Annotated in this window: 50 protein-coding genes and 4 tRNA genes (2 of these 54 only partly in view); 25 read left to right on the forward strand and 29 right to left on the reverse strand. The window is 72.7% G+C overall.

What is annotated here, in order from left to right:
• The 4 genes from ACSUPV_RS20810 to ACSUPV_RS20825 form a co-directional block, all read left to right on the forward strand.
• Positions 1-443: the final stretch of an ABC transporter ATP-binding protein gene (locus tag ACSUPV_RS20810; protein ID WP_436948133.1), read on the forward strand. 469 nt of this gene lie to the left of the window's left edge; 443 of the gene's 912 nt are visible here — the last part of the coding sequence; its start codon lies off the left edge, out of view; its stop codon occupies positions 441-443.
• 9 nt (positions 444-452) lie between these two features.
• Complete coding sequence (locus ACSUPV_RS20815; protein ID WP_031115241.1) at positions 453-1,172, forward strand: ABC transporter permease subunit; 720 nt, start codon at positions 453-455, stop codon at positions 1,170-1,172.
• A 100-nt stretch (positions 1,173-1,272) separates the two neighbouring features.
• Complete coding sequence (locus ACSUPV_RS20820) at positions 1,273-1,527, forward strand: hypothetical protein (RefSeq protein WP_436948135.1); 255 nt, start codon at positions 1,273-1,275, stop codon at positions 1,525-1,527.
• 338 nt (positions 1,528-1,865) lie between these two features.
• A tRNA-Cys gene (locus ACSUPV_RS20825) sits at positions 1,866-1,968 on the forward strand.
• 21 nt (positions 1,969-1,989) lie between these two features.
• Here the strand turns inward: ACSUPV_RS20825 and ACSUPV_RS20830 are convergent.
• The 9 genes from ACSUPV_RS20830 to ACSUPV_RS20870 form a co-directional block, all read right to left on the reverse strand.
• A complete protein-coding gene (locus ACSUPV_RS20830; RefSeq protein WP_037760097.1) occupies positions 1,990-2,793 on the reverse strand; it encodes an HAD family hydrolase in 804 nt (267 codons plus the stop codon).
• On the reverse strand, positions 2,790-4,067 hold the full coding sequence (gene serS / locus ACSUPV_RS20835) for a serine--tRNA ligase (RefSeq protein WP_037760098.1): 1,278 nt from the start codon (positions 4,065-4,067) through the stop codon (positions 2,790-2,792). Before serS ends, ACSUPV_RS20830 begins: the two co-directional genes overlap by 4 nt.
• A gap of 551 nt (positions 4,068-4,618) precedes the next feature.
• The gene (gene pheA, locus ACSUPV_RS20840) at positions 4,619-5,551 is read right to left on the reverse strand and encodes a prephenate dehydratase (protein ID WP_037760101.1); all 933 of its coding nucleotides are present in this window, start codon (positions 5,549-5,551) and stop codon (positions 4,619-4,621) included.
• 62 nt (positions 5,552-5,613) lie between these two features.
• Entirely contained in the window at positions 5,614-6,900 is a 1,287-nt protein-coding gene (gene efeB / locus ACSUPV_RS20845) for an iron uptake transporter deferrochelatase/peroxidase subunit (protein ID WP_436948138.1), read from the reverse strand.
• A 6-nt stretch (positions 6,901-6,906) separates the two neighbouring features.
• Complete coding sequence (locus tag ACSUPV_RS20850; protein WP_436948140.1) at positions 6,907-8,979, reverse strand: copper resistance protein CopC; 2,073 nt, start codon at positions 8,977-8,979, stop codon at positions 6,907-6,909.
• A 13-nt stretch (positions 8,980-8,992) separates the two neighbouring features.
• Complete coding sequence (locus tag ACSUPV_RS20855) at positions 8,993-9,478, reverse strand: copper chaperone PCu(A)C (protein WP_359788260.1); 486 nt, start codon at positions 9,476-9,478, stop codon at positions 8,993-8,995.
• Positions 9,475-10,128 (reverse strand): SCO family protein, encoded by a 654-nt coding sequence (locus ACSUPV_RS20860; protein WP_031115249.1) that lies wholly within the window; start codon positions 10,126-10,128, stop codon positions 9,475-9,477. Before ACSUPV_RS20860 ends, ACSUPV_RS20855 begins: the two co-directional genes overlap by 4 nt.
• A 92-nt stretch (positions 10,129-10,220) precedes the next feature.
• A complete protein-coding gene (locus tag ACSUPV_RS20865) occupies positions 10,221-10,961 on the reverse strand; it encodes a YcnI family copper-binding membrane protein (protein ID WP_031115250.1) in 741 nt (246 codons plus the stop codon).
• A 110-nt stretch (positions 10,962-11,071) separates the two neighbouring features.
• Positions 11,072-11,875 (reverse strand): hypothetical protein, encoded by an 804-nt coding sequence (locus tag ACSUPV_RS20870; RefSeq protein ID WP_436948143.1) that lies wholly within the window; start codon positions 11,873-11,875, stop codon positions 11,072-11,074.
• A 268-nt stretch (positions 11,876-12,143) separates the two neighbouring features.
• Here ACSUPV_RS20870 and ACSUPV_RS20875 point away from each other — a divergent pair, with 268 nt between their 5' ends.
• On the forward strand, positions 12,144-12,608 hold the full coding sequence (locus ACSUPV_RS20875; RefSeq protein WP_031115252.1) for an ATP-binding protein: 465 nt from the start codon (positions 12,144-12,146) through the stop codon (positions 12,606-12,608).
• Positions 12,609-12,688: 80 nt separating this feature from the next.
• Here the strand turns inward: ACSUPV_RS20875 and ACSUPV_RS20880 are convergent, their stop codons facing one another.
• The 3 genes from ACSUPV_RS20880 to ACSUPV_RS20890 all read right to left on the reverse strand — a co-directional run bounded on the left by ACSUPV_RS20880 (position 12,689) and on the right by ACSUPV_RS20890 (position 18,886).
• Positions 12,689-15,685, reverse strand: a complete 2,997-nt coding sequence (locus ACSUPV_RS20880; protein ID WP_436948145.1) for a glycine--tRNA ligase — start codon at positions 15,683-15,685, stop codon at positions 12,689-12,691.
• A 149-nt stretch (positions 15,686-15,834) separates the two neighbouring features.
• Entirely contained in the window at positions 15,835-17,298 is a 1,464-nt protein-coding gene (locus ACSUPV_RS20885; RefSeq protein ID WP_031115254.1) for an aminopeptidase P family protein, read from the reverse strand.
• Positions 17,299-17,374: 76 nt separating this feature from the next.
• The gene (locus tag ACSUPV_RS20890; RefSeq protein WP_436948147.1) at positions 17,375-18,886 is read right to left on the reverse strand and encodes a PP2C family protein-serine/threonine phosphatase; all 1,512 of its coding nucleotides are present in this window, start codon (positions 18,884-18,886) and stop codon (positions 17,375-17,377) included.
• 502 nt (positions 18,887-19,388) lie between these two features.
• Between ACSUPV_RS20890 and ACSUPV_RS20895 the strand changes: the two genes are divergently transcribed.
• On the forward strand, positions 19,389-20,054 hold the full coding sequence (locus tag ACSUPV_RS20895; protein WP_037760119.1) for a bifunctional DNA primase/polymerase: 666 nt from the start codon (positions 19,389-19,391) through the stop codon (positions 20,052-20,054).
• 55 nt (positions 20,055-20,109) lie between these two features.
• Positions 20,110-20,727 carry a hypothetical protein gene (locus ACSUPV_RS20900; protein ID WP_436948149.1) on the forward strand — a complete coding sequence of 206 codons (618 nt, stop codon included), beginning with the start codon at positions 20,110-20,112 and terminating at the stop codon, positions 20,725-20,727.
• 233 nt (positions 20,728-20,960) lie between these two features.
• Here the strand turns inward: ACSUPV_RS20900 and ACSUPV_RS20905 are convergent, their stop codons facing one another.
• The 3 genes from ACSUPV_RS20905 to ACSUPV_RS20915 all read right to left on the reverse strand — a co-directional run bounded on the left by ACSUPV_RS20905 (position 20,961) and on the right by ACSUPV_RS20915 (position 23,709).
• Positions 20,961-21,950, reverse strand: coding sequence for a DUF5926 family protein (locus tag ACSUPV_RS20905; protein ID WP_037760126.1), 990 nt, complete (start codon positions 21,948-21,950; stop codon positions 20,961-20,963).
• A gap of 111 nt (positions 21,951-22,061) precedes the next feature.
• Positions 22,062-22,700, reverse strand: coding sequence for an ATP-binding protein (locus tag ACSUPV_RS20910; protein WP_037760129.1), 639 nt, complete (start codon positions 22,698-22,700; stop codon positions 22,062-22,064).
• Between the two features lie 181 nt (positions 22,701-22,881).
• Positions 22,882-23,709 (reverse strand): glycerophosphodiester phosphodiesterase, encoded by an 828-nt coding sequence (locus ACSUPV_RS20915; protein ID WP_037760131.1) that lies wholly within the window; start codon positions 23,707-23,709, stop codon positions 22,882-22,884.
• A gap of 288 nt (positions 23,710-23,997) precedes the next feature.
• On the opposite strand from ACSUPV_RS20915, the gene ACSUPV_RS20920 reads away from it, so the two are divergent.
• Together ACSUPV_RS20920 and ACSUPV_RS20925 are read left to right on the forward strand one after the other, a co-directional pair.
• The gene (locus ACSUPV_RS20920; protein ID WP_382614622.1) at positions 23,998-25,464 is read left to right on the forward strand and encodes a S1C family serine protease; all 1,467 of its coding nucleotides are present in this window, start codon (positions 23,998-24,000) and stop codon (positions 25,462-25,464) included.
• Between the two features lie 64 nt (positions 25,465-25,528).
• Positions 25,529-25,615, forward strand: a tRNA-Ser gene (locus ACSUPV_RS20925).
• Positions 25,616-25,665: 50 nt separating this feature from the next.
• On the opposite strand, the gene ACSUPV_RS20930 is transcribed toward ACSUPV_RS20925, so the two are convergent.
• Positions 25,666-25,905 carry a hypothetical protein gene (locus ACSUPV_RS20930; protein ID WP_359788241.1) on the reverse strand — a complete coding sequence of 80 codons (240 nt, stop codon included), beginning with the start codon at positions 25,903-25,905 and terminating at the stop codon, positions 25,666-25,668.
• A gap of 343 nt (positions 25,906-26,248) precedes the next feature.
• Between ACSUPV_RS20930 and ACSUPV_RS20935 the strand changes: the two genes are divergently transcribed.
• Positions 26,249-26,563, forward strand: a complete 315-nt coding sequence (locus ACSUPV_RS20935; protein ID WP_436948152.1) for a hypothetical protein — start codon at positions 26,249-26,251, stop codon at positions 26,561-26,563.
• Positions 26,564-26,606: 43 nt separating this feature from the next.
• Positions 26,607-27,365, forward strand: a complete 759-nt coding sequence (locus ACSUPV_RS20940) for a glycosyltransferase family 2 protein (RefSeq protein WP_436948154.1) — start codon at positions 26,607-26,609, stop codon at positions 27,363-27,365.
• A 77-nt stretch (positions 27,366-27,442) separates the two neighbouring features.
• Here ACSUPV_RS20940 and ACSUPV_RS20945 read toward each other — a convergent pair whose 3' ends face one another.
• The 3 genes from ACSUPV_RS20945 to ACSUPV_RS20955 form a co-directional block, all read right to left on the reverse strand.
• Positions 27,443-28,204 (reverse strand): PIG-L deacetylase family protein, encoded by a 762-nt coding sequence (locus tag ACSUPV_RS20945; protein WP_436948155.1) that lies wholly within the window; start codon positions 28,202-28,204, stop codon positions 27,443-27,445.
• Positions 28,204-28,416 carry a ferredoxin gene (locus tag ACSUPV_RS20950; protein ID WP_037760139.1) on the reverse strand — a complete coding sequence of 71 codons (213 nt, stop codon included), beginning with the start codon at positions 28,414-28,416 and terminating at the stop codon, positions 28,204-28,206. Before ACSUPV_RS20950 ends, ACSUPV_RS20945 begins: the two co-directional genes overlap by 1 nt.
• Positions 28,417-28,540: 124 nt before the next feature.
• Positions 28,541-28,999 carry a hypothetical protein gene (locus ACSUPV_RS20955; protein ID WP_436949919.1) on the reverse strand — a complete coding sequence of 153 codons (459 nt, stop codon included), beginning with the start codon at positions 28,997-28,999 and terminating at the stop codon, positions 28,541-28,543.
• Between the two features lie 458 nt (positions 29,000-29,457).
• Here ACSUPV_RS20955 and ACSUPV_RS20960 point away from each other — a divergent pair, with 458 nt between their 5' ends.
• A complete protein-coding gene (locus tag ACSUPV_RS20960) occupies positions 29,458-33,609 on the forward strand; it encodes an nSTAND1 domain-containing NTPase (protein ID WP_436948156.1) in 4,152 nt (1,383 codons plus the stop codon).
• A gap of 166 nt (positions 33,610-33,775) precedes the next feature.
• Here the strand turns inward: ACSUPV_RS20960 and ACSUPV_RS20965 are convergent, their stop codons facing one another.
• From ACSUPV_RS20965 to ACSUPV_RS20985, 5 genes are all read right to left on the reverse strand, one after another.
• Positions 33,776-34,348: a GNAT family N-acetyltransferase gene (locus ACSUPV_RS20965; protein WP_436948158.1), complete on the reverse strand. Its 573-nt coding sequence runs from the start codon at positions 34,346-34,348 to the stop codon at positions 33,776-33,778.
• Between the two features lie 40 nt (positions 34,349-34,388).
• Positions 34,389-34,610 (reverse strand): hypothetical protein, encoded by a 222-nt coding sequence (locus tag ACSUPV_RS20970; RefSeq protein ID WP_382614588.1) that lies wholly within the window; start codon positions 34,608-34,610, stop codon positions 34,389-34,391.
• Positions 34,611-34,654: 44 nt separating this feature from the next.
• A complete protein-coding gene (locus ACSUPV_RS20975) occupies positions 34,655-35,194 on the reverse strand; it encodes a DinB family protein (RefSeq protein ID WP_031115279.1) in 540 nt (179 codons plus the stop codon).
• Between the two features lie 9 nt (positions 35,195-35,203).
• Entirely contained in the window at positions 35,204-35,668 is a 465-nt protein-coding gene (locus ACSUPV_RS20980; protein WP_031115280.1) for a hypothetical protein, read from the reverse strand.
• Between the two features lie 220 nt (positions 35,669-35,888).
• Complete coding sequence (locus tag ACSUPV_RS20985; RefSeq protein WP_037760151.1) at positions 35,889-36,755, reverse strand: bifunctional DNA primase/polymerase; 867 nt, start codon at positions 36,753-36,755, stop codon at positions 35,889-35,891.
• Between the two features lie 205 nt (positions 36,756-36,960).
• Here ACSUPV_RS20985 and ACSUPV_RS20990 point away from each other — a divergent pair, with 205 nt between their 5' ends.
• The 5 genes from ACSUPV_RS20990 to ACSUPV_RS21010 all read left to right on the forward strand — a co-directional run bounded on the left by ACSUPV_RS20990 (position 36,961) and on the right by ACSUPV_RS21010 (position 41,900).
• Positions 36,961-37,875: a bifunctional MaoC family dehydratase N-terminal/OB-fold nucleic acid binding domain-containing protein gene (locus ACSUPV_RS20990; protein WP_037760154.1), complete on the forward strand. Its 915-nt coding sequence runs from the start codon at positions 36,961-36,963 to the stop codon at positions 37,873-37,875.
• A complete protein-coding gene (locus ACSUPV_RS20995) occupies positions 37,872-38,255 on the forward strand; it encodes a MaoC family dehydratase (protein ID WP_031115285.1) in 384 nt (127 codons plus the stop codon). Before ACSUPV_RS20990 ends, ACSUPV_RS20995 begins: the two co-directional genes overlap by 4 nt.
• Complete coding sequence (locus ACSUPV_RS21000; RefSeq protein WP_436948162.1) at positions 38,252-39,424, forward strand: lipid-transfer protein; 1,173 nt, start codon at positions 38,252-38,254, stop codon at positions 39,422-39,424. Before ACSUPV_RS20995 ends, ACSUPV_RS21000 begins: the two co-directional genes overlap by 4 nt.
• Before the next feature lie 133 nt (positions 39,425-39,557).
• The gene (locus tag ACSUPV_RS21005; protein WP_031115287.1) at positions 39,558-40,118 is read left to right on the forward strand and encodes a SigE family RNA polymerase sigma factor; all 561 of its coding nucleotides are present in this window, start codon (positions 39,558-39,560) and stop codon (positions 40,116-40,118) included.
• A gap of 102 nt (positions 40,119-40,220) precedes the next feature.
• Positions 40,221-41,900 (forward strand): long-chain fatty acid--CoA ligase, encoded by a 1,680-nt coding sequence (locus ACSUPV_RS21010; RefSeq protein WP_031115288.1) that lies wholly within the window; start codon positions 40,221-40,223, stop codon positions 41,898-41,900.
• Between the two features lie 16 nt (positions 41,901-41,916).
• Here ACSUPV_RS21010 and ACSUPV_RS21015 read toward each other — a convergent pair whose 3' ends face one another.
• Both ACSUPV_RS21015 and ACSUPV_RS21020 read right to left on the reverse strand, forming a co-directional pair.
• The gene (locus tag ACSUPV_RS21015) at positions 41,917-42,474 is read right to left on the reverse strand and encodes a hypothetical protein (RefSeq protein WP_382614582.1); all 558 of its coding nucleotides are present in this window, start codon (positions 42,472-42,474) and stop codon (positions 41,917-41,919) included.
• 299 nt (positions 42,475-42,773) lie between these two features.
• Positions 42,774-43,994 carry an MFS transporter gene (locus ACSUPV_RS21020; protein WP_436948165.1) on the reverse strand — a complete coding sequence of 407 codons (1,221 nt, stop codon included), beginning with the start codon at positions 43,992-43,994 and terminating at the stop codon, positions 42,774-42,776.
• Positions 43,995-44,124: 130 nt separating this feature from the next.
• Here ACSUPV_RS21020 and ACSUPV_RS21025 point away from each other — a divergent pair, with 130 nt between their 5' ends.
• Positions 44,125-44,703, forward strand: a complete 579-nt coding sequence (locus tag ACSUPV_RS21025; protein ID WP_031115291.1) for a TetR family transcriptional regulator — start codon at positions 44,125-44,127, stop codon at positions 44,701-44,703.
• Between the two features lie 33 nt (positions 44,704-44,736).
• On the opposite strand, the gene ACSUPV_RS21030 is transcribed toward ACSUPV_RS21025, so the two are convergent.
• The gene (locus tag ACSUPV_RS21030; RefSeq protein WP_436948167.1) at positions 44,737-49,710 is read right to left on the reverse strand and encodes a PAS domain-containing protein; all 4,974 of its coding nucleotides are present in this window, start codon (positions 49,708-49,710) and stop codon (positions 44,737-44,739) included.
• A 447-nt stretch (positions 49,711-50,157) separates the two neighbouring features.
• On the reverse strand, positions 50,158-50,673 hold the full coding sequence (locus ACSUPV_RS21035; RefSeq protein ID WP_037760162.1) for an SSI family serine proteinase inhibitor: 516 nt from the start codon (positions 50,671-50,673) through the stop codon (positions 50,158-50,160).
• Positions 50,674-50,872: 199 nt separating this feature from the next.
• Between ACSUPV_RS21035 and ACSUPV_RS21040 the strand changes: the two genes are divergently transcribed.
• The 3 genes from ACSUPV_RS21040 (at position 50,873) to ACSUPV_RS21050 (ending at position 51,657) form a co-directional block, all read left to right on the forward strand.
• Positions 50,873-50,963: transfer RNA gene (locus tag ACSUPV_RS21040), tRNA-Ser, on the forward strand.
• 217 nt (positions 50,964-51,180) lie between these two features.
• Positions 51,181-51,253: transfer RNA gene (locus ACSUPV_RS21045), tRNA-Arg, on the forward strand.
• Between the two features lie 182 nt (positions 51,254-51,435).
• On the forward strand, positions 51,436-51,657 hold the full coding sequence (locus tag ACSUPV_RS21050) for a hypothetical protein (RefSeq protein ID WP_031115297.1): 222 nt from the start codon (positions 51,436-51,438) through the stop codon (positions 51,655-51,657).
• Positions 51,658-52,036: 379 nt separating this feature from the next.
• Here ACSUPV_RS21050 and ACSUPV_RS21055 read toward each other — a convergent pair whose 3' ends face one another.
• Positions 52,037-52,513: a MarR family winged helix-turn-helix transcriptional regulator gene (locus tag ACSUPV_RS21055; protein ID WP_031115298.1), complete on the reverse strand. Its 477-nt coding sequence runs from the start codon at positions 52,511-52,513 to the stop codon at positions 52,037-52,039.
• Positions 52,514-52,618: 105 nt separating this feature from the next.
• Between ACSUPV_RS21055 and ACSUPV_RS21060 the strand changes: the two genes are divergently transcribed.
• The 4 genes from ACSUPV_RS21060 to ACSUPV_RS21075 all read left to right on the forward strand — a co-directional run.
• Entirely contained in the window at positions 52,619-53,014 is a 396-nt protein-coding gene (locus ACSUPV_RS21060) for an HGxxPAAW family protein (protein ID WP_031115299.1), read from the forward strand.
• Between the two features lie 141 nt (positions 53,015-53,155).
• Positions 53,156-54,028, forward strand: coding sequence for a DUF2797 domain-containing protein (locus tag ACSUPV_RS21065; protein ID WP_031115300.1), 873 nt, complete (start codon positions 53,156-53,158; stop codon positions 54,026-54,028).
• Between the two features lie 206 nt (positions 54,029-54,234).
• Positions 54,235-54,975 (forward strand): response regulator transcription factor, encoded by a 741-nt coding sequence (locus ACSUPV_RS21070; RefSeq protein ID WP_031115301.1) that lies wholly within the window; start codon positions 54,235-54,237, stop codon positions 54,973-54,975.
• Positions 54,972-56,112, forward strand: the 5' portion of a protein-coding gene (locus ACSUPV_RS21075; RefSeq protein WP_031115302.1) for an ATP-binding protein. 479 nt of this gene lie beyond the right edge of the window; 1,141 of the gene's 1,620 nt are visible here — the first part of the coding sequence; the start codon lies at positions 54,972-54,974; the stop codon falls past the right edge of the window. Before ACSUPV_RS21070 ends, ACSUPV_RS21075 begins: the two co-directional genes overlap by 4 nt.

A 56,112-nucleotide genomic window follows, 5' to 3' on the forward strand; every position in this document is an offset into this window, starting at 1 on the left:
ACGGCATGGACCCCCGTCAGCGCATGCAGCTGATGGACCTGCTGCGCCGCATGGGCGACGAGGGCCGCACGGTGCTGTTCTCGTCCCACATCCTCGAAGAGGTCGAACAACTCGCCTGGCACATCGAGGTCGTCGTCGCCGGGCGGCACGCGGCCAGCGGCGACTTCCGCAAGATCCGCCGCCTGATGACCGACCGGCCGCACCGCTACCTGGTGCGCTCCAGCGACGACCGCGCCCTCGCGGCCGCGCTGATCGCCGACCCGTCGACGTCCGGCATCGAGGTCGACCTCGCCGAGGGCGCGCTGCGCATCCAGGCCGTCGACTTCGGCCGCTTCACGGCCCTGCTGCCGAAGGTCGCCAGGGACCACGGCATCCGGCTGCTCACGGTCTCGCCGTCCGACGAGTCCCTCGAGTCCGTGTTCTCGTACCTGGTCGCGGCGTAGGAGGCCCTGATGTACGACCCCACAGTCGCCCGGCTCACCTACCGGGCCCTGCTCGGCCGGCGCCGGGCTCTCATCCTGGGCGCCCTGCCGCTGCTGCTGATCGTGATCGCCGTGGCCGTGCGCGCCCTCGCCGGAGCGGACGACCAGACGGCGTCCGACCTGCTCGGCGGCCTCGCCCTGGCCACGATGGTGCCGATCATCGGCGTCATCGCCGGAACGGGCGCGATCGGGCCGGAGATCGACGACGGCTCGGTGGTCTACCTGCTGTCCAAGCCGATCAAACGGCCGACCATCATCTTCACCAAGCTGATCGTCGCCATCGCGGTGACCATGGTGTTCTCCGCGGTGCCGACGCTCATCGCCGGTTTCATCCTGAACGGCAACGGCCAGCAGATCGCCGTGGCCTACACGGTGGCGGCGCTGGTCGCGTCCATCGCGTACGCGGCCCTGTTCCTGCTGCTCGGCACGGTCTCCCGGCACGCCGTGGTGTTCGGGCTCGTCTACGCGCTGGTCTGGGAGGCCCTGTTCGGCTCCCTGGTGCCCGGCGCCCGCACGCTGAGCGTCCAGCAGTGGTCGCTGGCCGTCGCCCAGAAGGTGTCCGGCGGCGACCTGGTGACCTCGGACGTGGGCCTCACCACGGCGACGGTGCTGCTGGTCGCCGTCACGGTCCTGGCCACCTGGTACGCCGGTCAGAAGCTGCGCTCGCTCACGCTCGCCGGCGAGGAGTGACGTGCCCCGGCCTTGACGGAGGCTTCACCTCTGTCAGGGCACACTGGGCAAACGGGATGTAGGGAAACCGCACGGGAGTTGGACGGCTGGGAGGACACGCATGGCGGGCGAAAGGGCTCAGTACGACGACCGGGGGCAGTCGGGTTCCGGGTCCGGCGGCGACGCCTGGGACGACCTCGTCCTGGACGAGGACTTCATACGCTCCGCCGAGACCTCCGAGCCGTCCGCCCGGGCCCGGATGCTCGCCGAGCGCTGGCGCCGCGAGGAACCGGAACCGCAGCCCTGGCGCTCCGACGAGCCGCCCGCAGGCTGGTTCTTCAGCAAGGCCCGGCGGCGCAGGTGGCGCAGGCGCTAGCCGACCACCAGTCCGGCCCCGCTGCGGCCGACCACCAGTCCGGCCCCGACGCGGCCGGCCACCGGTCCGACCCGCCGCCGATTTATTCGGTGGCGTCCAATTCGCCCGGCAGGCAGAGTGGTTCTCGTCACCGCCGGGCTCATCCGATCCGGCGTCACGTTCTGGGAGAGGAGCGGGACGATGTCCATGCACGGCAGTACGTCCCGCTCCCTGCAGGGCAGCCCGCGGCGGGTTCCGGAGTAGTCGCTACCCCTCCGTAGAACCCGCCCCGCACGGGGAGCTGCCCGGGGCGGCCGCTTCGAGCACGCGAATCGCACATCGCGTGAGGCCGCCCACCCGGAGGATTGGCCGAGTGGAAAGGCACTGGCCGCACGTGTGTCATCACATGCGGCCACGGTCGGGCCCGGAAAGCCCGCGCACGTTCGATCCGTGCATCCTCCGCCGCGCACGCGCCACGCAGGCTCAGCCGAGCAACCGCTCCAGCACGACCGCGATCCCGTCCTCCTCGTTCGAGGAGGTCACCTCGTCGGCCACCGCCTTCAGCTCCGCGTGGGCGTCCGCCATGGCGACGCCGTAGGAGGCCCAGGCGAACATCGGTATGTCGTTGGGCATGTCGCCGAAGGCGATCGTGTCGGCCGCCTTCACCTTGAGCCGACGCGCCGCCAGGGACAGGCCCGTCGCCTTGGACAGGCCCAGGGGCAGGAGCTCGACGATGCCCTCGCCCGCCATGACGACCGTGACGAAACCGCCGGCGGTGCGCGTGGCCACCTCGCACAGCTCGTCGTCGCTCAGCGTCGGGTGCTGGATGTACAGCTTGTTCAGGGGCGCGGTCCACAGGTCCGACGCGTCCGTGAAGGGGGTCGCGGGCAGGTTGCCGTGCGCCGCGTACCCCGGACCCACCAGCACCTCGCCGTCCAGGCCGTCGCGGCTCGCCGCCAGGTACAGCGGGCCGACCTCCGCCTCGATCTTGGCCAGTGCCACCCCGGCGAGCTGCCGGTCCAGCGTGACCGACGTCAGCAGACGGCGGGCACCGGCGTCGTAGACCTGCGCGCCCTGACCGCAGACGGCCAGGCCCTCGTAACCGAGGTCGTCGAGGATGTGCCGGGTCCAGGGGACCGCGCGGCCGGTGACGACGATGTGCGCGGCGCCCGCCGCGGTGGCGGCGGCGAGCGCGTCACGGGTGCGCTGCGAGACCGACTCGTCGGAGCGCAGGAGCGTTCCGTCGAGGTCGGTGGCGACGAGTCGGTAGGGGAAACCGGCGCTCACTGGGCGACCGGCTCCAGCACCTCACGCCCGCCCAGGTACGGACGCAGCACCTCGGGCACGCGCACCGAGCCGTCGGCCTGCTGGTGGTTCTCCAGGATCGCCACGATCGTGCGCGGTACGGCGCACAGCGTGCCGTTGAGCGTGGCCAGCGGGCGGACCTGCTTGCCGTCACGGACACGGATCGACAGGCGGCGCGACTGGAACTCCGTGCAATCGGAGGTCGAGGTCAGCTCGCGGTACTTGCCCTGGGTCGGGATCCACGCCTCGCAGTCGAACTTGCGGGAGGCCGAGGAGCCGAGGTCGGCGGAGGCCACGTCGATGACCCGGAACGGCAGCTCCAGCGAGGTCAGCCACTGCTTCTCCCACTCCAGCAGGCGCTGGTGCTCCGCCTGCGAGTCCTCCGGAGTGACGTAGGAGAACATCTCGACCTTGTCGAACTGGTGCACGCGGAAGATGCCCCGGGTGTCCTTGCCGTGCGAGCCGGCCTCGCGGCGGAAGCAGGGCGAGAAGCCCGCGTAGCGCAGCGGGAGGCGGTCGGCGTCGAGGATCTCGTCCATGTGGTACGCCGCGAGGGCGACCTCGGAGGTGCCGACCAGGTAGAGGTCGTCGTTCTGGAGGTGGTAGACGTCCTGGGCGGCCTGGCCGAGGAAGCCCGTGCCCGCCATGGACTGGGGGCGGACCAGGGCCGGGGTCAGCATCGGCGTGAAGCCGGCCGCCGTGGCCTGCGCCATCGCCGCGTTCACCAGGGCGAGCTCCAGCAGGGCGCCGACACCCGTGAGGAAGTAGAAGCGGGAGCCGGAGACCTTGGCGCCGCGCTCCACGTCGATCGCGCCGAGGATCTGGCCGAGCTCCAGGTGGTCCTTGGGCTCGAAGCCCTCGGCGGCGAAGTCGCGGATCGTGCCGTGCGTCTCCAGGGTGACGAAGTCCTCCTCGCCGCCCACGGGCACGTCCGGGTGGACGAGGTTGCCGAGCTTCTGCAGGAGTTCCTGGGTCTCGGTGGCCGCGGCGTCGCGCTCCGCGTCGGCGGCCTTGACGTCGGCCGCGAGCTGGCTCGCCTTCTTCAGCAGCTCGGCCTTCTCGTCCCCGGAGGCCTTGGGGATGAGCTTGCCGAGCGCCTTCTGCTCGGCGCGCAGCTCGTCGAAGCGGACGCCGGACGACCTGCGCCGCTCGTCGGCAGACAGGAGGGAGTCGACGAGCGCGACGTCCTCTCCACGGGCGCGCTGCGACGCGCGCACACGGTCGGGGTCCTCACGGAGCAGGCGAAGGTCAATCACGTGCTCAAGGCTACCGGTGTGGGATGACCGCCCACGACTCACTATTCCGAGCGCGCCTTACATGCCGTTATGGGCGAATTGCACTCAGTGTCAATAAAGAGGGCGCCTTTCCCCGGAACGAGGCATCCGGGCGGCGTCGCATTGACTCGAATCCCTTGTGGGGAACGGGACTTGGGCTTGAGTTGTCCACAGGGATCCACATCCGTCGAAGAGTTATCCACAGGCTGTGTGGAAGATCTGTGGACTTCGGAATTGATCACTCCGGAAGGCGCTGTCGCCCCAAGAATTCCCAAGGCAAACCTGCCCTACCCTCACTTTCGAGTGGAAAAGGGTCACCCTGAAGAGTTACGCAAGGGAAAACGGTGGACGAAGGGTGACCTGCCCGCCGATGGCCGCATCAGGGGCCTGTAGGGCGATTTGTCGACTGACTCACGCTTCCTTGTCGACTTGTCCCCAGGTCGAGAAGCGGACCTGTGGATAACTTCTGTGGATAACGACTATCAGCAGGTACGACCGGCCGAAGCCGCCTGGAAGCAGGCCCGGGACCGGGCCTAGAAGCGGCCGTCCTGGCACCGCGCGACCCAGTCCGAGGCCGCGAGGAACTCCTCGTCCGACGTCCCCGGCCGCGGCGGCCGCACATCGCCCGGCTGCATGTCGGCGCGCGGATACGAGCCGAGGTAGCGCACCTGGAGGCAGATCCGCTTCAGACCCATCAGGGCTTCCGCCACCCGGCGGTCGGAGATGTGGCCCTCGGCGTCGATGCAGAAGCAGTAGTTGCCGATGCCCGCGCCGGTGGGCCGGGACTGGAGCAGCATCAGGTTGATGCCGCGCGTGGCGAACTCGCCCAGCAGGTCGCGCAGGCCGCCGGGGTGGTCGTCGCGCTGCCACAGCACGACGGAGGTCTTGTCCGCACCGGTCGGCGCGGCGGGCCGGGCGGGCCGGCCGACCAGCACGAACCGCGTCTGGGCGTTCTCGGCGTCGTGGATCCCGGTCTCCAGGGCCTCCAGCCCATACCGCGCGGCGGCGAACTCCCCCGCGAAGGCGGCGTCGTACTGGCCCTCCTGGACCAGCCGCGCGGCGTCCGCGTTGGAGGCGGCCGACTCCCAGTGCGCGTCGGGGAGGTGCTTCTTCAACCAGTTGCGCACCTGCGGCTGGGCGGCCGGGTGGGCGGAGACGGTCTTGATGTCCGACAGCTTGGTGCCGGGCCGGACGAGCAGGGCGAAGGTGATCGACAGCAGCACCTCGCGGTAGATCATCAGCGGCGCGCCGGCGACCAGCTCGTCGAGGGTAGTGGTGATGCCGCCCTCGACGGAGTTCTCGATCGGCACGAACGCGGCCTCGGCCTCGCCGGTGCGTACCGCGTCGAGCGCGGACTGGACGGACACGTACGGGATGAGCTCCCGGGTGGCGGCCTCGGGAAGCGTGCGCAGGGCGACTTCGGTGAAGGTGCCCTCGGGGCCGAGATACGCATAGCTCGCTGGCATGACCTCACCCTAATGGGCTTGCGGAAGCGCTATCCCTCACAAGCCGGTACATGGATGAACTCTCACCCCTCCAGCAACTGCTGTCCCACGTACTCGCCTTCCGCGGCCCCGCCGGGCACCGCGAACAGCCCGCTCGACTCGTGCCGGATGAACGGCGACAGGGCGTCGCCCCGGTCGAGCTTGCGCTGCACCGGCACGAAGCCGCGCAGCGGATCGGCCTGCCAGCAGATGAAGAGCAGGCCGGCGTCGGGCACTCCGTCGGCGTCGATGCCGTCGTGGAAGGAGAACGGGCGGCGGAGCATCGCGGCGCCGCCGTTCTGGTCGGGGCGGGTGATGCGGGCGTGCGCGTTGATCGGGACGACGAGGTTGCCCTCGGCGTCCGTCTTCTCCAGGTCCATCGCGGTCGTCTCGGTGCCGCCGGACAGCGCCGCCCCGTCGGACTTGCGGCGCCCGATGACGTCCTCCTGCGCCTTGACGGAGAGCTTCTCCCAGTCGTCGAGGAGCATGCGGATCCGGCGGACGACGGCGTAGGAGCCGTTCGCCATCCAGGCCGGTTCGCCCTTCTCGGGCACGAAGATCCGCTGGTCGAAGTCGGGCTCGCTCGGCTTCGGGTTGCGGGTGCCGTCGATCTGGCCCATGAGGTTGCGGGCGGTCATGGGGTGGGCGGTGGCGCCGGGCGAGCGGTTGAAGCCGTTCATCTGCCACCGCACCTTGGCGGCCCGGCCCGCGTCCTTCTGGATGGCGCGCAGGGCGTGGAAGGCGACCAGGGCGTCGTTGGCGCCGATCTGCACCCACAGGTCGCCGTTGCTGCGGTTCTTGTCCAGGTGGTCGGAGGAGAACTCGGGCAGCGGGTCGAGGGCGGTCGGACGTTGCGTCTCCAGGCCGGTCCGGGCGAAGAAGCTGTGGCCGAAGCCGAAGGTGATCGTCAGCGACGAGGGTCCGGCGTCCCGGGCCACGTCGGTGTCGTCGTGTGTGCTCGGTTCGCCCGCCATCAGGCGCCGGGCCGTCTCCGACCAGCGTCGGAGCAGGGCGGCGGCTTCTTTGCGGCCGGCGCCCGCCGCCAGGTCGAAGGCGACGAGGTGGCCGCGGGCCTGGAGGCCGTCGGTGATGCCGGGCTGATGTTTCCCGTGAAACATTGCCCGGTCGGTGCCGAGGGAGGTGAGCGGAGCGGCGGCCTCGGAGGGAGCGGCGGCGTATCCCACGGCCGCGCCGGTCGTGCCGAGCACGAGCCCGGTGGCGCCGGCAGTGCCGAGCAGCCGTCGTCGTGAGATGCCCTGGGAGGAGGCCGCCTCGTTCTCCGCCGGGGCGGTGTCGGGGGTACGGGCCTCCGGAATGGACTGGTCAGGCATGGTCGTTCAGCCGATCTGCGCGTTCTTGGAAACGGTCACCTCATCGATGTCGGAGGTCCGCACGGTCACGTCGACCTCCCAGTCGCCGGCCATGGGGATCTGCACTCCGTTCGCCGACCAGTGTCCGGTAGCGATGTGGTCGGGGACGACGGGCAGGGGCCCGATGGCCTTGGCTTTCAGGGTGAATTCGATCTTCACCTCGGGGATGTCGAAGGCGCGGCCGTTGGGCCGCTCCACGTAGACGTGCAGCTCGTTGTCGCCCACGCGCGCGGGGTCGAGGTCGACCGTGACGATGCCCTTGCCGTCCTTGCCGCCGGTGTCGAAGGGCATGTTCAGGGTCAGTGCCCCGGAGGCGCCCGCGTCGGCGGAGGCGGAGGACGAGGTGGCCGCCTTGGCCTCCTGTTCCGTACGTCCCGGCTCGGTCTGCGTCAGCACCGTGGTGACGGCGAGCAGGACGACGGCGATGCCGGCCTCGGCCAGCACGGAGCGGCGCAGGCCGAAGCGGTTGGGGTCGGCGTCCCGCAGCCGCTTCTGCCGGGCGGCGTCCCGGGCGGCCCGCTGCCGGGCGAGCTGGGCGGCGCGCTCGGCGTCGGCGGGCTCGGAAGCGGACTCCCCGGCAGGGGCTTCCTCGGCAGCGGGTTCCTCCCCGGCGTCGGTGTCGGTTTCGGGGTCGGTGCGGGTGTCGGCACGGGCGTCGGTGTGAGCGTCGGCGCGAGAGTCGCTGTCGGTGCTGCCGTAGGTGCCGCCGTTGATGTCGGCGTCGGTGCCGGCCCCCGTGTCGACGTCCGTGTCACCGGAGGCCCCCACCCCGGCCCGTACCTTCTCCCGCTCCGCCGACGCCGGCACCGTCTCCGCCAGCCGTCCCGTCCATCTGCGCGAGATCCACGCGACCCCGACGAGGACGACGACGAGGGCGATTTTCGCCAGGAGGAGCTGGCCGTAGCGGGTGTCGGTGAAGGCGGACCAGGAGCCGAGCTGGCGCCAGGACTGGTACGTGCCGGTCGCGATCAGCGCGAGCACGCTGCCGAAGGCGACGCGGGAGAAGCGGCGTACGGCGGATGCGTCGACGGGCGCGTCGGCGGGTGCCCGGCACAGGGCCACCAGGAGCGCGCCGAGCCCGCCGAGCCAGACGGCGACGGCCAGCAGGTGGACGACGTCGACGGGCATGGCGATGCCCGCCTGGAGTCCGACCGAGGCGTGCTCGGACATCGCCCAGCTCGCGGCGAGCCCGGCGGCCACGACGACGCCGCCGATGGCGAGCCCGAAGGTCAGGTCCCGCTTCTCCTGGGGGTCCTCACGCTTGTCGTACGCCCCGAACAGCACGGCGATGAAGAGCGCGGCGGCGGCGAGCAGCAGCAACCGGGAGACGAGGGCCGCGCCGGTCTTGGTCTGCAGCACCTGCCCTAGCAGGGACAGGTCGAAGACGTCGGCGACCTTCCCGGAGCCGGTGAAGGAGCCGCGCAGGAGCAGCAGGGCGAGGGTCGCGGCGGTGAGCGCGAGCCACCCGGAGACGACGAATCGCTGCACCGGCCGCACTCCGGAGCCGCGCGGCCAGCAGGCGAGCACGAAGGCGGCGCCGCCGGCCATCACGATGAACCCGGCGTACGACACGTACCGTCCGAAGCCGTACAGCCAGCCGACGACCCCGTCGTCGGTGCCCTGCCCGGAGACCGCCACGGACGTCTTGGAGGGGGCGCCGATGGAGAAGGTGTAGGCGCCGGCGACGGGGTGGCTGTCCGCCGAGACGACCTGGTAGGCCACCGTGTAGGTGCCGTCGGACAGGCCCGAGTTCAGGCGGACGGCGTAGGTCGTGCCGCTGACCTCGGACGGCTTGCCGTTGTCGATGCGCTTGCCGTCGGGGTCGAGCACGCGCAGCGAGTCGTCGGAGAGCGCGACCTGCTCGGAGAAGGTGAGCGTGATCCGGGCCGGGGCCTGGTCGACCACCGCCCCCTGCCCGGGGTCGCTGCCGGTCAGCGCGGCGTGCGCGGAGGCCGGGGCGGCTCCGGCGAGCAGTGCGCAGGCCGCGGCCAGGAGCAGCAGCACCAGGGCCCGGACGCGGGGGGCGATGGTCTGCGTCACAGGGGTCCCTCCCTCAGTGTCCGGTCTTCGGGGTGTAGGTCGCCGGCTTCACCGGCATCTCGACCTCGACGGGGGCGGAGCGGGCGAAGCGCAGCTCGACCGAGACGGTCTGGCCTTCCTTCGGCTTGCGCTTCAGCTGCTCGAACATCAGGTGGTCGCCGCCGCTCTTCAGCACCAGTCGGCCATGGGCGGGGATCTTGAGGCTCTCGACCTCCTGCATGGCTCCGCCGGTGGTCTCGTGCACGGTGACCTGTCCGGCGATGTCGCTGGTGACCGAGGTCAGCTCGTCGGCGGTACCGCCCTTGTTGGTGACGGTGAGGAAGCCGGCCGCCATCTCGTCGGAGACCGGCTGCGGCATGTAGGCGGAGCCGACGGAGAGTTCCGCCTTCCCGCCCGAGGAGCCGGAGTCGCCGCCGCTGTCCGAGTCCGAGCCGCCGCAGCCCGCCAGGGCCAGCGCCCCGGCTATGACGAGTGCCGCGGGGGCGAGTCGCCGCCTCACGGATTCTCCCCCTTGACGATCTTGGGGAGGTCCTTGGTGTAGTCCTGGACGGTGGCGTCCTCGCCGTAGAGCACGTAGCCGCCGTCGGTCTTCGGCGAGAACGCGATGACCTGGGTGCCGTGCTCGGAGACGATCTTGCCGTTCTTGTCCTTGTGCGGCGGGTCGATGGAGATGCCCAGGGTACGGGCACCGGCCTGGATGGTCGCGAAGTCGCCGGTGAGGCCGACGAACCGCGCGTCGATGCCCTTGAGCCACTTGCCGAGTTCGGCCGGGGTGTCGCGCTGGGGGTCGGTGGTGACGAACACCACGCGGAGGTCGTCCTGCTCGGCCTTGGGCAGCTGCTTCGTGGCGACGGCGATGTTGTTCATCGTCAGTGGGCAGACGTCGGGGCAGTGCGTGTAGCCGAAGTAGATCAGCGTGGGCTTGCCCTCGGTCTCCTTGCGGAGGTCGTACTTCTTGCCCTGCGTGTCGGTGAGGACCAGGTCCGGCTTCTCGAAGGGCTTGTCGAGGACGGTGGCGGCCTTGTCGGAACCGGCCTCCTCGGACACCACGGCGACGGGCTTGTTGCTGTCGTCGCCGCTGCCGCAGGCGGTCAGGGTCAGGGAGGCGGCGGCGAGCAGAGCGGCCGCGGCGAAGGTCTTGGTGCGCATAGAAAAATGTCCCAGATGTCGGTGACCCGGCGCGCGCCGGGGTGCCCCGCCGGGGGCGGGAACCCGGCACGCGCCGTGTGACGGAAGCAGCCTCAGGCGTTGGTGTGCCGACGCCCGGCGAGCACGCCGTAGGCGACACCGGCCGCGCCGACGACGATGCCGACGATGCCCAGGACGCGGGCGGTGGTGTCGGTGTCGTCGGACGAGGCGGAATCGGCGGCGGTGGCGGCGGAGGCCTTCTCGGCCGACCCGGTGCCGGAGGCGTCATCGGCCGCGTTGTCGTGGTGCCCGTCCTCGGAGGCGGCGGACAGCTCCAGCACGGGGGCCGGGTTGTCGGGCTCCTCCTGGCCCTTCTGCGGCACCTCGATCCAGCGGACGACCTCCTTGTTGGAGTACGTCTGCAGGGCCTTGAAGACCAGCTGGTCGGTGTCCTCGGGCAGCTGGCCGACGGAGAGCGGGAACTTCTCGAAGTATCCCGGCTCGATGCCCTTGCCGTCAGCGGTCCAGGTGACCTTGGAGACCGCCTCGGTGATCTTCTCGCCGTGCATCTCCAGCGGCTTGTCCAGCTTGGACTTGGTGACCTCGATCTTCCAGCCCGGCATCGGCTCCGGCATGACGGAGGCGAGCGGGTGGTCGGTCGGGAAGTTGACCTCGAGCTTCGTGGTCGAGGCGTCGTCGCGCTCGTTGGGGACCTTGAAGTCCACGACCGCGTAGCCGCCCTTGGCGGCCGTGCCCTCGGGCTGCACGGTGACGTGCGCGAAGGCGGGGGCGGACAGGGCGAGGACGGTGACACCGGCGGCGGCACCGGCCGCGGCGATACGGGAAGCCTTCATGGGAAGGGGCACTCCGCTGTGAGTCGATGGGATCGGGTCGGAGGGATGCGCGCACGCGCGCGTGCCGCACGACGGCGGCCCCTCCTCGGCGGAGTGGTGGTCGCGTCGCGTCAGGCGGCGAGGGCGAGTGCGGAAATCGTGACGGCCGGCGGACCGCGCCGGATCACCGTGTGCTGGAGCGCGTCGGTGCGCGGCATCTCGGGCGCGGGCCGCACGGCGTGCGCGGGGCGCTGAGGTGCCTCCGGCGTTCCCGGGAGACCGGCGCGCAGGGCCCGCACCAGCGCGAGGGCGGCGCGCAGGGCGCGCACGAGCGCCCCTTCCGTGACGCCCTGCGCCGACAGTTCGGTGAGGCGCAGCAGGGCCAGGTCGCCGTGGCGCAGCAGCCAGCCGGCGGCGATCGCCGCGAGGACGTGACCGAGCAGCATCGGCAGGGACGGCCACAGCGAGCCTGACGCGGCGTCCAGGTGCGTCGTGTGCACGCCCGGAGCCGGCTGGAGCCGGGCGTCGGTGAGGATCTTGTGGGCCTGCGCCGGGCTGATCGCCGCCGCCGTCGTGCCGCACACGAGCCGCGCGGCCTGCTGCACCAGCGCGGCGTCGCTCACGCCCGGCTGCACCGAGGAGGTGGCGGCGGCCGCACCGTGCTGGCCCAGGCCGAACAGCGTGTGCAGCACCGTCTGGCCGACCGCGAGCAGCAGCGCGATCCCCGGCAGCGAGCGCGCGCGCCCGGCGAGCGGGGCCGCCACCGCGGCCACGCCGAGGAACCCGGCGCCCAGCGTCCACAGCGGGATACCGTCGCAGGAGGCGAGTGCGTGACCTGCCCCGGCCAGCACGACGCAGACCGCGGCGAACACCGCGGCCCGCAGAATCCGGAGCGTGTGTCCGGAGCGCGTCGCGCGCGCGTGGGGGGCAGTCATGGCGGGCTCATCATCGCACTGGCCTCCGAGGCGTCGTGCGGCAGGTCCGCAAGATGCCGTACGACCGGAACGTCACCCTCTGGCCCCAGGCGCCCCCTGATGCGCCGATGTCCACGCCCCCGTATGCGCGGACGCCCGCCCCCACATACACCGATCAGAACCAGCGCGCATCCGCCGTATGGGCGGCGTCACGTCAACTTCACGCTTACACGCGGGCACTGAGGGCAATACGTAACGGTATGTCGAGCCGCGGCCAGGAGGCTGGAGCATGAGCATCTGGTGGTCACTCCATCTGCGGCGCGAAGCTGCGAGCGTGCCGCTCGCCCGGCGCCTTCTGATCGGCACGATGGAGACCGCGGGCGTCGATCCGGACATCTCCTACGACCTCTCCGTCGCCCTCAGCGAGGCCTGCGCGAACGCGGTGGAGCACGGCGGGGACACGGGGCGCGGCCCCGGCTCGGAGGCGTACCGGGTCACCGCGTACCTCGACGGCGAGAAGTGCCGGATCGAGGTCGCCGACGCAGGCCCGGGGTTCCCCGCGGCCTCCGCCGGCCGGTCCCGCCCGCAGATCCGCCCCGCGCACGCCGACGCGGAGCACGGCAGAGGACTGTGCCTCATCGAGGAGCTCGCCGACCACGTCCACATCGGCAACAAGCCGGGCCGGGGCGGAGCCGTGGTGAGCTTCGACAAGGTCCTGAAGTGGCGCGAGGACGCCCCGCTCATGGCGGTCTGAGTTGTCGTGGTGACCTTGCCGGTCTGAGTCCCCCTGTGGGGGCGGTGTTTCACGTGAAACACCGCCCGTGCCCGTCCGCCCTACAGCGCCCCCCAGTCCAGCGTCGTCCGCGCCAGCCCCGCCACCTGCGCCAGCAGCGCCAGTCGCGCCGCGCGGACCGCCGGGTCGGGGTCCATCACCAGGACCTCGTCGAAGAAGGCGCCGATCGCCTCGACCAGCGGGGCGGAGACCTCCACCAGCGCGTCGAGGTCGTCCTCACGGCCGTGCAGGGCCTGGCGTACGGCGTCCGCGCTCTCGGCGAGACGCAGCTCGGCGGGCGCGGTCAGCAGGGACGGATCGGCATCGACCGAGGGTTCTTCCTCGGGCAGGATGCGCACCACCCGTTGCAGCGCCGCGGTGAGCGCCTCGAACGCCTCGCTGCCGATGTGCCGCTCCAGCGCGGCCAGCGTGTGATCGCCCTGGGCGGGCCGGTCCGCCCACACCAGGACGGCCTGGACCAGCCGATGCTCGTGCCCCGCGTCCGTGAGCTGCTGCTCGTAGCGCCGGGTGATCAGCTCGGCGGCCTCGGCGACCCGCTCGAAGGGCACCTCGACGCCCTGCGCGGCGTACCGTACGGCCGCCGCGCGCAGCCCGTCGCTCACCCGGACGCCCGCCACGGCGGGCACGTTCCGCAACACATTGAGCAGTCCGATCGCGGCCCGCCGCACCCCGTACGGATCGGAGCTCCCGGTCGGCGCGGCCCCGATCACGAACATGCCCGTCACCAGGTCGAACCGGTCGGCGAGCGACAGCACGGCACCGGCGTCACCGGCGGGCAGGGCACCGCCGGCGGAGCGCGGCAGCTCCATCTCGGCCAGGGCCCGGGCGACTTCGGCGGACTCCCCGGCCCGGCGGGCGTACTCCTCGGCCATCACCCCGGCCAGCCCGGAGAACTCGATCACCATCTGCGAGGCGAGGTCGAACTTGGCCAGCGCACCGGCGCGGCGTACGACCTCCACCGCCCCCTCCGGCAGCCCGGCCCGCCCGGCCAGGTTCAGGGCGAGGGCGGCGATGCGGTCGGCGCGGTCGGCGACCGTACCGAGCCGGTCCTCGAAGGTCAGCTTGTCCAGCCGCCGCCGGAACTCCTCCGGCGCGACCTTCAGATCCGCCCGCCAGAAGAACGCGGCGTCCTCGTAACGGGCCCGCAGCACCGCCTCGTTGCCCGCCCGCACCACGTCGTCGTCGCACAGGGCGTTGGCGAAGGTGACGAAGTGCGGCATGAGGCGCTCGCCGTCGAGCACGGGCAGATAGCGCTGGTGCTTGCGCATCACGGTGGTCAGGACGCTCGCGGGCAGTTCGAGGTAGCGCTCGTCGAACGACCCCCGCACGGCGTAGGGGAACTCCAGGATGTCGGTGATCTCGTCAATCAGCCCGGCCTGGTCCTCCACGTCGATCCGCCCGCCGACCTCGGCCGCCGCCTCCAGGGCGCCGCGCACCACTGCCCCGCGCCGGGCCTCGCGGTCGAGCAGGATGCCGTGCATGTGCAGGAAGTGCGGGTAGCCCTCGGCGGAGGTGACCCGGACCTCCGGGTAGGGGGCCTGGCGCTGTACCCGGGTGGTGTCGCCGGCGGAGAGCGAGGAGACCACCACGGGCAGGGGAGTACGGCCCAGCAGCGCCAGAAGCCAGCGCACGGGACGTGAGAACGACAGCCCCGGATCGCTCCACCGCATGTTCCGCCCGGCCCGCAGCCCGGACACCACCTCGGCCAGCAGCTCGCTGAGCACCTCGACGGCCGGACGCCCCGGCTCGTGCCGGGTGAGCGCCACATGCTCGACACCCTTGACCTCGACGACCCGCACGTCGGTGGGCTCGGCGCCCTGACTGCGGGCGAAGCCCAGCAGGGCGGGAGTGGGCGCGCCGTCCTTGTAGGCGGCGGCGACCTTGGGGCCGCGCACCGTCCGCACGGTGTCCCGCTCGCGCGGCTGCACGCCGTCGACCGTGATCACGATCCGGCGCGGGGTGGCCATCACGGTGATCGCGCCGTGCCCCAGCCGCGTGGCGGCCAGCTTGGCGGTGACCGACTCGCGCACGGCCTCGGTGGTGGCGGGGACGTCGGCGTACGGCAGTTCCTCCACGCCGATCTCGAACAGCAGCGTCTCGACGCCGGGCACCTTGGGCAGCGGGGCCCGCTCGGCCGGGGCCGGCGCGGCCGCGACCCCGAGCGGGTGCTCCAGTGCGGCCCTCCGCCGCTCCCACAGCTTCGCCGACTCGTGCGTCAGCCCGCGCATCAGGGAGAACGCCTTGGCCCGCTCGGTGGTGCTGATGGCGCCGCGCGCGTCGAGCACGTTGAAGGTGTGGCTGCACTTGAGGACGTAGGTGTACGCCGGGACCGGCAGTTCCAGGTCGAGCAGGCGCCGGGCCTCGGCCGCGTACGACTCGAACAGCCGGTGGTTGGTGTCGATGTCGGCGTCGTCGAGGTAGTAGCGGCTCATCTCGTACTCGTTCTGCCCGAACACCTCGCCGTAGGTGATGCCCGGCGCGTACAGGATGTCCTTGAAGTGCGACACACCCTGGAGGTTCATCAGGATGCGTTCCAGGCCGTAGGTGATCTCCACCGACACCGGGTCCAGGGCGACGCCGCCGACCTGCTGGAAGTAGGTGAACTGGGTGATCTCCATGCCGTCCAGCCAGACTTCCCAGCCCAGTCCCCAGGCGCCGAGCGCGGGTGAGGCCCAGTTGTCCTCGACGAACCGCACGTCGTGCGCGTTCAGGTCGACGCCGAGCGCCCGCAGGCTGCCCAGGTACAGCTCCTGCGGGTTGCCCGGGTCCGGCTTGAGGATGACCTGGAACTGGGTGTGGGTCTGGAGCCGGTTGGGGTTCTCGCCGTAGCGCGAGTCGTCCGGCCGTACGCTCGGCTCGACGTAGGCGACGCTCCACGGCTCGGGGCCGAGTACGCGCAACGCCGTGGCCGGGTTGGCCGTACCGGCTCCGACCTCGGTGTTCAACGGCTGCGTGATCATGCAGCCGTTGTCGCTCCAGTACTTCTGCAGGGTGAGGATGGCGTCCTGCATGGTCAGTGCCGTCTGAGCGTTCTTCATGGTGATCGCGCCTGTTCCCCGAGTGGCCCGGCAAGGTCGGTCATGATCTCACACGTCAACTACGGCTGACCTGCTGGTTTTTCACGACCCGGCCGCTCCCGGCGGAACACGGCACGCTCACCCCACCCGACGCACCCCGTGGACGGCACTCAGCCCTGGACGGACGCCATCCAGGCCTCGACCTCGTCCGAACGCCGCGGCAGCGCGGCACTCAGGTTCCGGTTGCCGTCCTCGGTGACCAGGATGTCGTCCTCGATCCGCACACCGATGCCGCGGTACTCCTCCGGCACGGTCAGGTCGTCGGCCTGGAAGTACAGCCCCGGCTCGACGGTCAGGCACATCCCCGGCTCCAGCACGCCGTCCACGTAGGTCTCGGTCCGCGCGGCGGCGCAGTCGTGGACGTCCATGCCCAGCATGTGACCCGTCCCGTGCAGCGTCCATCGCCGCTGGAGACCCAGCTCCAGCACCCGCTCGACCGGGCCCTCGACGAGCCCCCACTCCACGAGCTTCTCGGCCAGCACCCGCTGCGCGGCGTCGTGGAAGTCCCGGTACTTCGCCCCGGGCTGCACCGCCGCGATCCCGGCCTCCTGGGCCTCGTACACGGCGTCGTAGATCTTGCGCTGGACCTCGCTGAACCGCCCGTTGACCGGCAGCGTGCGCGTCACGTCGGCCGTGTAGTACGTGTGCGTCTCCACACCCGCGTCGAGCAGCAGCAGGTCGCCGGATCGCACGGGCCCGTCGTTGCGCACCCAGTGCAGCGTGCAGGCGTGCGGGCCGGCCGCGGCGATCGTGCCGTAGCCGACGTCGTTGCCCTCCACGCGCGCGCGGAGGAAGAACGTGCCCTCGATGTACCGCTCGGAGGTCGCCTGGGCCTTGTCGAGGACCTTCACCACGTCCTCGAAGCCGCGCACGGTCGAGTCGACCGCCTTCTGCAGCTCGCCGATCTCGAAGTCGTCCTTGACGAGCCGCGCCTCGGAGAGGAAGACCCGCAGCTCCTCGTCGCGCTCGGCGGTGACCTTGTCGGTCAGCGCGGCCTCGATGCCGGCGTCGTAGCCGCGCACGACCCGCACCGGACCGGTGGCCTCGCGCAGCGCCCCGGCCAGCTCGCGCACGTCGGAGGCGGGGATGCCGTACAGCTGCTCCGCCTCGGTGAGGGAGTGGCGGCGGCCGACCCACAGCTCGCCCTGGCCGTCCAGCCAGAACTCGCCGTTCTCACGGTCCGACCGCGGCAGGAGGTAGATCGTCGCCTCGTGGCCGTCGTCCCTGGGCTCCAGGACGAGGACGCCGTCCTCGGTCTGGTTGCCGGTGAGCCAGGCGTACTCGACGGAGGCCCGGAAGGGGTACTCGGTGTCGTTCGAGCGGGTCTTCAGGTTGCCCGCGGGGATCACCAGGCGCTCGCCCGGGAAGCGCGCGGACAGCGCGGCCCGGCGGGCGGCGGTCTCGGCGGCCTGGGGGATGGGCCGGAGGTCACGCAGCTCGGTGTCGGCCCAGCCGCTCTTCATGTTCTCGGCCAGCTCGTCGGACACGCCGGGGTACAGTCCGTTCTTCCGCTGCTTGATCGGCTCTTCGCTCTCGTCCGGGGTCGCCGGTGTGAGCTCCTCCGCCACGGTCATCCTCCTCGATACGGCACTGGACCACCGTCCACTCTACGGCGGAGCGGAAGGGTGCCCGGGCCGATGACGAGGAGCGTTACTCGAAGCGGGCCGCCAGCAGCACGACGTCCTCCGCGCCGTCCGCCGCGTCCAGCCCGTCCGGCAGCACGCTGCGCAGGACGTGGTCGGCGATCGCGCCCGGGTCGCGGCGTAGCGCCCGGGGCACTCCGGCCGCCGCGGCGTGCAGCCGCGCGAAGGCCCGGTCGGTGGCCTCGCCGGTGCGGTGCAGCAGCCCGTCGGTGTACAGCAGGACCGTCTCCCCGGGCTCGGCGAGGATCTCCACGCTGGGCGCCTCCCAGCAGGCGAGCATGCCGAGGGGGGCGGAGACGGACGTCTCCACGAACTCCGTGCGGCGCTGTCCGACCAGCAGGGGCGGGCTGTGCCCGGCACCGGCCAGCGTGATCTTGCGGGCGGCCGGTTCGCAGTAGCCGAACAGGGTGGTGGCCGAGCGGGCCGGCTCGGTCAGCCGCAGCAGCAGCTCCAGGTCGGACAGGACCGCGACCGGGTCCTCCCCCTCCATCACGGCGTACGCCCGCAGGGACGCCCGCAACCGCCCCATCGCGGCGACCGCGCTGGGCCCCGCCCCGGTGACCGATCCGACGGCGAGGCCGAGGGCGGCGTCGGGCAGCGGCAGCGCGTCGTACCAGTCGCCGCCGCCGCGCGGGCCGGTGCGGTGCCGGGCGGCGAGCTGCACACCGGCCACCCGCGGCAGCCGGGAGGGCAGCAGCTCGTCCGCCATGGTCGCCATGGACGTGCGCGTGCGTTCCAGCTCCAGGAGCCGGGCCAGGTGCTCGGCGGCGTACCGGGCGTACAGGCCGGCGAGGTGGCGCGGCCGCTCGCCGGGTTCGGCGGGGTCGTCGTAGAGCCAGACGGCGGCGCCGAGGCGGCCGGCGGTGTCGGTGGACAGGGGGAGGGCGTAGCTGGCGGCGTAGCCGAGCCGGGCCGCGACCTCGCGGTGGCGGGGGTCGAGCCCCTCCTCGGCGAACAGGTCGGGGTCGGCGATGCCGCCCTCGCCGCCCGGGAGCCCTTCGAGGATCCGGCCGTAGGAGAGGGCGCTGCGCGGCACCGTCTCGATGTGGCCGAGGTCGGCGCGGGCCAGGCCCAGGCCGATGGTGGTGTCCGGGCCGAGTCCGTCGCCGGGTTCGAGGACGACGAGGCCGCGCCGGGCGCCGACCAGGGCGGCGCCGGCCCGCAGCAGTTCCTGTAGGGCCTCGTCGAGCACGGCCGTGCGGGCCAGGCGTTCGGTCAGCTCATGGAGGGTGGTGAGGTCGGAGACCCAGCCGGCGAGACGGTCCTGGAGAACCGCGCCGGGCGGGGCCGGTGGGTTTGCGGGGGCGGCCGGGGCTGTACCCGCGACGGGCGCGACAGTGTGTGCGGGAGCCGGGACCGTTGAATCGATTCCGGCCACTTTCGGAGGGTGCGGGGCGTTCATGGCGTCCGGCCTTCCGACCGGCGCGTACTGCTCCAAAGCATCGCAAACCCCCATGTCATTCTGCGCCGCTAGCAGTGTCTCCACATGTACACGCACTCGTGAGGAGATGTCCAGCATTGTCCAGCCGGGATTCCTGGTGTCCGTGAGGTTTGAGGGAAGAACTCTCCTTCCTCTTGCGGAAATGCAAAGTTGGCTTAAAACTGCCGCAGGTGACGGCTTATTGCGGTCGACTGGGCTTGCTCGACGGAGCGTCACAGCGGTCGTGATGGGTACGTACTCGGTAAAGGCCAGGGGTGGTTGGGAACCACCCGGAACCTGGTGACGGAACCGGGCGTCCTATCCACCGACGACCGTGCCCCATCCTCCCGTGGCGGAGGCGGAGAGAAATACGCGCGACGGCAAACGCCATACTTCGCCACCCCTACGCCACGCCCGTGCTTTTGATACACGCAGTATGGGCGGGACGGCCGCGGAGGCAGCCCTTGCTCGACCCATAGGGGTTCCCCTTGCTTCAAGCAGGGGTGTGATGCGCCAACAGGTACGCACAGTGAAGTGATCGACACATGTTGTGATGTGGACCACGGTGTTGCCAGGCGTGCAACGGAAAGGACGAGCGCTCATGCGCGAGATCCCTGGAAGGCGACGCAGGCTCCTGTTCCAGCGCAGTGACGGGAGGCCTGAGCTGATCGGCGCGGCCCTGACCTACGCGACGGAATGGCAGTGGCCCGTACTCCCGGGCGTGGCGGCGGACCCGCAGGGGCACTCCCGCTGCAGCTGCCCCGACCCCGACTGCACGGTGCCCGGCGCGCACCCCTTCGACCCCGGCCTGCTCGCGGCCACCACCGACGAACGCATGGTCCGCTGGTGGTGGAGCAACCGGCCGACGGCGCCGATCGTCCTGGCCACCGGCGGCAAGGCCCCCTGCGCGGTCTCCCTGCCGGCCCTGCCCGCCGCTCGCGCCCTCGAAGCGCTCGACCGCGCGGGCATGCGGCTCGGCCCGGTCGTCGCCTCGCCCACGCGCTGGGCGATCCTCGTGAAGCCGTACTCCATGGAGCAGCTCGGCGAACTGCTCTACGCCAAGGACTTCGTGCCCGGCTCCCTCCGCTTCCACAGTGAGGGCGGTTACCTGGCCCTGCCGCCGTCCGGGACGGGCCAGGGCGAGATCCGCTGGGAGCGGGCGCCGCTGCCAGGCTCGGCCTCGCCGTGGGTGCCCGATGTCGAGGCCGTGGTGGACGCCGTGGTCGAGGCCCTCACTCGTACGGGTGTGAGCGCGCCCGAGTTCTAGGATGCTCGGGCGCGCCGAGCCCCGCGCTCGCCCCGGCGCGTTAAGTTCCGGGGCCATGCCGCGTCATGCCCGGGGGCGCGCCCGGGATCCCCGGAAGGCCCGACTGCTCGCCCTCATGGGCGTCATCGCGGCGTGCGCGGTCGCACTGCCGCTGGCGGTGGCGTCGGCGGGGTCCGAGACATCCATGGGAAGCAAGAGAACAGCGGGGTCCGTAGGATCCGTGGGTTCCGTCGGATCCGTGGGCGGTGCCGGGGCGCGTACCTCCCCCTCCGGCGCCGTCCGGCGTCCCCCTCCGGGCGCTGACGACAAGAAACCCTCCGTCGTGGCCGCCGCGGTGCGCTGCGGTCCCGAACTCTCCTCCGCCGACGGCATCGAGGCGCAGACCTGTGTGGTGACGCAGGGTGCCGTCACCTGGGCGCGGACCTACTACCGCAATGCGACCGGAGAGGCGCTGGACGCCGTACTGAGCCTGATGGGGCCCGGCGACCGGACCGTGCGGATGACCTGCGCGGTGGGCGCCGGGGACGAGCCGGGGGCCTGCGAGACGCCCCGGGAACCCACGCGGGGGGATCTGGCGGCCTACACGGCGGTCGCGGAGTTCGCCCGGCGGGGCGGACGAGGGCCGCTGCTGCTGCGCTCGGGAAGCAACTCGCCTGTCTGGACGGTCAGTTGACGAGCGGGTGCGCTGTGTGAGGTCGGGCGCGCATGGAAAGACCCGGTTGCTGGCGACGGGGGATGCACCAGCAACCGGGCTACAGGAACGGTAACAAGAGATCGGCGGTTCGCAAATTCGATCTCGCCTTTCCAGTCACCGACTGGCTTGTCCCTGCCGGGAGTTGTGGATTTCCGGGCACGGGCATCCGGCCCGGCCGGTGGATCGGCCGGTCCGGAACCCCGGGTGAGCCGTCAGCTCAGCGTGACCTGCCGGTTGGTGAGGCCGCCCCGCGCCCGGCGCTCCTCCGCCGTGAGCGGCGCGTCCGTCGCCAGGGCGGCGGCGAGGCGCTCGGCGAACTCCGCCGCCGGCTTCTCCACGTCCTCGGCCGAGACCCCGCTGGGCAGGTCCCACACCGGCACCGTGAGCCCGTGAGCGCGGAAGGAGCCGACCAGGCGCGTGCCCTCGCCGAGGCTGGAGCGGCCCGCGGCGTGCAGCCGGGCGAGAGCGTCCAGCAGCTGCTCCTCGGGGTGCGGCATCACCCACCGCAGATGGTTCTTCTCCGGCGTCTCGCACCAGTACGCGGCGTCCACGCCCTGGAGCTTGACGGTCGGGATGGCCGCGGCGTTGGCCCGCTCCAGGGAGGCGGCCACCTCCGGAGTGGCGTTCTCCGCGTCCGGGACCCAGAACTCGAAGCCGCTGTGCACTTCTGGCTCGAAGGCGCCCTCCGGGTCGAGCAGGTCCTGCAGCCGCGGGCTGTCGGCGGGGGCGCGGCGGCCCTGCACGGGTGTGCCCGGCTCGGCTTCGAGGGCGCGCCGGAGGGTGTCGGCGAGGTCGCGGCTGATGTCGCCCGACGAGGTGTCGTTCTGCAGGCCGAGCAGGACCGAGCCGTCGTCGCGGCGCAGGGCGGGCCAGGCCATCGGCAGGACCGTGGCCAGCGTGACCGCGGGGACGCCTTCCGGCAGGCCGTCCTTGAGGGTCAGCTCGACCGTGGCCGCCGGCACCAGCTCGCGCAGGGCCACCCAGTCGCACTCGCCGGGCAGGCCCTCGAAGGGGCGGTGCACCAGCTCGGTCGCGGCGTGGGAGGCGGCCCGGCCGTGGCAGGCCTTGTAGCGGCGGCCGCTGCCGCAGGGGCAGGGCTCGCGGGCACCGACGACGGGAACGGCTCCGTCAGCGCCTGCGGCGCGGGCCCCGGCCGTGGTCTGCGGGCGCTTGGCCTTCGTCTGGGGTCGCTTCTTGGCCATCGGTGGGTCTCCCGGTTACGGCTCGTCTCGTACGGTCGCGAGCCTAGCCGTTCGTGCCCCGGGCGACGGGGTTCTGTGGACAACCCCAGGTGCGTCGCCGCGTATCGCGCCTCAGTCCATGTCGTCGAAGGCGTCCGCGAAGTCGAGTCCGGGTATCTGGGAGACCGCCGGGGCGGTGACGCGCGTCGCGAAGTCGTCGCGGCGGTGGCCGGCGTCCGGGTCGTACACGTCGTCGTGGACGACGACCCAGACCGTGACCTCGCCGCGGATGTCGTCCCGGACGCCCCAGTCGTCGGCGAGCGCGGTGATGATGTTCAGCCCGCGGCCGCCGTGCGCCGTCACCGATGGGGTCGCCGGGGCGGGGCGGGTCGGGCCGCCGCCGTCCGTGACCTCGACGATGAGCCGGCCGGCCGGGTCCACGCGCCACGCGGCGCGGACGTCGCCGTCACCGGAGAGGGCGTCGCCCAGGGGCCTGCCGTGTTTGCACGCGTTGCTCAAGAGTTCGGAAAGGATCAGTACGGCGTCGTCGATGACCGATTCCGCTACACCGCCTCTGCGCAACTGCGCACGCATCCGGTGTCTCGCTTCCCCCACGCCCGCAGGGCCATGGGGTACGGCCATGCTCGACGACGTGGGCACCTCCTGTGCCACCACCAACGCCACCCCCGAGACCTCCTTCGCCCCACGCCACGGTGTGGATGCCCCATTGGCCTGTACCGGAAACCGGCCAATCCATCTCCGGCGACGCATTCACCACGACCGGATACGGAACGAACGCGCCGGAGCACTCTCTGTGATCGTGTGGCTGGATTTCTTCGGTGTGACCGAGACCGGAGGATCCCGTCTGGCGCGGGTGCGGGTCAAGAGGTGTGCACGGGTCTGGTGGGACTTGTGTGATTCACGCCCGGAGTGGGCGGGGCCCGACTCGGGGTCAGCGGCCGAGCTGGTCGAGCACCGCGCGCGGGCGGTTGGTGATGATGGCGTCGACGCCCAGCCCGACGCACAGCTCCACGTCTTCGGGCTCGTTGACGGTCCACACGTGCACCTGGTGGCCGGCCCGCTTCAGACGCTCCACGCAGGCGGGGTGGTTGCGCACGATCCGCAGGGACGGGCCCGCGATCCGCACGCCCGCGGGCAGCCGTCCGTCCCGCAGCCGGGGCGAGACGAACTGCGTCAGATAGACGGTCGGCAGGGTGGGCGAGGCCGCCCGCACGCGGTGCAGCGAGCGCGCCGAGAAGCTCATCACCCGCACCGGGGACTCCTCGGCCGACACCGGGGCGTCGAGGCCGAACCGCTTCAGCAGGACCAGCAGCCGCTCCTCGACCTGCCCCGCCCAGCGGGTGGGGTGCTTGGTCTCGATGGCCAGTTCCACCCGGCGCCCGGCGTCGGCGACGAGCTCCAGCAGCCGCTCCAGGGTGAGGACGGAGGTCGCCTCGCGGTCCTCCGGGCGGTGCTCCCAGTCGGGCTCCTCGTCGCGCCCCTTCCAGGCCTCGCGCGTCTTCCAGGAGCCGAAGTCCAGGGCGGCGAGGTCGGCGAGCTCCAGCGCGGAGACAGCGCCGCGGCCGTTGGACGTACGGTTGATCCGGCGGTCGTGCACGCACACCAGGTGGCCGTCGGCGGTCAGGCGCACATCGCATTCGAGGGCGTCCGCACCGTCCTCGATCGCCTTGGTGTACGCGGCCAGGGTGTGCTCCGGGGCGTCCTCGGAGGCCCCGCGGTGGGCGACGACTTGAATCACATGCTGCCGAGCGTGGGTCACCGCGTCATGGTGCCACCGTGTGCGGGTACGCGTCCGGTCGGACGGACCCGACGGCTTCGCAGGTCCGGACGGAGGCATTGGGATTGCATCCTTTTCGCCAGTAATGACCTATGTAAAGAATGGCCCCGGACCCACAGCCACCGCTTATGGTGCTCTGACGGCCCGTGGGAAAAGCTGACGGCATACAAAGGGACAAGCACAGCAGTATCGCGCCGGACCCGTAGACCAGCGCGCAAAGGCGTGACCGAGTGCGACCCAGGAAACAGCCGTGGATCGAGGAGAGAAGCTGTGAGCACCGAGAACGAGGGCACCGCGGTACCCCCCGCACCGTCCGCACCCCCCGTGCCGGTGGACGCTCCTGCTGCTCCGGCGCCCCAGGGACAGGCTCCGCGGGGGCCGCACGGGCAGGACTCCCAGGGACAGGCCCCGCAGGGTCCGTACGGGCAGGACTCCCACGGACAGCCCGCTCAGGGGCAGGGCGTTCCTGACGCCGGTCATCCCGGCGTCTCCTCCTCCGCCCCCGACCCGTCGTGGCCCCCGCCCCCGCCGCCCACCGCCCCCTCGCACGGCGACGGCGGTTCCGGTTACGGCGCCGGTGGCTGGGGTTCGTCGTACCAGCAGCCGGCGCCCAAGTCCGGCCGCGGGCGCGGTGGTCTGGTCGCCGGGATCCTGGTGGCCGCGCTGGTCGCGGGCGGCCTGGGCGGCGGCCTCGGCTACACACTGGCGAGGAACAACGACGACAGCACCGGCTCGACGACGGTCTCCGCCTCCACCAGCGGCGGCGACGTCAAGCGCGACCCGGGCACCGTCGCGGGCGTGGCCGCCAAGGCGCTGCCGAGCACGGTCACGATCGAGGCCGAGGGCACCAGCGGCGAGGGCGGCACGGGCACGGGCTTCGTCTTCGACAAGCAGGGCCACATCATCACCAACAACCACGTGGTGGCGGACGCCGTGGACGGCGGCAAGCTCACCGCCACCTTCCCGAACGGCAAGAAGTACGACGCCGAGGTGATCGGCAACGCCCAGGGCTACGACGTGGCGGTCATCAAGCTGAAGAACGCCCCCGGCGACCTCAAGCCGCTCACCCTCGGCGACTCGGACAAGGTGGCCATCGGCGACGCGACCATCGCGATCGGCGCCCCCTTCGGCCTGTCCGACACGGTGACGACGGGCATCATCAGCGCCAAGAACCGCCCGGTGGCCTCCAGCGACGGCAGCGGCAGCCAGGCCTCGTACATGAGCGCCCTGCAGACCGACGCCTCGATCAACCCGGGCAACTCCGGCGGTCCGCTGCTGGACGCGCAGGGCAACGTCATCGGCATCAACTCCGCGATCCAGTCCACCGGCAACGGCGGCTTCGGCACGGGCCAGTCCGGCTCGATCGGCCTGGGCTTCGCCATCCCGATCAACCAGGCCGAGTACGTCGCCCAGGAGCTGATCAAGACCGGCAAGCCGGTGTACGCGAAGATCGGCGCGTCCGTCTCCCTGGACGAGAGCTCCGGCGGCGCGAAGATCACCGACCAGGGCGCGGGCGGCGCGGCACCGGTCGAGCCCGGCGGTCCGGCCGCCAAGGCGGGCCTCAAGCCCGGCGACGTCATCACCAAGCTCGACGACCGGGTGATCGACTCCGGCCCCACCCTGATCGGCGAGATCTGGACGCACAAGCCCGGCGACAAGGTGACGATCACCTACGAGCGGGCCGGCAAGCAGCACACCGTCGACGTCACCCTGGGCTCCCGCGTCGGCGACAACTGACCCACACCCGCGGGCACCGACCCGTTACCCTTGTCCCCGCGCCCGCCGATCACGGCCGGCGCGGGGAGGTGTGCCCGAGCGGCCGAAGGGAACGGTCTTGAAAACCGTCGTGGCAGCGATGTCACCGTGGGTTCAAATCCCACCGCCTCCGCGATGACAGCAATGTGAACGGCCCCTGACCTGGTTGTTGGTCAGGGGCCGTCACGCGGTACCTGTGCGCCGGATCATCTCCACGACCTGTGCCGCCTGCTCCACGCGGGCCCAGAGTCGTACCGGCCCGGCAGACGATTCGCACTCGATCACCAGGACGCCGGGCGGGAGCCACAGGGCCTCGCGGAACGTGGTGTGGCGGGTGCGGACGTAGCGGAGGTCTGGCGGGAGTTCGCGCAGCCGGGTCCATGGCCGGCGAGGCTCCCAGTGGAACTCGGTTCCGGTTCGCATCCGGCCGAGGCTGTATCGGCGTCCCTCGTCCGGCCAGTTTGCCCCGATCTGGAAGAAGACCGCTTCCCCGGACGCCGCTCGAGCGGCTGCTCGCCGCGCTCGCCGTGACACGAGTATCGTCCCGATCACCGTACCGAGGCAGACACAGGCCGCCGTAATCATGCGCGAAGTAAAACAGGCGGCCAACTGCTCGCCAAGGGATCGGAGTGGCTCTGATCCGACCTCGGTCGTCCTCGCGACCAGCACTGCGATCTCCTGAGTTCGGGAGACGGCCGAGCGTCCAAGGGCGCATCTGAGTAGCCGTGCTCATGTGCGGTGCTCGCTGCGCCGCCATGCTGACCGCATGGACTCAGGAGAGCCGTCGACCGGTCAGCAGATCGGGGTCAGCCTGGCGCTGGTCGTCATCGACTTCATGCTCATCGCCTGGATGGCGTTCGGTGTCGGGATCGAGGCGTGGGCCGACAGTTACGAGAGCGACAGTGCCAGCGCTACGGGGGCGACGAGTGCGGCGTCGCAGGCGGCGTGGGTTCTGGTGGGTGGGGCGGTGCTCACCGGCGGTGGTCTCCTCGCCCTGGGGTGGCGCATCCCCGGTGTCGTGCAGTTGGTCGTCCTCTTCGGCGGGGCGGTGCTTGTCTCTTCGCTTGCTGCCGGTGGATAGCATGCGGGCCGTTCCGGTCTTTGGAAGGTGGTGAGCGCGCCTCGTGAAGCGGCGCATCGTCGTCGTCACCGCTGTGCACGGTCCCCATGCCCGGTTCCTTCCGGAGGCCTACGCCTCGCTGTGCGGGCAGGGGCTGCCGGAGGGGTGGTCGTGGCACTGGGTGGTTCAGGAGGACGGGGAGGGCGAGGACGTCCGGCCGTACGTGCCCGATGACCCGCGGGTGACCTTCCGGCAGGGCCGGGCCGGTGGGCCCGGGGTGGCCCGGACCGTCGCGCTGGCCCACGCCGAGGGCGAGTACGTGACGGTGCTGGACGCCGACGACCAGCTCGCGGCGGGTGTGCTCGGGCGGAATCTGGCGGTACTGGAGGGGGACCGCGGTCTCGGGTGGGTGACCTCGCGGGTGCTCGACCTCCTGCCCGACGGATCGACCGTCGGGTTCCCGGGTGATCCCGACGAAGGGGTGATCGAGCGGGGGGCAGTGCTGGAGCACTGGAAGGCCAACGGCTTTTTCGCCCAAGTGCATCCGGCCTCGCTGTTCGTACGGCGGGAGTTGCTCCTCGCCCTCGGCGGGTGGATGGCGCTGCCCGCCTCGGAGGACACCGGGCTGCTGCTCGCGCTGAACGCGGTGAGCCGTGGGTGGTTCTCGGGGGAGGTGGGGCTGCTGTACCGGAAGTGGGAGGGGCAGGTGACCGGGCAGGCGGCCCATGCGGACCGGGCCGAGCGGACGGCCCGGATGGCGGTGGTGGAGGCCAGGGCCAGGGCCTTGGCGCGGTTGCCGTGGGGTTTTCCGGCGGCGCTGTGACAGGGGCCCGTGGTTTCCCGGTGGCCCTGTGACGGGAGCCCCGTGGGGTGTGTCCGGGGTGCGGTTTCCGGGCGGCTCTACGGCAGCAGCTCCGTCTGCCGCGGCAGGGTGGTGACGGGGTCGTGGCGGATGTAGTACTCGGTGCCGAGCAGCCGCTCCCGCTCGGGTGCCGGGAGCGCCGCGATCAGGCCCGGAGCCGCTCCCCGCTCCGCCTCGGAGCGATGGGCCAGGACGGCGGCGACCTTGCGCTCCAGCCAGGGGCTGACGTCGACGGCCGCGGTGATCAGCTCGTCCGGGACCGTGTGCATCGCCTTGCCCCGGAGCGCCCAGTGCCCGGCCCACGCCCGGACGGCTGAGTGCGGGTGCGTGGCCAGATAGAGGGCGCTCGGGCGCCAGGGCTCGCCCGCGTCCGGGTAGAGGCGTTCCAGGCCGGCAGCGTGGACCGCGAGCAGGGTCGCCCGGTGGGTGTGCACGTGGTCCTCGTGGCCGGTCAGGCCGCCGTAGGCGTCGTGGGTGACCACGACGTCCGGGCGGAAGGCCCGGATGTGGGCGACCAGTTCCCCCACCGTCCGGTCCAGCGGGGCGTCGCAGAGACGCGGTCGGCCCGGCGCCGAGTGCGGGACGCGGGAGTCGGCGTGGCCCAGCATCCGTGGCGCGCCGGCGCCGAGGGCGCGGAGGGCTTCGGCCAACTCCGCGGCGCGCACGGTGTCCGCCGCCCAGGTCGCCGTGACGACCGCCGTGCGCGCGCCCGCGGACGCGTGCCGGGCGAGGACGCCGCCCGCCGACAGGGACTCGTCGTCGGGGTGGGCGAAGACCGCGAGCAGGCTCGGTACCGGCATCATCCCTCGCCGGGGCCGGCCGGCGACGCGGTGATCCTGATGGCCTGGCTCGGGCACTTCTCCGCCGCCTCCAGGATCTCGGGGTCGTCGCCCGTCTCCTCGCGGCCCGGGCGGACGACGCCGAATCCGTCGACGAACGCGAAGACCGCGGGCGCCCGGTGGACGCACTCGGCGGAGCCATAGCAGAGCTCGCGGTCCACGGAGACCTTCATACCGCTTCCTCCCCCTCCTGACGGCAGCGGAGGCCCTGCCGCCAGGAGGTGACTGCCCAGCGCGCCGCGGGCTGAACCGACCGGTCTGGCCAACATGCGCCGCCCGCTGGACCGACAGGTGCGACTACCGCGCGCCGCCCGCCGTCGCCAGCCAGTGCGCGACCCGGCGTACGGCGGCCTCGTCGAGCCGTTCGGCCAGGGCCTTGACGGTCGCGTCGTCCTCGGGGGAGAGGTCGTAGAGGCCCGCCTTGCCCAGGCCGGCCAGGAGGACCTGGTGGCGGCGGCCGGTCATCCGTTCCGTCCGTGTGCTCGCGTCACCAGGGGAGGCATGGGAAGGCTGGGAGGTCGGGGAGGCCGGGGAGGCCGGGGAGGTCTCCGGGGCGGGCCGGGGCTGGGGCGCCTGCTGCAGAGGGGCGTCGAAGAGGTGCCACTCGCCGTCCTTCGGCCCCCACAGGGCGACGGTCACCGCGTCGCCGCGCGCCCGCAGGGTCCGGGTCATCTCCCCGAGCGCGTACAGCACCGGCGCGCGGTGGGGCGACTCCGCCGCCGTCCGCCAGGAGCCCTCGGCGGGCCGGTGGACCATCGCCACCCAGCGCGGAGCACCCTGCGGTCGTGGGCTGTCGGGACGTGACTCCACTGCGCTCACCCCTGTACATCGCCTGTGCATCGCCTGTGCATCGCTTGTACGTCGCTCCGGAAGCGGTACGGCAGGGCGCACCATAGCTGACGGGTCGTCAGTTATCCAGGGTCGGAGATCGGCGGTCGTGGGGTTGGGGGGCGCACTCCACCGGGGAGGATCACCACGTCGTCCGGCACCGGTCCCTCCCCTCGTGGGGACCGGTACCGGACGGTGGAGCTACCGTCGTCCGACTCGGATGGAACCCGGATGGAAGCTGACCGGATGGGTGCGCTGCTGGATCCGGATCCTGCCATTTCCGGTCGCGGAGGAGGAGGTTCCGGGGGCTTGCGGAGGGTATTACCGCAGGTCAGCCATATAGAGTGAGTTTTCCGGACCGGACGTCCAGGCGTGGGAAGTGAGGAGTGGAGACCTTGGGTTCCGACTCGGGGGCACGCACCGCCTTCGCGGAACGCCTCGCACTGCTGTACAAGGAAGCGGGCAACCCTCCACTCAAACGTGTGTCCGAAGCGGTGGTGCGGCTCCAGCGGGTCGACGAACGCGGGCGGCCCGTGCGGGTGTCCGCCCAGCGCATCAGCGACTGGCGGCGGGCCCGGAACGTGCCCGCCCAGTTCCCCGCCCTCGCGGCGGTGCTGCACGTGCTGATCCCCGAGGCGCGGCGCGAGCGGCCCACACCGGTGTCGCCGGGCCTGTACGACCTGGGGCAGTGGCAGCGGCTGTGGGAGCGCGCGGTGGCCGACCCGGTCGCCGAACGCCCGGACGGGTCCCCGGAGCAGGACCAGACTCCGGCCGAGGCCCCGCCCGCGCCCGGCGGGGTGTGCCCGTACCGGGGGCTGGCCTCCTACCGGCGGGAGGACGCCCGGTGGTTCTTCGGCCGGGAGCGGAGCACGGACGCGCTCGTCGCGCAGCTCCGGGCCGTGGCCGGGACGGGTGGCCTGGTCATGCTCGTGGGCGCGTCGGGGGCGGGGAAGTCCTCGTTGCTGAACGCCGGTCTGGTGCCCGCGCTGCGGGACGGCGCGCTCGGCGACGACGAGGACCATGAGAGCGGCGGGAGCGGCGGGAGCGGCGGGAGCGGCGGGAGCGGCGGGAGCGGGGGGAACGGCGGGAGCGGCCGGGCGCGGGAGGTGGTGCAGCTCGTGCCGGGCGCCGACCCGCTGGCGGAGCTGGCCCGGTGCATCCCCGAGCTGGCACCCGTCGTCCCGCCCGGGACCAGGACACCCACTACACGCCCCCTGACCACGGAACCCGGCCCCCCATCCCACGCCGACGCCGTCCGCGCCGCCGACGCCGTCCGCGCCGCCGACGCCGTCCGCGCCGCCGACGCCGTCCGTGCCGCCGTCACCGCCTGGGCCCGCCGCGAGGACCCCGCCGCCGCCCGCCCGGTCGTCATCGTGGACCAGTTCGAGGAGACGTTCACCCTCTGCCCCGACGAGGCGGACCGGCGCGCCTTCGTCGAGGTCCTGCACGCCGCCTGCACCCCCGCCGCCCCCGACGAACCGGCCCCGGCCGTGGTGGTCCTCGGCATACGCGCCGACTTCTACGAGCAGTGCCTCGGGTACCCCGAGCTGGCCGACGCGCTCCAGCACCGGCACATGGTGCTCGGCCCGCTCACCACCGCGGAGCTGCGCGAGGCGGTGACCGGCCCGGCCAAGGCCGTCGGACTGGAGCTGGAGCCGGGCCTCGCGGAGCTGATCGTCCGGGAGGTCAGCGCCGACGGCCCGCGCGGGGCGCACGACGCCGGAGTGCTGCCGCTGCTGTCGCACGCCCTGCTCGCCACCTGGCAGCGCAGGAAGGCGGGCCGGCTGACGCTCGCCGGCTACCGCGCGGCCGGCGGCATCCAGGGCGCGGTCGCGGCGACCGCCGAACGCGCCTGGAACGGCCTCGACCCGGCGGCCCGCACGGCGGCGCGGCTGCTGCTGCTCCGGCTGGTCCGGCTGGGTGAGGACACGCAGGCCACGCGCAGACGCGGGACCCGGCGCAAGCTGGCGGAGGAGTCGAACGACCCCGGCAAGACCGAGGAGTCCCTGGAGGCGCTGGTCCGCGCCCGGTTGGTGACCCTGGACGCGGAGACCGTGGAGATCACCCACGAGGCGCTGTTGCACGCCTGGCCGCGTCTGCGCGACTGGATCGACGAGGACCGGCAGGGCAACCTGCTGCGCCAGCGCCTGGAGGAGGACGGCCGGGCCTGGGAGGAGTCGGACCGCGACACATCGCTGCTCTACCGGGGCTCCCGGCTGGAACAGGCCCACGGCTGGGCGAAGTCCGCCGGGGACAGGTACCTGACCCGGAGCGCGGTGGAGTTCCTGGCCGCCTCGGTCCGGCTGCGCCGGCGCGTCATCTGGATCAGCCGGGGCGCGGTGGCGGCGCTGGTGGTGCTGGCGGTGCTGGCCGCCGGGTCGGCCGTCGTCGCCTGGAAGCAGCGGGACGACGCGGTGTTCGAGCAGGTGCTCGCCCAGGCCGACCGCGTCCGGGACACGGATCCGTCGCTGTCCGCGCAGCTCGACCTGGTGGCGCACCGGCTGCGGCCGGACGACGAGGGCGCGAAGAGTCGCCTGATCTCCGTGGTGAACGCCCCGCTGGCCACGCCGCTGCTCGGGCACACGGGCGCCGTCTACCTCACGACGTTCAGCCCGGACGGCAGGACCCTGGCCACCGCGAGCTACGACCGGACCGTACGGCTGTGGAACGTGGCCGACCCGAGGCGTCCGAGTCCTCTGGGCGGACCGCTCACCGGTCACACGAGCTGGGTGAGCAGCGCGGTCTTCAGCCCGGACGGCCGGACGCTGGCCAGCGCCTCCGACGACGGCACGATCCGGCTGTGGGACGTGACCGACCCCCGTCATCCGAAGCGGCTCGGCGAGCCCCTGACCGGCCATGACGGCACGATCTACCTGATCGCCTTCAGCCCGGACGGGCGCACGCTGGCCTCCGCCGGCGACGACGGCACCGTACGGCTGTGGGACATGGCCGACCCGCGCCGGGCGCGGGCGCTCGGCAAGCCGCTGACCGGGCACACGGCCGCCGTGCGCTCGGTGGCGTTCGCCCCGGACGGCCGGACGCTGGCGGCGGGCGGTGACGACGGCACGATCCGCCTGTGGGACGTGGCCGACCCCCGGCGCCCGGAACCGGTCGGCACGCCGCTGACCGGCCACACCTCCACCGTGCACTCCGTGGCCTTCAGTCCGGACGGCCGGACCCTGGCCAGCGGCGGCGAGGACCACACCGTACGGCTGTGGAACATGGCCGGATCGGGTCGCCCGGCCCAGATCGGGGCGCCGCTGAACGGCCACACCGGGCCGGTCTGGTCGGTGGCCTTCAGCCCGGACGGGAACATGCTCGCCGCGGCCAGCGCGGACAGCACCGCGAGCCTGTGGAAGGTGAGCGATCCGGAGTACCCGTCGCAGGTCGGCGGCCCCCTGGCGGGCAGCAGCGGCGAGATGTACGCGCTGGGCTTCAGCCCCGACGGGCGCACCCTCGCCACCGGGACGGGCGACAACAAGGTCCGCCTGTGGGCGCTGCCGACCTCGGACATGACCGGCCGGACGGGCACGTTCCGGCCGGACGGGCGGGTGCTGGCGACGGCGGGGCGCGACGGGCGGATCCGGCTGTGGGACGTGCGGACGCCCAGCAGGCCGGTGAGGATGGGCGAGCCGTTCCGGCCCGGAAAGGGCGACGTACGCTCCCTGGAGTTCTCCTCGGACGGCCGCACCCTCGCGGCGGTGACGGGCGATCGCGCCGTGCAGCTGTGGAACCTCAGCGCTCCGGAACACCCGGTGCCGTACGGGTCTCCCCTCCCCCTGCGCATCCGGTACGCCGACCCGCTGGCCTTCAGCCCCGACGGCAGGACCCTGGCCACCGCCGACGACGACCGCACCATCCAGCTGTGGGACATCGGCGACCCGTCCCGCCCCCGGCCGCTCGGCGCCCCCCTCACCGGTCACAAGGGCTACGTCAACTCCCTCGTCTTCGGCCCGGACGGCCGGACGCTCGCCAGCGGCAGCGCGGACGGCACCATCCGGCTGTGGAACGCGGCCGACCCCGCCCGGGTCACCCTGATCGGCACACCGCTCAAGGGCCACCTCGGAGCCGTGAACGCCCTCGCCTACAGCCGCGACGGCCGCACGCTGGCCAGCGCCGGCGACGACAGCTCCGTACGCCTCTGGGACGTCCGGGACCCCGCCGACGCCTCCGAGCAGGCCCGCCTCACCGGCCACACGGAAGCGGTCGTGTCCCTTACGTTCAGCCGCGACGGCCGCACCCTGGCGAGCGGCGGCAACGACAGCACGGTCCGGCTCTGGGACGTCTCCGACCCGTCCGGGGCCACCGCGATCGGCCAGTCGATGAGCCCCAACACCAAGACCGGCAACTACCTGTCGTTCAACCCGGCCGGCCACACGATCGCGGTGTCGAGCGGCGCCGACACCATCCGGATCTGGAACCTGGACGTCGACCCGGCCGTACGCCGCATCTGCTCGCTGACCCGGGGCGTGCTGACGCCGGACACGTGGAGCGAGTACCTGCCCCGGCTCTCCTACGACCCGCCGTGCGACGACTGACGGGACGGGGCCCCACAACAGGCCCCGGAGTCACGGGAGTTGAGTGATACGAGTCACAACGCCGACTTCCTGACGGTTGGTCGGCTCCCGCTGGGCAAGCGCTTGTTACCCTTGGCCATAGCTCGACCGCTGGTGCATCCCCCGTCGCCAGCGGTCGGGCCTTTTTTCAGCGCAGGTCCAGCCGCATCAGGATCCGGGGATGGCCGGCCAGGACCGAGGTGGTGTCCGCCGCGTGGGTGAAGCCGGCGCGTTCGAAGTTCTTGCGGAGACCGGCGTAGGCCATCGTCAGGTCGACCTTGGCGTCGCCGTTGTCCAGGGGGTACGCCTCGATCGCCGGTGCGCCGTGGGCGCGGGCGAACTCGACCGCGCCGGCGATCAGGGCGTGGGAGATGCCCTGCTTGCGGTGACCGGGGCGGACCCGGACGCACCACAACGACCAGACGGACAGGTCGTCGATGTGCGGGATCTTGCGGTTGCGGGCGAAGGAGGTGTCCGCGCGCGGTGCGACGGCGGCCCAGCCGACCGGTTCGTCACCGTCGTAGGCGAGCACGCCCGGGGGCGGGTCCGCGCGGCACAGCTCGGCGACGTACGCGCCGCGGGCCGGGCCGCGCAGCTCGTTGTTGAGCTTGGAGGGAATCCGGTAGCTCAGGCACCAGCAGACGTTCGCCCCGGGGGACTTCGGCCCGAGCACGGCACGGACGTCCTCGAAGTCCGTGGCCGGGCGCACGTCGATGGTCATGCCTTCACGATGTCACGTGCGGCGCGGCGACGCCGCCCGATCAGGCCTTCGGGGGCGGGGACACGGCCTGGCTGAACGCGGTGTAGAACGGCTGGGCCAGGCCGGCGAGCGCCGAGGCGCCCTGTGCGAACGGGGTGAGCGGATCGATCGAACCCGACCGGCTGCCTCCGCCGCCCTCGGCGGCCAGGGCGGGCGAACCGCCCTGGAGGACGACGAGAGCGAGGAGCAGCACGGCGGCACGGGAGAGCAGACGAGGACGCATGCCCACTCCGACGACCTGCTTCTTCCCTGGTCACAGGCGCGCGGTTAGTGATGTGGACGTACCGCGGACGCCGCCCGCAGCAGGCGCAGCTGGCCGATCTCGCTGACGTTCTTCGTCAGTTCCGTGTTCACCCAGGCGGCCATGTGCGCGACGGTGTACCGGGGGTCGTCGGGCACGGGGAAGCGGGCCGGGGCGTCCAGCTCGGTGTCGGTGAGGTCGTCCAGGACCGCCAGCCACTGGGTCCGCAGGTCGCGCAGCCACTCTACGGTCGGGGTGCCCTCGCCGGGCCACACGACGTCGGTGCGCTCGCGCGGCGGGCGGCCCCGCGCGTGGTCCAGGGTGACGCTCCACCACCATCCGATGTGCCAGCTCACCCAGGCGATCGTGGGCACGGGCACGGGGTCGGGCTCGGTGTCCGCCCAGTCCGGCACCCAGGTGCCGTCGGCGGACCGGCGCATCGTCCAGATGAGCGGCCCGGGCTCCCAGAGGAAGTCCTCCGGCTCCAGCCGCTCCAGGTGGTACTCGAACAGGGCCCAGGTCAACTCGAACTGGGCGCGCAGCAGTTCCGTACGGGAAACGGTCATCGGACGACCCTACGCAAGCGCCCGCGTGTCCCGGGCGAGTCCCGCCCAGTCGATGTCCCGCAGGGCCGGCTCCGGGCCGCACGCCGACGGCAGCCGCGGCGTGGACTGGAACCAGAGGACGGTGAGCCGGGAGCGGTACGCGACCGGGTCGTGGGCCGGGTCGAGGGCGGTGGAGTGGAACGTGCCGAGACACGCCACGGCGGGCAGCACCTCGACGGGACCGAGGCCGCCCGCGTACTGGTCGGGGTACTCGCGCGGGGGCGGGACCAGGTGGACCGGCGTGCCCGGGTGGGCCTGCTCGGCGGCGCGCAGCAGGCCGCGGATGCGCAGGTCGTTCACCGGCTTGCAGGGGTAGCCCTCCCGCAGGTCGCCGTACGTCGAGGTGAACCGCAGCTCGGCCAGGTCCACCGAGCGGCCGGAGGCCAGGACGAGACGGGCGAGCGCCAGGGCCGGCGTTCTGACGTGCTGGTGCATGGGGGTCTTTCGGTGCTCATGGAGGTGACCTCGCTCGGGGCGGGGACCCGCTCTCGGTGGGGCCCTCGGAAGGGGCCCGCTCTCGGGAGGGACCCACTCTCGGGACGGCCCCTCGGAAGGGACCCGCTCTCGGGACGGCCCCTCGGAAGGGACCCGCTCTCGGGACGGCCCCCTGGGAAGGGACCCGTTCAAAGAAGGCCCCGCTCAGGAAGGGCCCCGCTCACGGCCGGTGCCCCGTCAGTCGGGCCGCCGACGCGATCGTCGCCCGGGCCTCCCGCTCGGACAGACCGGTGCCCCGGGCCGCGTCGACCAGGGCGTCCACGAGCGCGGGGCCGATGCCGTCCTCGTAGGCGCGGCAGGCCGCCCAGAACAGGCGGGTGTTGCGCTGGCCCTCGTGGGCGGCGAGCACGAACTGGACCAGGCCCTGGCCGTGTCCACCGGCCGACGGGGGCGTGGGGTGGTGGGCGCGGGGCGGCGGCAGCAGCAGGCGCAGCAGGGAGCGCGGGCAGCGGGCCGGGGGCAGGTGCGCGGTGCCGGGGGCGGCGGCGTACACGCCCTGGCCCGAGCGGGAGCCGGGGCCGACGAGGTAGCCGCCGGCGCCCCGGATGTCGATGCCGGCGGCGAGGCGGCCCGCCGAGTTGGGGACGACCACGTCGGGCGGGCCGCTCAGCCACAGGTGCCGCCCGCCGGACGGGGTCAGCACCACCACCGTCGGGGGGATGGTGAACAGGTGCCGCAGGGCCAGCTCGCGCAGGGCGGCCGAGGAGTCCGTGCCGGTCTTCACGTCCAGGTCGATGCCGATCAGGTGGTGCGGGGGCAGGCCGCAGGCGATGCCGTAGCCGGTCGCCCAGGGCGCCGCGGCGAACAGTTCCCGGACGCGGGCCGGGTCGCTGGAGGCGTCGTAGACACCGTGGCCGAGGCGGCCGCACTCGCCGTGGCAGGGGGACGGGGCGGGGTCGTCGCGGTGGGGGGAGCGCAGCGCCGGGAGCTTCGTGCGGGACAGGGGGATGACGGCCAGTCCGCGCTCGGCGGCTGACAGGGCGTGTGCGAGGGCCAGCGTCGTGGCCTGCCGGTCGGTGGTGGCCATGCTCCTAGTTTCGTACATACGTTCGAAAAAGGAAAGGGGGAGCGGCTGCGACGCGCCGGGGCGGCGTGGCGTCCGGGAGTTCCTGTGGGTGTGCTTCGTGGGGTGACAAGCGCCTGAGCGGCGGTACTTCGGTGCCGCCGCTCAGGCGCTTTCCGGCGCCGCGCGGTCTTGACGGAGTCATGGATCTGACGGACAGTCAGAAACCGTGAGTGGTGAGCCGGATGTCCACGAGGAGTTCGAGGCGCGCCTGAAGGCCTACGAGGGGCGGCCCGCGGCCGTCACCGGCGTGGGCAAGGACCCCGTCAACGAGCCGATGATCAGGCACTGGTGCGAGGCGATGGGCGACACCCACCCCGCCTACGCGGGACCGGACGCGGTGGCCCCGCCCACCATGCTCCAGGTCTGGACGATGGGCGGCCTGTCCGGCCACCCGGGGCGCGCGGCGGCCTACGACGAACTGCTCCGCCTGCTCGACGAGGCGGGCTGCACCTCGGTCGTCGCCACCGACTGCGAGCAGGAGTACCTGCGCCCCCTGCGCCCGGGCGACGAGATCACCTTCGATTCGGTGATCGAGTCGGTCTCCGCCCGCAAGACCACGAAACTCGGAACGGGCTACTTCGTCACCACCCGCACGGACGTCCACGCGGACGGCGCCCTCGCCGGCACCCACCGCTTCCGCATCCTCAAGTACGCCCCCGCACACCGGCGAAGCAAGCCCCGGGAACTCCGCCCCCGCCCCGTCGTCAACCGCGACAACGCCGGCTTCTGGGAGGGCGTCGCCCGCCACGAGCTGCTGATCCAGCGCTGCACCGGCTGCGGCACCCTCCGTTTCCCCTGGCTGCCCGGGTGCAACGGCTGCGGCTCCCCGGACTGGGACACCGTCGGGGCGAGCGGCGAGGGCACGGTCTACTCGTACGTCGTCCTGCACCACCCGCCCTTCCCGGCCTTCGAGCCTCCTTACGCGGTCGGCCTGATCGAGCTCGCCGAGGGCGTGCGGATCGTCAGCAACGTCGTCGGGGTGCCGTACGACAAGGTGCGGATCGGCATGCCGGTCCGGCTGGAGTTCCGGCGCTACGACGACGAGCTGGTGCTGCCGGTGTTCCAGGGGGTGACGCCGTGAACGCCGGCGACCGCCTCCCCCCGCTGGAGATCCCGATCACCCGCACGCTGATCGTCGCCGGGGCGATCGCCTCCCGCGACTACCAGGACGTCCACCACGACCCGGACCTGGCCCGGGAGAAGGGCTCCCCCGACATCTTCATGAACATCCTGACGACCAACGGCCTGGTCGGCCGCTACATCACGGACCACTTCGGCCCCCGGGCCGTCCTGCGCCGGGTCGCCATCCGGCTCGGCGCGCCCAACCACCCCGGCGACACGATGGTGCTGACCGGCACGGTCGAGCAGGTCGACGGCGACACCGCGACGGTCCGGGTCGTCGGCGCGAACGGCATCGGCACGCACGTCACCGGCACCGTGACGGTGCGGGTCCCGGCATGAGCCCGAGGGGCCGGGACGGTCTCGGTGGGCGCGCGGCCCTCGTCGGTGTCGGGGCCACCGAGTTCTCCAAGGACTCGGGCCGCAGCGAACTGCGTCTGGCCGTCGAGGCGGTGCGCGCGGCCCTGGCGGACGCGGGCCTGACACCGGCCGACGTCGACGGCATGGTCACCTTCACCATGGACACCAGCCCCGAGATCACCGTCGCCCAGGCGGCCGGCATCGGTGAGCTGTCCTTCTTCTCCCGGATCCACTACGGCGGCGGAGCGGCCTGCGCCACCGTCCAGCAGGCGGCCCTCGCGATCGCCGCGGGCGTGGCCGACGTGGTCGTCTGCTACCGGGCGTTCAACGAGCGCTCCGGCCGCCGCTTCGGCTCCGGCGTGCGGCACCGGGAGCCCACGGCGGAGGGTGCGGCGCTCGGCTGGACCCTGCCGTTCGGCCTGCTCACCCCGGCCTCCTGGGTGGCGATGGCGGCGCAGCGCTACCTCCACGCCCACGGGCTGACCCCGGAGGCCTTCGGGCACGTGGCCGTCACCGGCCGCGGGTACGCGGCGACCAACCCGGCCGCGTACTTCCACGGCCGCCCCATCACCCTCGCCGACCACGCCGCGTCCCGGTGGATCGTCGAACCGCTGCGGCTGCTGGACTGCTGCCAGGAGACGGACGGCGGGCAGGCGTTCGTCGTCACCTCCCTCGAGCGGGCCCGCGACCTGCCCCACCCGCCCGCCGTGATCGCCGCGGCCGCCCAGGGCGCCGGGCGCGCGCAGGAGCAGATGACCGGCTTCTACCGCGGCGACCTCACCGGCCTGCCCGAGACGGCGGTCGTGGCCCGGCAGCTGTGGCGCACCTCGGGGCTCGGGCCGGCCGACATCGACGTGGGGATCCTCTACGACCACTTCACGCCGTTCGTGCTGATGCAGCTGGAGGAGTTCGGCTTCTGCGGCCCCGGCGGGGCGGCGGACTTCGTCGCCGAGGGGCGGCTGCCGCTCAACACGCACGGCGGACAGCTGGGGGAGGCGTACCTGCACGGGATGAACGGGGTGGCGGAGGCGGTCCGGCAGATCAGGGGCACGGCGGTGAACCAGGTGCCGGGCGCGGGACGGGTCCTGGTGACGGCGGGGACGGGCGTGCCTACGTCGGGACTCGTACTGACCGGTGACCCGCAGGGGTGATCCCGCAGTACTACGGGCCCTCCGCTCCACCTACAGGAGGTGCAGTCACCCCTACCCCTACAACCTGAGGGGGACATCGCTTCGGGACCTGCGGCCGATCCGCTCGGCAGGGGGCCGCTCATAGCGTTGAGCCATGACCACACTCGTCTGCACGAGCGCTTCGAAGGCGGCCGCGCCAGCGGCGCAGACCCTTCCGTACCCGTCGTTCTCGTCGTACGTCAGGGCCCGCCAGCCGGTGCTCCTGCGTACCGCCCGCTCGCTCACCGGCAACCCGAGCGACGCGGAGGACCTGCTGCAGACCGCGCTCACCAAGACGTACGTCGCCTGGGAGCGCATCGAGGACCACCGCGCCCTCGACGGCTATGTGCGCCGGGCGCTGCTGAACACGCGCACGTCGCAGTGGCGCAAGCGCAAGGTCGACGAGTTCGCCTGCGACGAGCTGCCCGAGCCGGAGCCGGTGCCCGGCGGCGACGACCCGGCCGAGCAGCAGGCGCTGCGCGACGCGATGTGGCGGGCGATCATGCGGCTGCCCGCCCGGCAGCGGGCGATGGTGGTCCTCAGGTACTACGAGGACCTCAGCGAGGTCCAGACGGCCGAGGTGCTCGGCGTGTCGGTGGGTACGGTGAAGTCGGCCGTGTCACGCGCTCTCGGCAAGCTCCGGGAGGATTCCGAGCTGGGACTTGTTCGGTCCTGAGCCGAAGCGTCGGCTAACGTCGTCTGATCGATCACCGCCTCCTAGTGACATACCGCGTGGTATGTGCGCAGAATCAGCGCAACCCTTACCACCGCGTAGGCAATGTCGCCCCGGGAGGACGCCGTGCTGAGCACCATGCAGGACGTACCGCTGTTGATTTCCAGGATCCTGACCCACGGGTCGACGATCCACGGGACATCACAGGTGACCACGTGGACCGGTGAGGACGAACCGCACCGCCGCTCCTTCGCGGAGATCGGCGCCCGCGCGGCCCAGCTGGCCCACGCGCTGCGCGAGGACCTCGGTGTCGCCGCCGACGAGCGCGTCGCGACCCTCGCCTGGAACAACGCGGAACACGTCGAGGCCTACTTCGCGATCCCGTCCATGGGCGCGGTCCTGCACACCCTGAACCTCCGCCTCCCGCCCGAGCAGCTGGCCTGGATCGTCAACCACGCCGCCGACCGCGTGGTCATCGCCAACGGTTCGCTGCTGCCCCTGCTCGCCCCGCTGCTGCCGCACCTGAAGACGGTCGAGCACGTCGTCGTCACCGGCCCCGGCGACCGCTCCCTGCTCGCGGAGGCCACCGCGCAGGTCCACGAGTACGAGGACCTCATCGCCGGGAAGCCCACCGCGTACGACTGGCCCGAGCTGGACGAGCGCCAGGCCGCCGCCATGTGCTACACCTCCGGCACCACCGGCGACCCCAAGGGCGTGGTCTACAGCCACCGCTCCATCTACCTGCACTCCATGCAGGTCAACATGGCCCAGTCGATGGGCCTGACCGACGAGGACACCTCCCTGGTCGTGGTCCCCCAGTTCCACGTGAACGCCTGGGGCCTGCCGCACGCCACCTTCATGACCGGCGTCAACATGCTGATGCCGGACCGCTTTCTCCAGCCCGCCCCCCTCGCCGCGATGATCGAGGGCGAGAAGCCGACCCACGCCGCCGCCGTCCCGACCATCTGGCAGGGCCTGCTCGCGGAGCTGACCGCGCACCCCCGGGACGTCTCCTCCCTCACCCAGGTCACCATCGGCGGCTCGGCCTGTCCGCCGTCGCTGATGGAGGCCTTCGACAAGCTGGGCATGCGGGTCTGCCACGCCTGGGGCATGACGGAGACGTCCCCGCTGGGCACGGTCGCCCGTCCCCCGGCCGCCGCGGTCGGCACGGACGAGGAGTTCGCCTACCGCCTCACCCAGGGCCGCTTCCCGGCCGGTGTCGAGGCCCGGCTGACCGGCCCCGGCGGCGAACGCCTCCCCTGGGACGGCGAGTCGGCGGGCGAGCTGGAGGTGCGCGGCCCCTGGATCGCGGGCGCCTACTACAACGGCCCGGACGCGGACCCCCTGCGCCCCGCCGACAAGTTCAGCGAGGACGGCTGGCTCAAGACCGGCGACGTCGGCACCATCTCCCCCGACGGCTACCTCACCCTCACCGACCGGGCCAAGGACGTCATCAAGTCCGGCGGCGAGTGGATCTCCTCGGTGGAGCTGGAGAACGCGCTGATGTCCCACCCGGACGTCGCCGAGGCCGCCGTCGTCGCCGTCCCCGACGACAAGTGGGGCGAGCGCCCCCTGGCCACGGTCGTCCTCAAGGAGGGCGCCACCGCCACCTTCGAGACGCTGCGCTCCTTCCTCGCCGAGGAGGGCAAGATCGCCAAGTGGCAGCTCCCGGAGCGCTGGACGGTCATCGAGGCGGTGCCGAAGACGAGCGTCGGCAAGTTCGACAAGAAGGTGCTGCGCAGGCAGTACGCGCAGGGCGAGCTGGACGTCACCAGCCTCGGCTGACCCACCCGACCCGGGATCACGTCTCACCGTAGAGGAGCCGGATGAACGTGCCCTCGGGGAAACGCAGTTCCAGGGTGTGGCTGCGGACGTAGGGCGACCGGACCTCGTAGTCGACCAGTTCCTTGTCGAACCAGGCGATGTCGAGGAAGGTCGCCCTGCGGCGCTCCCAGAGCTCGATCGACGTCCCCGTCATGATCAGGTAGAACGTCCGCGACCGCAGGCCCAGCACCTCGTACAGAGGGATGCCGTCGAAGGCGGTGTCCGCGGGCAGTGACGTCGCGTCCGCCTCGTCGCCGACGACGCCGATTCCGACCAGGCGGGCGCGATGCACGTTCAGCGGCGAGATCACCTGCCCGCCCAGGCGGTTGTACGTCCGGACCAGCCGGTCGGTCCTCATGGCGGGGATCGACACGTCACGCACGTGGCGGATCGCGAACGAGGCGACCGTGAAGGCGAACAGGACGAAGCCGGTGACGCCGACCCAGCAGATGACCAGCAGGTAGTAGGCCACGCCCAGCCACTGGAAAAGGACGTAGGCGGCGATCCCGCCGACGATCAAGGCAACCAAGATCATGACACTGCCCCCGGCCCGTGGTGTGCGGGTCCAGACGTACCGCCGTACGCCCGGGACCGGTCCCGGAAACGGCGGTACGTCTGTCACCCGGTCGGGCCGGGGGGCCTGCGCGAGATCAACGGCGCCGGAGGCCTACTGGTGGCGGCGGACTGCTGGTGGCGGGGACCTACCGGGGGGGGGGAGATTCACCGGCGCCGGGGCCTATCGGCGACGGATGCCTATCGGCGGCGGATGCCCACTCGCGGCGGATGCCCACTCGCGGCGGATGCCCACTCGCGACGGATGCGGGAGTTCGCCCCTCACCGCCGCGACCAGGTCACCCCCCACCCCAGCACCAGCCACAGGCCCGCCACCCCGCACACCCCGCCCCAGCCGAAGTGGCTGTAGGCGGCACCCGCGAGGGCCGAAGCGGCCGCGCCGCCCGCGAAACCGGCGACCACATAGGCGGTGTTGGCGGTGGCCGGCGTGGAGGTCGCGGTCAGGGCGAGCGTCTGGTTGGCGACGTGGGACGCGACCAGCGCCGCGTGGATCAGGACCGCGGCGGCGAACAGCGCCCCCAGCACCTGCCCGCCCAGCCAGAACAGCGGCACGGACACGGCGGCGAGCAGATACGCGGACCGCACGACCCGCGCCGCCCCGAACCGGTCCACGAGCCCGCCGGCCAGCGGCGCCACCGCGCTCGCCGTCAGCCCGAAGAGCCCGAACAGCCCGGCGGTCGCGGTGGACAGCCCGTACACCGGCCCGGTCAGCAGCAGCGCGAGCGAAGTCCACAGCGCGCTCCACGCCCCGAACATCCCGGCCTGCCGCACGCACGCCCGCCACAGCTCCGGCGAGCGCCGCAGCACCGACGGCAGCGCGACCAGGCCCGCGAACAGCGGTCCTTCCCGCCGCCGCTGCGAGGGCAGGACGACGGCGGTCGCGAGCCCCAGGACGAGGGTGAGCAGGGCCGCCCCCGCGAACACCCAGCGCCAGCCGAAGGCCTGCCCGGCCAGTCCGCCCAGCACCCGGGCCGCGACGATCCCGGTGAACAGGCCGGCGATGACGGCGGCGACATGACGGGCCCGCCGTTCCGCGGGGGCGCGCTCGGCGACCAGCGGGACGAGCAACTGCGGGATGACGGTGGCGGCCGAGGCGACGAACATGGCGACGGCGAGGGCCGCGGCGCCCGGAGCGGCCGCACTGGCGGCCAGCGAGAGCGCGGTGACGAGGGTGAGCCCGGCGACCAGCCGACGGCGGTTCGCGCTGTCGCCGAGCGGGGCGAAGAACAGCAGGCCGACCGCGTAGCCGAGCTGCGCGACCGAGGCGATCCAGGCGAGGGCCGAGGGCGCCGAGCCGAAGTCGCGGGCCATGAGGGAGAGCAGCGGCGCGGCGAGGTAGATGTTCGCGGCGGTCACCGCGCTGCAGACGGCGAGCAGCGTGAGGAAGAGACCGGGGGCGGGCGTGCGTCCCTGCCGCACGGGGGCGGCAGGAGCCCGGCGGGACGCGGTCGTGGTCGTTGACGGCGTGGTCGCTGACGGCATGAGGGGAGGACTCCTTGGAGTCGGCTCTAGCAACTAACTGGTTGGTTGGATGAATGGGGAACAGTGTGAGCGCGCTCGCCATTCCCTGTCAACCAAACAGTTGGTTACCCGGCGCGCTACCCTCTCCCCCATGGCAGCAAGGGACCCCGAGGCCACCAAGGCCCGGATCTTCGAGGCGGCGGTCGCCGAGTTCGCCCGGCACGGCATCGCCGGCGCCCGCATCGACCGCATCGCCGCCGAGGCGAAGGCCAACAAGCAGCTCATCTACGCCTACTTCGGCAACAAGGCGGAGCTGTTCGCGATCGTCCTGGAGCGGAAGATGCTCCACCTCGCCGAGGCCGTCCCCGTCGACCCGGACGACCTCGAGAGCTGGATCGACCGCCTCATGGACTACCACGCCACCCACCCCGAGCTGCTGCGCCTGCTCTTCTGGGAGGGCCTGGAGTACGGCAGCACCGAACTGCCCCACGAGTCCGACCGCCAGGAGCACTACCGCCGCAAGGTCGCCGCCCTCCAGGACGGCCAGGACCGGGGAGTCGTCACCGACGCGATCCCGGCGGCCGACCTGCTCTTCCTGCTGACCGCCCTGGCCAACTGGACCGCCGTCGTCCCGCAGATGCGGCGCATCCTGGTCGGCGACGACGACACCGACCAGCACCGCCTGCGCGCCTCGGTGAAGGAGGCGGCCCGCCGGCTGGCAGCGCGTTGAGGGGGGCTCGTCCCTCTGTGCTCAGCGTCCGCGCTAGTTGGTCCCGATCCGGGCCAGCAGTTCCACGATCCGGGTCTGCACCTCGCCGCTGGTGGACCGTTCCGCGAGGAAGAGCACCGTTTCTCCGGAGGCCAGCCGCGGCAGGTCTGCCTGGTCGACGGCGGCGGTGTAGACGACGAGCGGAGTGCGGTTGAGCTGCCCGTTCGCCCGCAGCCAGTCCACGATCCCGGCCTGCCGCCGATGCACCTGCAGCAGGTCCATCACGACGAGGTTCGGCCGGAACTGCCCCGCCAGCGTCACCGCGTCCGTGTCACTCGCGGCCCGCGCGACCTGCATGCCCCGCCGCTCCAGCGTCGCCGTCAGCGCGAGCGCGATCTCCGCGTGCTCCTCGATGAGCAGGACGCGCGGCGGGTGCTGCTCGCTGTCCCGGGGCGCCAGCGCCTTCAGCAGCACCGCCGGATCGGCGCCGTACGCCGCGTCCCGCGAGGCCTGCCCGAGCCCGGCCGTGACCAGCACCGGCACCTCGGCGGCCACGGCGGCCTGCCGCAGCGACTGCAGCGCCGTACGCGTGATCGGCCCGGTCAGCGGGTCGACGAACAGCGCGGCGGGGAACGCCGCGATCTGCGCGTCGACCTCCTCGCGCGAGTGCACGATCACCGGCCGGTAGCCGCGGTCGCTCAGCGCCTGCTGCGTGCTGACGTCCGGGGCGGGCCACACCAGCAGCCGCCGCGGGTTGTCCAGCGGCTCCGGCGGCAGCTCGTCGTCCATCGGCTGCGGCCGCGGCGGATCGGCCACCTCGACGGCACCGCCCGGCCCGTCCAGCGGCTCGGGCCCCTCGGCGGCGTTCTCGTCCGGTGCGCCTATGGCGTACGACCGCCCGCCGCCCTCGGTCAGCTGCGCGAGTCGGGACTGCCCGGCGAGGGACGGCTGCGCCGGGACCGGCGCGGGCACCGGCGCCTGGACCTGTGCCTGACCCGGGGCCTGCATCTGGCCCGGGCCCGGCGGGGGCGTCGGCTCGCCCGCCGCCGGATGCGGCCGTGCGGCCTGCTCCGGACGGTGAGCCTGCTCCGGACGCGCCCCCTGCTCCGGGCGGGACTGCGTTTCCGTACGCGTGGCCGGGTCGGGCGGCGTGCCGAGCTTGCGGCGCCGTCCGGATCCACCGGGCTGGTGCGGGGGCGGCGTCGCCGCGCCCGGCGCCTGCGGGGACGGCTGAGGCGAGGCGGCCGGCTGCTGGACCTGCGCCGCCTGCCGGTTGAAGGGCACACCCTGACCCAGCGTCCGCACGCTGATGGCCCGCCCCTGCGTGGAGTTCGGATCGACGCCCGCGGCGGCCTCCGCGGGCAACGGCTGAGCCGCCCGCGGCGCGGCGCCCTCCGGGGGCAGCGGGGTGCCGGGGGCCGGGGTGTTCGGCTGCGGGGCCTGCCGCGCGCCGTTCGGCGGTACGGCGACACCGGCTCCCGAGGTGTCGTCGGCGGCGGGCCAGGGCTGGGGGGCCGGGGTGCCTCGGGGCGGAGTTCCCTGGCCCGGAGCGGCCTCCGCGGGCAGCGGCTGACCGGCGGAGGGCTGCTGCCCCGGCGCGGCGACGCCCTGCTGCGGCAGGGGCTGCGCGGCCTGGGGCTGCATCTGCGCCGGAGGCTGAACCGCCTGCCCCGGCAGCGCCGCCTGCACACTGTGCCCGAGCCCGCCCTGAGCGGGGACGGCCACGGTCTGCGGAACGCCCTGCGGAGGTACGACGCCGTGGGGAGATGCTGGGACGCCTTCGTGGGGTGCCGCGACACCCTGGTGGGGTGCCGCGACGCCCCGGGGCGGGACGGCGGTGCCCTGCGGTGGGGCTACGGCCCCCTGCGGGGCGTTCCCGCCAGGGGCGTTCGCACCAGGGGCGTTCCCCTGCGGATGAGCGGCGTTGCCCTGCGCCGGAACGGGTACGCCCTGGGGCGGGACGGCGGTGCCCTGCGGGTGGACGACGTTGCCCTGCGACGGCACGGCCATGCCCGGCGCGACCTGGCCGACGGCCACCCCGACCTGCGCGGGGCCGGCCTGTACGGGGGCGCCCTGAACAGGACCGCCCTGGCCTGGAACGCCCTGACCGGGAACGGCCTGCGGCGTGGGAACCCCCTGCTCGGCCCCGGCGGCCACGGCACCGGGTACTGCCGGCACGGAACCGGCAGGCACGGCACCGGCGGAGCCAGCAGCACCGGCGGGCGCGGCACCGGCCACCGCCGGTCCGGCCTGTTCAGCACCCCCCGCCCCGGGAGCCGGGTGTCCGGCTGCCCCCTGCGCGGGCGCACCGGGAACAGCGGCGCTGCCCGGTGCCTGAGCCCCGGCCGCCCCGGCCACCTGGGCCCCCTCGGCGGCCGGCTGCGGCGCCACGGCCCGCCGCCGGCGACCCGTCGGCGCACTGGTGGGGTGCGGCTGCGGCGGAGTGTGATCGGCGGACTGGTCGTGCGGGACGGCGTCGTGCCGCCCCTCCTCGACTCCCCCATGCCCGGAGCCACCCGGCCCGGGAACCGCGACGGCCCCCTGGCCCTGCTCCTGCCCCTGGCCCTGCTCCTGCCCTGGCGCCTGGCCGATCTGCCCGGCCAGAATCTCCTGGTGGCCCGGCCCCGCCTGGTCGGCCTCGGCCGGCGGCAGCGCGAACACCTGACGCGGCCCGGCGGCCTCCTGCTGTGCGGCCGCCCGCTCATTGGCGGCGGCCAGCGCACGCCGCCGACGCCCTGTCGGCTGTGCAGCCTGTCCCTGAGCCTCGTCGCCTGCGCCGGCGGCGTCACCGGACGGCGCCGCGGGCAGCGCCGGCGGCAGCGCGTGCTGCTCACCCGGTTCGCGCCGGGCCCGCCGCCCGGACGGTGCGGGCACGCCCTGCGGGGGAACGGTCCCGCCCAGCCCCGTACCCGAGGCGGCGGTCCCGGCCGCGTGCTCGGCGGCCGTGACGACGGCCCCCTCGGCGACACCCTGGACGGCACTCCCGACGGCAGCCGCACCGGCGTTCTCGGCAGGCCGCCCGCGCCGCCGCCCGGTACCGCCGGACACGGCCCCGCCCTCACCGGCGGCCTGCGCCGGAAGGGCGGCCGGTTCCCCGGCGGCCCGCCTCCGACGCCGCCCGGTGGGCACGGCCCCCTCGGCACCGGAACCACCGGCCGCATCGCCCTCGGCACCCGGACCATCCGCGTCCAGGAAGGCATCGGTGGACGACCGCCGCGCCCGGCGCCGCCCCCCACCAGAGGTCTGTTCACCGGGCGCACCCGGGGCACCGGGGACAGCGGGGACACCGGGGACACCGGAGGCCGCAGTGGCAGCGGTTTCAGCGGGAACACCCTCTTCGACCGCCGCCTCCGCGACGACGGCCCCGGCCCCACCCCCGATCGGCACTTCGAGGACGTACGCGCTCCCGCTCATCCCCGGGACCTCATGCGTCTGCAGCACGCCGCCGTGCGCCCGGACGATCCCGCGCACGATCGGCTCGTGCACGGTGTCCCCGCCGGCGTACGGCCCGCGCACCTCGATGCGGACGCCCTCGCCGCGCTGCGCCGCCGCCACCACGACGGTGTTGTCCAGGTAACCGCCCGCCGACACGGGCGTGTTGCCGGTCGCGTCGACCCCCGCCACGTCGGCGACGAGGTGCGCGAGGGCGGTCGCGAGCAGCCGGGGATCGACCTCGGCCTCGATGGGCGGCGCGTGCACGGCGAACTGCACCCGCCCGGGCCCGATGAGCTCGACGGCCCCGTCGACACCGGCGGCGACGACGGCGTCCAGCATCACCTTCGTACGGGAGATGTCCTCGCTGCCCGCGTCGAGGCGCTGGTAGCCGAGGACGTTGTCGATCAGTGTCGTGATGCGCGAGTAGCCGGCCGACAGATGGTGGAGCACCTGGTTGGCCTCGGGCCACAGCTGCCCGGCGTCGTCGGCGGCGAGCGCGGCCAGTTCGCGGCGCAGCTCCTCCAGCGGTCCGCGCAGGGATCGCCCGAGCAGGGTCAGCAGCTGCTCGTGCCGGGCGGCGAGCGCCTCGTACCGGTCCTTCTCCCGCTCCCCGAGCGCGGCGTACCGCTCCTCGTTCGCGGCGAGTTCCTCGGCGTGCCGCTCGCGCAGCTCCTCCAGCTCGGTGACGTGCTGCTGGCGCAGCGCGGTCAGCTCGGAGGCGTGTTCCTCGGCGACCCGCTCCAGCTCCTCGGCGTGGCGCTTCTCCGCCGCCTCCTTCTCCTCGACGACCGCGTCGTACGGCCGCCGGTCGGTGAAGGTCATGACGGCGCCGACGAGCTGGTCGCCGTCGCGCACGGGCGCGGTCGTCAGGTCGACCGGCACCTTCCCGCCGTCCTTGGCGTACAGCACCTGGCCGCGCACCCGGTGCTTGCGCCCGGAGCGCAGGGTGTCGGCGAGCGGCGACTCGTCGTACGGGAAGGGCGACCCGTCGCCGCGCGAGTGCAGCACGAGCGTGTGCAGCTCCCGCCCGCCGAGGTCGCTGGCCCGGTAACCCAGTATCTGGGCGGCGGCCGGATTGACGAGGACGATCCGCCCGTCGGTGTCGGTCCCGACGACGCCCTCGGCCGCGGCCCGCAGGATCATCTCGGTCTGCCGCTGCGAGCGCGCCAGCTCGGCCTCGGTGTCGACGGTGCCGGTGAGGTCCCGGACGACGAGCATGAGCAGCTCGTCACCGCTGTAGCCGTAACTGTCGTAGGCCTGCTGCCCGTTCTCCAGATTCGCACTGGTGACCTCGACGGGGAACTCGGTCCCGTCGGTCCTGCGCGCGACCATCCGGGTCGGCTTGGTCCGGGCCCGCGGGTCGAGGTGCTCGGGCCGCCGCATGGAGCCCGGGATCAGCTTGGAGTCGAAGTGCGGCAGCAGATCGAGCAGCCCGCGCCCCACCAGCGCCGTCCCCGGTGTCTCGAAGGCCTCCAGGGCGATGGTGTTGGCGTTGACGACCGTCCCGTTGGCATTGACCAGCACCAACGCGTCGGGAAGAGCGTCCAGTATGGCTGCGAGGCGAGCAGCGCCTCGGGATGGCCTGCTGCTCACGCGACGCTTCCTCCCTGTTACCGCACCTTGCCGACCGCTCGGGCCATCTTGCCAACCGGCCCGCAGCGTGTCACGCGAGGGAGTCTAAGGGCTGTGGTTGCGCTCGCGACGCCGGATGAGAGCGAGGTCGCACGAGGAAGTGACCCCGAACTGACGACCGAGTAAGAGGAAACGCCCGCCCTCCTGCGACAACGTCGCGGGACCTTCGCGGGACCTTTACGACGGCGGCGTTTCTGTACCTTTCGGCCGGGCTGGCGTGATCGGGGCGGAGTGTGGCGCAAACGGGGTGTGCGTGGGGGATGGCCCGGGGGTGTGGGGATGGATGGCCGGGGGGTCGCGGGGGCGGGGTCGGCCGCGACCTCGGGGCACCCTCCGGGGCCGCACGCACCTCTGTCCCGGTCCCCTTGTCCCAGCCCCCTGGGCCTGTCTCAGCCCCGTGCGCTTGTCTCACGCCCCGGCATCGCCACCCATGTCCGGCAGGAGCGGCACGAGCCGGTCCCAGCGGGCGATCTGACAGCCGTCGCGGCGGTCGTACGTGGCGTCGACCCGGCGGCCGGCCCAGGTGCCGGTGACGTGTGCGGTGGCGGGGCCGCCGTACTGCATGGTGCAGAAGCCGCCTTCCGGCGCGGGCGCGAAGACGTCCTGCCCCCAGCGCGTGTCCCGCTCAAGGGCGGCGCAGGCTCCGCGCGGGTCGGGGTGGCTGCCCCCTTCGGGGGCGCAGTACAGCTCGAACGTCCCGTCGACTCCGCCGCCGGCGTTCCGCACGGTGACGGTGAGGTGGTCTCGGTCCGGGCCGGCGCCGAGCCGGGGCGGGGACAGCGGGCCGGGCGCGTCGGCCCGGGCGTACGCGGGGGCCGGGGAGACCGAGGCCAGGGAACCGGCGACGGCGACGGAAGCGGCGGCGGCGACGAGGAGGCGCCGCAGGGCGGGGCGGGCAGTGGCCCGGGGGGTGGCACGCAACATGCCCTGACTAACGCGGCACGGTCCCGGACGTTGCGCGGGGACGCCCGCGCGCCGGGCCCGTGGGACGGCGCACGCCCGCGACAAGGCCTTTGCCCTGCGCCCTTCCCGCCTAGTACCGTGGGGGTCGATTGGTGACAGCACGCTCGACTGTGTCATCATCGGCACGCACCGACTCGCGCTCGCGCGTGAGGATGTGCCTGGAGGCGTCGCCTAGTCCGGTCTATGGCGCCGCACTGCTAATGCGGTTTGGGCCTTAAAGCCCATCGAGGGTTCAAATCCCTCCGCCTCCGCACCCGATCACGAAGCCCCGGTCCCACCGACCGGGGCTTCGCTGTCGTTGGACCGGGGCCTCGCCGGCGCTACCCCGCGACCACCCCCGTACGGCCGTTTCCGCAGGTCACAAGGGGTGTGGCTAACGGATTTCACATGGCGGCGGCAGTCATGTAATGTTCTTCCTGTCGCCGCGAGCGAGCCGGAAGGCCCGAGAGCGGCGAAAAAACAGAACAAGCACTCGTAGCTTAACGGATAGAGCATCTGACTACGGATCAGAAGGTTGCAGGTTCGAATCCTGCCGAGTGCACAGCAGCCAGAAGCCCTGTGGATCATTCCACAGGGCTTCTGGCTCTCACCGTGCTCCTTGGACGCGCTGTAGAAAGAAGTGCGCTCTGACATTGTCGCGCCTCTCCGTCCTCGGCGAGATGTACGGCACGTACGTGGACGAGCACAGGCGCGCCCGAGACGGCTGGGCGCATACTGGGTTCGATGACAAAGCCTCCTGCACAGAAGCGTCATTTGCCTACCAGCCCCTTCAAGGCTCCGGTCGTGCCCGCTCCCAAGCACTTCGCCGTGGGTGATCAGGTCACGCACGACATGTACGGCCTCGGCCGGGTGATCGGCATCGAGGACGGGATCGCGGCGCTCGTCGACTTCGGGTCGGCGCCCCGGCGGATCCTGAGCCCGTACGCCAAGATGACCAAGCTGTAGGACCGTTGTGCCCGGTCACGGCACATAAGGCCCCTCCCGGGGGGCCTGCTACGAAAGAGAGATTCTCATCGAACCGACTTCGCTGTTCTCCGCTCCGGAAGGGCAACCCCGCCGTTCCGTCGCCGCGTCGCCGCCTCCGGCGACGAACCCCTTCCAGGCCCCGGACTACGGGGAGGACGACACCTTCCCGCTCGAGGACGTCAGGGACGTCAGGGACGTCAGGGACGCCGGGAACCCCCCTCCGGGGCGGCGTTCGGCGCGGTCCAAGGCCGCTTAGTTCCGCGACCGCGGACAGATCAGCATTGAGCAGAGGCTCTGTGGATCCCTCCACAGAGCCTTTGTGTGTGCCCGCGGGCAGCCCTGCATTCGCCGTGCCTGTTCAGTCGGTGCGGCAGTGTTCCTCCAGGTAGTCGGCCGCCAGGGTGCTCGCGCGGGTGAACCAGTCGTGGAGGACCGCGATCTCGTCGGGGGAGTAGTCCGCGAAGAGCCGCGTGAGGCGGGCGTAGTACGGCTCGTATACCTCGCGGATACGGGCGACCGCCTCCGGCCGGGCGGCCACGCGGACACGGCGGCGGTCGGTCGGGTCGGGGCGGCGGGTGATGTAGCCGGCGCGCTCCAGGCGGTCGAGGATGCCGGTGACCGCGCCCGTGGTGACGTGGACCCGCGCCGCCAGGTCGCCGGCCGTGGGGAGGTTCTCCCCGGCTTCGAGGACGTAGGCGAAGCAGGTGAGGTCGGTCACACTCAGGCCCACCTGCTGGGCGATCTCGTGCTGTCCGACCAGGTGGGTCGCGATGAGGTGGTCCATCGCCGAGAGCGCCTGCTCCGGTGTGGCGGCCGGACGCGGCTTCGCTTGCATTCCCAATTCCCTTAGTTCGTGAGAGGTTTGGGCCGTCAATGGCTTAGTGGTGAGGGGTTCGGGGGTGCTCTTGGCCTCCCGGGTCCCTGGGCGAGGGGACAGCACGTGAGCGCACATCAGTATGACCACGGGCACACGGTCGCGGGGTGGGTCGGATTCGGGATCGCCAGCGTGGGCGCCGGTGTGGCCGGGCTGGGGGTCTGCGCGGTCTCGGGTCTGCTGATCGCCGGCGGCGTCGCGATCGGGGTCGTGAGTCTCCTCGTCACCTGGGCCCTGCACCTCGCCGGGTGGGGGAAGGGGCCCGGCGTGCGGCCCCGCGACGAGTGGGGATGGCGCGTGCGGGATTCGGCGGCGCCGGGTGGGCACGAGGAGTGCCTGGCGTGCCGGCTGGCCGGGCGGGGACGGCGCAGTGCGGGGCGTTCCGCGGACCTGACCATGCCTGCCCAGCGGGACGGGGAGCAGGAGACCGCCGCTGCCGTGGGTGCCGACTCCGTGCGGTGAGGGCGGTTAGGGCGGTGGGGGCGGTTAGGGCGGTGGGGGCGGTGACGGCGGTGAGGGCCGGGCTGTCCTGGCTCGGCGGCCGCTGAGGTCCCGGGTTCGGCGCCGGGCCGTTGTCAGTGGTGCCCCCTACTCTCGACAGAGATGGCACAGGCATGGAAGTGCTCGGGGCTGCGGTGGTCGGCGGACGGTCCCGTGCTGCTCTGGGACGGCGGGCGGCGCACGGCGCTGACCTGGGGGAAACGCGTGGCCTTCGCGGTCGCGGAAGGGGGCGTGCGGACATGTGTGGGGGCTCGGGGGCATCCGTGCCCGACGGGGGCGGCCGTGCCGGCGCGGAGCACGGGGGCGCGGTGCGAGGAGTGTGCGCGGCTGGACCGGGCGCACTCCGTGGCGGCGGATACCCTCGCGGACGATCCGCGGCCGTACCACGTATATCTGGCGTGGTTCGGTCCCGGCATGGTCAAGGTCGGGATCACGGCCGAGGAGCGGGGCTCCGCGCGGCTGCTTGAGCAGGGAGCCGTCTGCTTCAGCTGGCTCGGTGTCGGTCCCCTCATGGCGGCTCGGCGTACCGAGGAGCTGCTGCGGGCCGCCCTGCGCGTGCCCGACCGGATCCCGTACGCCGAGAAGCGGGCCGTGCGGGCCGCGCTGCCGGAGGCGGCCGCCGACCGGGCCGCCGAGATCACCGCGCTGCACGCGCGGGCCGTGGCGCTCCCCGCCTGGCCGGAGTCGCTCGCGCGGGAGCCGCTGCGGGTCGTCGATCATGTCGACGCGTTCGGGCTCGCGGGGGTGCCTGCCGCCGTCGGAGAGGTGAGCGGACTTGTCGCCGGGGGCGCGGTCAGTGGGGAGCTGGTCGCTGCCGCCGGGCCCGATCTGCATCTGGCGACCGGGGGCGGCGTCGTCGTGCTGGACACGCGGCTGATGACCGGGTGGGGGTTGGTACCCGCCGCGGGGGCTGAACCGACGGTTCCGGTACGGGCGTTCCGGGAGGCGGCGGGGGTGCAGGACGGATTGTTCTGATCCGGGCTGTCTGGCCCGGGCTGTCTGGCCCGGGCCGTCTGATCCGTGCTGTCTGATCCAGCCTGTCCCCGGTCTACCTCGGCCTCCTCGGTCTACCTCGACTCCCCGGCCTACCCAGGCGCTCCCTGAGAAGTCCCTGTGTGTTTCTCAGGGAAATCACAGGGTGCGGAAAGGGCGCTCTCAGAGGGCCTCGACATCGTGTTCACATGACCACGACCTCGCCCCAGGGGCGCACCGAACTGCTGAGGCCGGACGGGAGCCCCGTCCGCGTGCTGGTGGTGGACGACGAGATGTCGATCACCGAGCTGCTGTCCATGGCCCTCCGCTACGAGGGATGGCAGATCCGGAGTGCCGGAGACGGCACGGGCGCGATCCAGACCGCGCGTGACTTCCGGCCCGACGCCGTCGTCCTCGACATGATGCTGCCGGACATGGACGGGCTGACCGTGCTCGGGCGGCTGCGCCGCGAGCTGCCGGACGTGCCCGTGCTGTTCCTGACCGCCAAGGACGCCGTCGAGGACCGTATCGCCGGGCTCACGGCGGGCGGGGACGACTACGTCACCAAGCCGTTCAGCCTGGAGGAGGTCGTCGCCCGGCTGCGGGGCCTGATACGGCGGTCCGGCGCGGCCGACCGGCGCTCCGACTCCGTGCTGGTCGTCGGCGACCTCACCCTCGACGAGGACAGCCACGAGGTCAGCCGGGGCGGCGAGAACATCCACCTCACCGCGACCGAGTTCGAGCTGCTGCGGTTCCTGATGCGCAATCCGCGGCGCGTGCTGAGCAAGGCGCAGATCCTCGACCGGGTGTGGTCGTACGACTTCGGCGGGCAGGCCAACGTCGTCGAGCTGTACATCTCCTACCTGCGGCGGAAGATCGACGCCGGGCGGGAGCCGATGATCCACACGCGGCGGGGTGCCGGTTACCTGATCAAGCCGGCGGCCTCATGAGCGGGCGGCGACGGCCGAGTACGCAGCGGAGAGCGGGCAGGCTGTCGCGGGCGGGCAAGCCGCGCACGCTGCGGACCCGGCTCGTCGTCGCGTCCGTGGTGCTGATCGCCGTGGTGTGCGCGGTGATCGGGACCGTGACGACCCTCGCCCTCAGGTCGCATCTCTACGACCAGTTGGACGGGCAGCTCCACGAGGTCGCGTCCCGGGCGGCGATGAGCCCGCCGAAGGTTCCGGGCGGGGACGGGTCGGCCGACCAGCCGGCGCAGAAGAAGGAGTTCACCCTCGCCGAGTTCGTCACCAAGGGCCCGCAGCCGAGCGGGACGATCGCCGCCGAGCTGGAGGGCGGCCGGATCACGGACTCCGCGCGCGGTGTGAAGTCCGAGGACAACTACTACCAGATGACCGCGAAGTCGCTCAGCTCCGCGCAGAGCGCCGCGCTGGCCTCCGTTCCGCAGACCGACGGCACCGTGCGGACCGTGGACCTCCCCGGCCTCGGCGAGTACCGGGTCGAGTACAAGACCGGTGACAAGGGCAGCTACTACGTCGCCGTCCCGACCACGGACGTCACCAACACCATCAACACCCTCGTCCTCGTGGAGATCAGCGTCACCGGCGCCGGTCTCGCCGCCGCCGGACTCGCCGGTTCCGTGCTGGTCGGCGTAGCCACCCGCCCCCTCCGCCGAGTCGCCGCCACCGCCACCCGGGTCTCCGAACTCCCCCTGCACACCGGCGAGGTCAACCTCAGCGAGCGCGTGCCCGACTCCGAGACCGACCCGCACACCGAGGTCGGGCAGGTCGGTGCCGCGCTGAACCGGATGCTCGACCACGTCCACGGAGCCCTGCACGCACGGCAGCAGAGCGAGATGCGGGTACGGCAGTTCGTCGCCGACGCCAGTCACGAGCTCAGGACGCCCCTCGCCTCCATCCGCGGCTACGCCGAACTCACCCGGCGCGGCCGGGAACAGGTCGGGCCCGACACCCGGCACGCCCTGGGCCGCATCGAGTCCGAGGCCGGCCGGATGACGCTGCTCGTGGAGGACCTGCTGCTGCTCGCCCGGCTGGACGCGGGGCGGCCACTGCGGTTCGAGCAGACCGATCTCGTCCCGCTGGTCGTGGACACCGTCAGCGACGCCCGTG

This window comes from Streptomyces sp. SudanB52_2052, assembly GCF_964272415.1.
GTDB lineage: Bacteria > Actinomycetota > Actinomycetes > Streptomycetales > Streptomycetaceae > Streptomyces > Streptomyces olindensis.

Coding starts and splice junctions, on each gene's coding strand:
- ACSUPV_RS20815 (WP_031115241.1), top strand. CDS start 453: ATGTACGACCCCACAGTCGCCCGGCTCACCTACCGGGCCCTGCTCGGC.
- ACSUPV_RS20820 (WP_436948135.1), top strand. CDS start 1,273: ATGGCGGGCGAAAGGGCTCAGTACGACGACCGGGGGCAGTCGGGTTCC.
- pheA (WP_037760101.1), bottom strand. CDS start 5,551: ATGCCAGCGAGCTATGCGTATCTCGGCCCCGAGGGCACCTTCACCGAA.
- efeB (WP_436948138.1), bottom strand. CDS start 6,900: ATGCCTGACCAGTCCATTCCGGAGGCCCGTACCCCCGACACCGCCCCG.
- ACSUPV_RS20860 (WP_031115249.1), bottom strand. CDS start 10,128: ATGCGCACCAAGACCTTCGCCGCGGCCGCTCTGCTCGCCGCCGCCTCC.
- ACSUPV_RS20865 (WP_031115250.1), bottom strand. CDS start 10,961: ATGAAGGCTTCCCGTATCGCCGCGGCCGGTGCCGCCGCCGGTGTCACC.
- ACSUPV_RS20870 (WP_436948143.1), bottom strand. CDS start 11,875: ATGACTGCCCCCCACGCGCGCGCGACGCGCTCCGGACACACGCTCCGG.
- ACSUPV_RS20875 (WP_031115252.1), top strand. CDS start 12,144: ATGAGCATCTGGTGGTCACTCCATCTGCGGCGCGAAGCTGCGAGCGTG.
- ACSUPV_RS20880 (WP_436948145.1), bottom strand. CDS start 15,685: ATGAAGAACGCTCAGACGGCACTGACCATGCAGGACGCCATCCTCACC.
- ACSUPV_RS20885 (WP_031115254.1), bottom strand. CDS start 17,298: ATGACCGTGGCGGAGGAGCTCACACCGGCGACCCCGGACGAGAGCGAA.
- ACSUPV_RS20890 (WP_436948147.1), bottom strand. CDS start 18,886: ATGCTGGACATCTCCTCACGAGTGCGTGTACATGTGGAGACACTGCTA.
- ACSUPV_RS20895 (WP_037760119.1), top strand. CDS start 19,389: ATGCGCGAGATCCCTGGAAGGCGACGCAGGCTCCTGTTCCAGCGCAGT.
- ACSUPV_RS20900 (WP_436948149.1), top strand. CDS start 20,110: ATGCCGCGTCATGCCCGGGGGCGCGCCCGGGATCCCCGGAAGGCCCGA.
- ACSUPV_RS20905 (WP_037760126.1), bottom strand. CDS start 21,950: ATGGCCAAGAAGCGACCCCAGACGAAGGCCAAGCGCCCGCAGACCACG.
- ACSUPV_RS20910 (WP_037760129.1), bottom strand. CDS start 22,700: ATGCGTCGCCGGAGATGGATTGGCCGGTTTCCGGTACAGGCCAATGGG.
- ACSUPV_RS20930 (WP_359788241.1), bottom strand. CDS start 25,905: ATGCGAACCGGAACCGAGTTCCACTGGGAGCCTCGCCGGCCATGGACC.
- ACSUPV_RS20935 (WP_436948152.1), top strand. CDS start 26,249: ATGGACTCAGGAGAGCCGTCGACCGGTCAGCAGATCGGGGTCAGCCTG.
- ACSUPV_RS20945 (WP_436948155.1), bottom strand. CDS start 28,204: ATGCCGGTACCGAGCCTGCTCGCGGTCTTCGCCCACCCCGACGACGAG.
- ACSUPV_RS20950 (WP_037760139.1), bottom strand. CDS start 28,416: ATGAAGGTCTCCGTGGACCGCGAGCTCTGCTATGGCTCCGCCGAGTGC.
- ACSUPV_RS20955 (WP_436949919.1), bottom strand. CDS start 28,999: ATGGTCCACCGGCCCGCCGAGGGCTCCTGGCGGACGGCGGCGGAGTCG.
- ACSUPV_RS20965 (WP_436948158.1), bottom strand. CDS start 34,348: ATGACCATCGACGTGCGCCCGGCCACGGACTTCGAGGACGTCCGTGCC.
- ACSUPV_RS20970 (WP_382614588.1), bottom strand. CDS start 34,610: ATGCGTCCTCGTCTGCTCTCCCGTGCCGCCGTGCTGCTCCTCGCTCTC.
- ACSUPV_RS20975 (WP_031115279.1), bottom strand. CDS start 35,194: ATGACCGTTTCCCGTACGGAACTGCTGCGCGCCCAGTTCGAGTTGACC.
- ACSUPV_RS20980 (WP_031115280.1), bottom strand. CDS start 35,668: ATGCACCAGCACGTCAGAACGCCGGCCCTGGCGCTCGCCCGTCTCGTC.
- ACSUPV_RS20985 (WP_037760151.1), bottom strand. CDS start 36,755: ATGGCCACCACCGACCGGCAGGCCACGACGCTGGCCCTCGCACACGCC.
- ACSUPV_RS21000 (WP_436948162.1), top strand. CDS start 38,252: ATGAGCCCGAGGGGCCGGGACGGTCTCGGTGGGCGCGCGGCCCTCGTC.
- ACSUPV_RS21005 (WP_031115287.1), top strand. CDS start 39,558: ATGACCACACTCGTCTGCACGAGCGCTTCGAAGGCGGCCGCGCCAGCG.
- ACSUPV_RS21010 (WP_031115288.1), top strand. CDS start 40,221: ATGTCGCCCCGGGAGGACGCCGTGCTGAGCACCATGCAGGACGTACCG.
- ACSUPV_RS21015 (WP_382614582.1), bottom strand. CDS start 42,474: ATGATCTTGGTTGCCTTGATCGTCGGCGGGATCGCCGCCTACGTCCTT.
- ACSUPV_RS21020 (WP_436948165.1), bottom strand. CDS start 43,994: ATGCCGTCAGCGACCACGCCGTCAACGACCACGACCGCGTCCCGCCGG.
- ACSUPV_RS21025 (WP_031115291.1), top strand. CDS start 44,125: ATGGCAGCAAGGGACCCCGAGGCCACCAAGGCCCGGATCTTCGAGGCG.
- ACSUPV_RS21035 (WP_037760162.1), bottom strand. CDS start 50,673: ATGTTGCGTGCCACCCCCCGGGCCACTGCCCGCCCCGCCCTGCGGCGC.
- ACSUPV_RS21050 (WP_031115297.1), top strand. CDS start 51,436: ATGACAAAGCCTCCTGCACAGAAGCGTCATTTGCCTACCAGCCCCTTC.
- ACSUPV_RS21055 (WP_031115298.1), bottom strand. CDS start 52,513: ATGCAAGCGAAGCCGCGTCCGGCCGCCACACCGGAGCAGGCGCTCTCG.
- ACSUPV_RS21065 (WP_031115300.1), top strand. CDS start 53,156: ATGGCACAGGCATGGAAGTGCTCGGGGCTGCGGTGGTCGGCGGACGGT.
- ACSUPV_RS21070 (WP_031115301.1), top strand. CDS start 54,235: ATGACCACGACCTCGCCCCAGGGGCGCACCGAACTGCTGAGGCCGGAC.